This window comes from Microbacterium dauci, assembly GCF_030065535.1.
Lineage (GTDB): Bacteria > Actinomycetota > Actinomycetes > Actinomycetales > Microbacteriaceae > Microbacterium > Microbacterium dauci.
The window spans coordinates 562273-619943 of the sequence record NZ_JASJND010000001.1 but is presented as its reverse complement, the minus strand read 5'-3'; the positions used below and the strand labels follow the sequence as shown (position 1 = coordinate 619943).

General features: G+C 68.9%; 47 protein-coding genes, 1 tRNA gene and 2 pseudogenes (2 of these 50 only partly in view). 11 read left to right on the top strand and 39 right to left on the bottom strand.

The features are described 5' to 3' along the window. Positions 1 to 300, top strand: partial view of a VOC family protein gene (locus tag QNI14_RS02950; protein WP_283714702.1) — the 3' portion only. Its footprint begins 45 nt before the window's first position; the window shows 300 of its 345 coding nt (coding positions 46-345); its start codon lies beyond the left edge, outside the window; its stop codon occupies positions 298 to 300. 72 nt (positions 301 to 372) lie between these two features. Here the strand turns inward: QNI14_RS02950 and QNI14_RS02945 are convergent, their stop codons facing one another. Continuing rightward, complete coding sequence (locus QNI14_RS02945) at positions 373 to 1272, bottom strand: LysR family transcriptional regulator (RefSeq protein WP_283714700.1); 900 nt, start codon at positions 1270 to 1272, stop codon at positions 373 to 375. Between the two features lie 120 nt (positions 1273 to 1392). On the opposite strand from QNI14_RS02945, the gene QNI14_RS02940 reads away from it, so the two are divergent. Further along, on the top strand, positions 1393 to 2079 hold the full coding sequence (locus tag QNI14_RS02940) for a type 1 glutamine amidotransferase domain-containing protein (RefSeq protein WP_283714699.1): 687 nt from the start codon (positions 1393 to 1395) through the stop codon (positions 2077 to 2079). A 62-nt stretch (positions 2080 to 2141) separates the two neighbouring features. On the opposite strand, the gene QNI14_RS02935 is transcribed toward QNI14_RS02940, so the two are convergent. From QNI14_RS02935 to QNI14_RS02920, 4 genes are all read right to left on the bottom strand, one after another. After that, positions 2142 to 2519 (bottom strand): PH domain-containing protein, encoded by a 378-nt coding sequence (locus tag QNI14_RS02935; RefSeq protein WP_283714697.1) that lies wholly within the window; start codon positions 2517 to 2519, stop codon positions 2142 to 2144. Between the two features lie 224 nt (positions 2520 to 2743). After that, positions 2744 to 3217: a DNA alkylation repair protein gene (locus QNI14_RS02930; RefSeq protein ID WP_283714696.1), complete on the bottom strand. Its 474-nt coding sequence runs from the start codon at positions 3215 to 3217 to the stop codon at positions 2744 to 2746. A gap of 331 nt (positions 3218 to 3548) precedes the next feature. Further along, positions 3549 to 4649: a hypothetical protein gene (locus tag QNI14_RS02925; RefSeq protein ID WP_283714695.1), complete on the bottom strand. Its 1101-nt coding sequence runs from the start codon at positions 4647 to 4649 to the stop codon at positions 3549 to 3551. A 215-nt stretch (positions 4650 to 4864) separates the two neighbouring features. Then, the gene (locus QNI14_RS02920) at positions 4865 to 5497 is read right to left on the bottom strand and encodes a hypothetical protein (RefSeq protein ID WP_283714694.1); all 633 of its coding nucleotides are present in this window, start codon (positions 5495 to 5497) and stop codon (positions 4865 to 4867) included. A 206-nt stretch (positions 5498 to 5703) separates the two neighbouring features. Here QNI14_RS02920 and QNI14_RS02915 point away from each other — a divergent pair, with 206 nt between their 5' ends. Next, positions 5704 to 6000, top strand: coding sequence for a hypothetical protein (locus tag QNI14_RS02915; protein ID WP_283714693.1), 297 nt, complete (start codon positions 5704 to 5706; stop codon positions 5998 to 6000). 223 nt (positions 6001 to 6223) lie between these two features. Here QNI14_RS02915 and QNI14_RS02910 read toward each other — a convergent pair whose 3' ends face one another. Continuing rightward, a complete protein-coding gene (locus QNI14_RS02910) occupies positions 6224 to 6736 on the bottom strand; it encodes a CinA family protein (protein ID WP_283714691.1) in 513 nt (170 codons plus the stop codon). 142 nt (positions 6737 to 6878) lie between these two features. Continuing rightward, the gene (locus QNI14_RS02905; protein ID WP_283714690.1) at positions 6879 to 7109 is read right to left on the bottom strand and encodes an integrase core domain-containing protein; all 231 of its coding nucleotides are present in this window, start codon (positions 7107 to 7109) and stop codon (positions 6879 to 6881) included. A gap of 197 nt (positions 7110 to 7306) precedes the next feature. Here QNI14_RS02905 and QNI14_RS02900 point away from each other — a divergent pair. From QNI14_RS02900 to QNI14_RS02890, 3 genes and pseudogenes are all read left to right on the top strand, one after another. Continuing rightward, positions 7307 to 8256 (top strand): annotated as a pseudogene (locus tag QNI14_RS02900) (IS30 family transposase); the annotation flags it as partial. Next, a pseudogene (locus QNI14_RS14120) lies at positions 8156 to 8395 on the top strand (IS3 family transposase); the annotation flags it as partial. The pseudogenes QNI14_RS02900 and QNI14_RS14120, both read left to right, overlap by 101 nt. A 163-nt stretch (positions 8396 to 8558) precedes the next feature. After that, the gene (locus QNI14_RS02890) at positions 8559 to 9668 is read left to right on the top strand and encodes an ADP-ribosylglycohydrolase family protein (RefSeq protein ID WP_283714689.1); all 1110 of its coding nucleotides are present in this window, start codon (positions 8559 to 8561) and stop codon (positions 9666 to 9668) included. Positions 9669 to 9678: 10 nt separating this feature from the next. On the opposite strand, the gene QNI14_RS02885 is transcribed toward QNI14_RS02890, so the two are convergent. Genes QNI14_RS02885 through QNI14_RS02865 form a run of 5 tightly spaced genes read right to left on the bottom strand, consistent with a single transcriptional unit; the run spans position 9679 to position 21421 of the window. Then, positions 9679 to 12726, bottom strand: coding sequence for a Z1 domain-containing protein (locus tag QNI14_RS02885; protein ID WP_283714688.1), 3048 nt, complete (start codon positions 12724 to 12726; stop codon positions 9679 to 9681). Further along, entirely contained in the window at positions 12723 to 13703 is a 981-nt protein-coding gene (locus QNI14_RS02880; RefSeq protein WP_283714686.1) for a PD-(D/E)XK motif protein, read from the bottom strand. Before QNI14_RS02880 ends, QNI14_RS02885 begins: the two co-directional genes overlap by 4 nt. Continuing rightward, complete coding sequence (locus QNI14_RS02875) at positions 13684 to 15213, bottom strand: ATP-binding protein (RefSeq protein ID WP_283714685.1); 1530 nt, start codon at positions 15211 to 15213, stop codon at positions 13684 to 13686. Before QNI14_RS02875 ends, QNI14_RS02880 begins: the two co-directional genes overlap by 20 nt. Further along, positions 15213 to 18602: a Swt1 family HEPN domain-containing protein gene (locus QNI14_RS02870; RefSeq protein ID WP_283714684.1), complete on the bottom strand. Its 3390-nt coding sequence runs from the start codon at positions 18600 to 18602 to the stop codon at positions 15213 to 15215. Before QNI14_RS02870 ends, QNI14_RS02875 begins: the two co-directional genes overlap by 1 nt. Next, positions 18599 to 21421, bottom strand: coding sequence for a DUF1156 domain-containing protein (locus tag QNI14_RS02865; RefSeq protein WP_283714683.1), 2823 nt, complete (start codon positions 21419 to 21421; stop codon positions 18599 to 18601). Before QNI14_RS02865 ends, QNI14_RS02870 begins: the two co-directional genes overlap by 4 nt. A 149-nt stretch (positions 21422 to 21570) precedes the next feature. On the opposite strand from QNI14_RS02865, the gene QNI14_RS02860 reads away from it, so the two are divergent. Together QNI14_RS02860 and QNI14_RS02855 are read left to right on the top strand one after the other, a co-directional pair. Next, positions 21571 to 24147 (top strand): sigma-70 family RNA polymerase sigma factor, encoded by a 2577-nt coding sequence (locus QNI14_RS02860; RefSeq protein WP_283714682.1) that lies wholly within the window; start codon positions 21571 to 21573, stop codon positions 24145 to 24147. A 168-nt stretch (positions 24148 to 24315) separates the two neighbouring features. After that, the gene (locus tag QNI14_RS02855; RefSeq protein WP_283714681.1) at positions 24316 to 25407 is read left to right on the top strand and encodes a DNA cytosine methyltransferase; all 1092 of its coding nucleotides are present in this window, start codon (positions 24316 to 24318) and stop codon (positions 25405 to 25407) included. A gap of 1 nt (position 25408) precedes the next feature. Here QNI14_RS02855 and QNI14_RS02850 read toward each other — a convergent pair whose 3' ends face one another. The 10 genes from QNI14_RS02850 to QNI14_RS02805 form a co-directional block, all read right to left on the bottom strand. Beyond that, positions 25409 to 27019 carry a TIGR02391 family protein gene (locus tag QNI14_RS02850; RefSeq protein ID WP_283714680.1) on the bottom strand — a complete coding sequence of 537 codons (1611 nt, stop codon included), beginning with the start codon at positions 27017 to 27019 and terminating at the stop codon, positions 25409 to 25411. Between the two features lie 126 nt (positions 27020 to 27145). Next, positions 27146 to 27218: transfer RNA gene (locus QNI14_RS02845), tRNA-Leu, on the bottom strand. 131 nt (positions 27219 to 27349) lie between these two features. Continuing rightward, entirely contained in the window at positions 27350 to 28762 is a 1413-nt protein-coding gene (locus tag QNI14_RS02840) for an NAD(P)/FAD-dependent oxidoreductase (RefSeq protein WP_283714678.1), read from the bottom strand. A 20-nt stretch (positions 28763 to 28782) separates the two neighbouring features. After that, complete coding sequence (locus QNI14_RS02835) at positions 28783 to 30114, bottom strand: S8 family peptidase (RefSeq protein ID WP_283714677.1); 1332 nt, start codon at positions 30112 to 30114, stop codon at positions 28783 to 28785. After that, positions 30111 to 30581: a DUF501 domain-containing protein gene (locus QNI14_RS02830; protein WP_283714874.1), complete on the bottom strand. Its 471-nt coding sequence runs from the start codon at positions 30579 to 30581 to the stop codon at positions 30111 to 30113. The genes QNI14_RS02835 and QNI14_RS02830 overlap by 4 nt, the downstream gene beginning before the upstream one ends. A 79-nt stretch (positions 30582 to 30660) precedes the next feature. Continuing rightward, positions 30661 to 31185 carry a septum formation initiator family protein gene (locus QNI14_RS02825; protein ID WP_283714676.1) on the bottom strand — a complete coding sequence of 175 codons (525 nt, stop codon included), beginning with the start codon at positions 31183 to 31185 and terminating at the stop codon, positions 30661 to 30663. A 39-nt stretch (positions 31186 to 31224) separates the two neighbouring features. Further along, positions 31225 to 32505 (bottom strand): phosphopyruvate hydratase, encoded by a 1281-nt coding sequence (eno, locus tag QNI14_RS02820; protein ID WP_283714674.1) that lies wholly within the window; start codon positions 32503 to 32505, stop codon positions 31225 to 31227. Positions 32506 to 32625: 120 nt separating this feature from the next. Continuing rightward, entirely contained in the window at positions 32626 to 33291 is a 666-nt protein-coding gene (locus QNI14_RS02815) for an O-methyltransferase (protein ID WP_283714673.1), read from the bottom strand. 33 nt (positions 33292 to 33324) lie between these two features. Beyond that, positions 33325 to 34317, bottom strand: a complete 993-nt coding sequence (locus QNI14_RS02810; protein WP_283714671.1) for a DUF1648 domain-containing protein — start codon at positions 34315 to 34317, stop codon at positions 33325 to 33327. Continuing rightward, the gene (locus tag QNI14_RS02805) at positions 34307 to 34663 is read right to left on the bottom strand and encodes a GntR family transcriptional regulator (RefSeq protein WP_283714669.1); all 357 of its coding nucleotides are present in this window, start codon (positions 34661 to 34663) and stop codon (positions 34307 to 34309) included. Before QNI14_RS02805 ends, QNI14_RS02810 begins: the two co-directional genes overlap by 11 nt. Before the next feature lie 66 nt (positions 34664 to 34729). On the opposite strand from QNI14_RS02805, the gene QNI14_RS02800 reads away from it, so the two are divergent. Then, positions 34730 to 35974 carry an APC family permease gene (locus QNI14_RS02800; RefSeq protein WP_283714667.1) on the top strand — a complete coding sequence of 415 codons (1245 nt, stop codon included), beginning with the start codon at positions 34730 to 34732 and terminating at the stop codon, positions 35972 to 35974. Here QNI14_RS02800 and QNI14_RS02795 read toward each other — a convergent pair. The 7 genes from QNI14_RS02795 to QNI14_RS02765 all read right to left on the bottom strand — a co-directional run bounded on the left by QNI14_RS02795 (position 35958) and on the right by QNI14_RS02765 (position 43627). After that, positions 35958 to 36761, bottom strand: a complete 804-nt coding sequence (locus QNI14_RS02795; protein WP_283714665.1) for an SGNH/GDSL hydrolase family protein — start codon at positions 36759 to 36761, stop codon at positions 35958 to 35960. The genes QNI14_RS02800 and QNI14_RS02795 overlap by 17 nt on opposite strands. A 178-nt stretch (positions 36762 to 36939) precedes the next feature. Continuing rightward, entirely contained in the window at positions 36940 to 37155 is a 216-nt protein-coding gene (locus tag QNI14_RS02790) for a YdeI/OmpD-associated family protein (protein ID WP_283714664.1), read from the bottom strand. Between the two features lie 16 nt (positions 37156 to 37171). Beyond that, entirely contained in the window at positions 37172 to 38875 is a 1704-nt protein-coding gene (locus QNI14_RS02785; protein WP_430539235.1) for an ABC1 kinase family protein, read from the bottom strand. A gap of 15 nt (positions 38876 to 38890) precedes the next feature. After that, positions 38891 to 39469: a PadR family transcriptional regulator gene (locus QNI14_RS02780; protein ID WP_283714663.1), complete on the bottom strand. Its 579-nt coding sequence runs from the start codon at positions 39467 to 39469 to the stop codon at positions 38891 to 38893. Positions 39470 to 40093: 624 nt separating this feature from the next. Further along, positions 40094 to 41350: a histidine--tRNA ligase gene (gene hisS, locus QNI14_RS02775; protein ID WP_283714871.1), complete on the bottom strand. Its 1257-nt coding sequence runs from the start codon at positions 41348 to 41350 to the stop codon at positions 40094 to 40096. Positions 41351 to 41753: 403 nt separating this feature from the next. Beyond that, complete coding sequence (locus tag QNI14_RS02770; RefSeq protein ID WP_283714870.1) at positions 41754 to 42350, bottom strand: nucleoside triphosphate pyrophosphohydrolase; 597 nt, start codon at positions 42348 to 42350, stop codon at positions 41754 to 41756. A gap of 113 nt (positions 42351 to 42463) precedes the next feature. Then, positions 42464 to 43627, bottom strand: coding sequence for a Na+/H+ antiporter NhaA (locus tag QNI14_RS02765; RefSeq protein WP_283714661.1), 1164 nt, complete (start codon positions 43625 to 43627; stop codon positions 42464 to 42466). Positions 43628 to 43749: 122 nt separating this feature from the next. On the opposite strand from QNI14_RS02765, the gene QNI14_RS02760 reads away from it, so the two are divergent. Continuing rightward, entirely contained in the window at positions 43750 to 46416 is a 2667-nt protein-coding gene (locus tag QNI14_RS02760; protein ID WP_283714660.1) for a phosphoenolpyruvate carboxylase, read from the top strand. A 58-nt stretch (positions 46417 to 46474) separates the two neighbouring features. Here the strand turns inward: QNI14_RS02760 and mfd are convergent, their stop codons facing one another. The 3 genes from mfd to QNI14_RS02745 form a co-directional block, all read right to left on the bottom strand. Continuing rightward, positions 46475 to 50065, bottom strand: coding sequence for a transcription-repair coupling factor (gene mfd, locus QNI14_RS02755; RefSeq protein WP_283714659.1), 3591 nt, complete (start codon positions 50063 to 50065; stop codon positions 46475 to 46477). A gap of 40 nt (positions 50066 to 50105) precedes the next feature. After that, on the bottom strand, positions 50106 to 50690 hold the full coding sequence (pth, locus tag QNI14_RS02750; protein WP_283714658.1) for an aminoacyl-tRNA hydrolase: 585 nt from the start codon (positions 50688 to 50690) through the stop codon (positions 50106 to 50108). 66 nt (positions 50691 to 50756) lie between these two features. Then, entirely contained in the window at positions 50757 to 51392 is a 636-nt protein-coding gene (locus tag QNI14_RS02745) for a 50S ribosomal protein L25/general stress protein Ctc (RefSeq protein WP_283714657.1), read from the bottom strand. 250 nt (positions 51393 to 51642) lie between these two features. Between QNI14_RS02745 and QNI14_RS02740 the strand changes: the two genes are divergently transcribed. Then, positions 51643 to 51765 (top strand): hypothetical protein, encoded by a 123-nt coding sequence (locus QNI14_RS02740; protein ID WP_283714656.1) that lies wholly within the window; start codon positions 51643 to 51645, stop codon positions 51763 to 51765. Between the two features lie 6 nt (positions 51766 to 51771). Here the strand turns inward: QNI14_RS02740 and QNI14_RS02735 are convergent, their stop codons facing one another. From QNI14_RS02735 to QNI14_RS02705, 7 genes are all read right to left on the bottom strand, one after another. Further along, complete coding sequence (locus tag QNI14_RS02735) at positions 51772 to 52539, bottom strand: SDR family oxidoreductase (protein WP_283714654.1); 768 nt, start codon at positions 52537 to 52539, stop codon at positions 51772 to 51774. 7 nt (positions 52540 to 52546) lie between these two features. Beyond that, positions 52547 to 53044 carry a gluconokinase gene (locus QNI14_RS02730; protein ID WP_283714653.1) on the bottom strand — a complete coding sequence of 166 codons (498 nt, stop codon included), beginning with the start codon at positions 53042 to 53044 and terminating at the stop codon, positions 52547 to 52549. Then, the gene (locus QNI14_RS02725) at positions 53041 to 54093 is read right to left on the bottom strand and encodes a zinc-binding dehydrogenase (RefSeq protein ID WP_283714652.1); all 1053 of its coding nucleotides are present in this window, start codon (positions 54091 to 54093) and stop codon (positions 53041 to 53043) included. Before QNI14_RS02725 ends, QNI14_RS02730 begins: the two co-directional genes overlap by 4 nt. A gap of 34 nt (positions 54094 to 54127) precedes the next feature. Continuing rightward, on the bottom strand, positions 54128 to 54865 hold the full coding sequence (locus QNI14_RS02720) for a fumarylacetoacetate hydrolase family protein (protein ID WP_283714651.1): 738 nt from the start codon (positions 54863 to 54865) through the stop codon (positions 54128 to 54130). A 6-nt stretch (positions 54866 to 54871) separates the two neighbouring features. Then, positions 54872 to 56302 carry an MFS transporter gene (locus tag QNI14_RS02715; RefSeq protein ID WP_283714650.1) on the bottom strand — a complete coding sequence of 477 codons (1431 nt, stop codon included), beginning with the start codon at positions 56300 to 56302 and terminating at the stop codon, positions 54872 to 54874. Positions 56303 to 56377: 75 nt separating this feature from the next. Continuing rightward, a complete protein-coding gene (locus tag QNI14_RS02710; protein WP_283714649.1) occupies positions 56378 to 57160 on the bottom strand; it encodes an IclR family transcriptional regulator in 783 nt (260 codons plus the stop codon). Between the two features lie 53 nt (positions 57161 to 57213). Further along, positions 57214 to 57671 carry the 3' end of a D-2-hydroxyacid dehydrogenase gene (locus tag QNI14_RS02705; protein WP_283714648.1) on the bottom strand. It continues 601 nt past the right edge of the window, so only the last 458 of its 1059 coding nucleotides appear in the window; its start codon lies beyond the right edge, outside the window — the gene reads right to left on this strand; its stop codon occupies positions 57214 to 57216.

Below are 57671 nucleotides of genomic sequence, written 5' to 3'. Positions count from 1 at the left end.
CGTGCGGTGGAGTTCTGGACTGCGGCGCTCGACTACGTGCCGAAGCGCGAGCCGGACGACGACTGGGCGAGTCTCGTGCCGCGGGAGGGCGCGGGCGTGCAGCTGTCACTCATGCTCGTCGGGTCGGACAAGCCGCAGCGCCACCATCTCGACATCAAGGCCGAGGACCGCGCCGCCGAGGTCGAGCGACTGGTGGCCCTCGGCGCCACCACAGTCGACGACTGGGACTACGAGGACGGCGCCGACTACATCGTCCTGCGCGACCCCGACGGCAACACCTTCTGCGTCGTCTCCAACTGACCGAGCGGATGCCGCGCCGCCGGCACTCCAGCAGCGTTGCAGCCGCCCGGACAAGGCCGTCCGCGCAACCGTTCAGAACACGTCCCAGTGTTGCGCACGCTCGGTGAGCGCGTCGATCACGCGGATCGTCGCGGCCGATGGCGCGCCTGCGCCGCGGATCGCGATGTGCAGCGTGTTGATCGGTGCCTCGTCGGGACGGTGGAGCACTTCGACGGTGCCGGCCCCGATCGAAGGGTCGGCGAGATAGCGCGGGAGCGCCGAGATGCCCGCGCCAGCTGCGACGGCGGCGAGCACACCACGCAGGTCTGGGACGGTGACCGCGACGCGATTGGTGGGTCGGTGGCCGAACTGGCTGCGCCAGTATCGCCGGACGATCGACAGTGCGTCGTCGTATGTGACGAGCGGCAGGTGGTGCAGCGCAGCTGCGGCGTCGGTGGCGAGGCGGTCGCGGTCGATCGTGCGGGCCAGGGCAGGTGCACCGATGAGCACGAACTCTTCATCGACGAGTCCCCGGTAGCGGATGCCGCGCGTCGGGGTGCGCACGGATGAGATGACGACGTCGAGCTCGTCGTTCTGCAGGCGGGCGAGCAGATCGGGAGCGAGACCGAGCGTGAAGGCCAGGCGAGCACCCTCGGTGGCGAGCGGGGTGAGCGCCGGGATGACGCGGGCGGCGATGATGTCGCTCGCGCCGCCGATCCGGACGAGTTCGGTAGTCGTGGGTGCGGGCGCCGTCCACGCCTCGCGCAGCTGGTCGATGGGCGCGGCGATGCGGGCGGCGAGCGCATCTCCGGCGGAGGTGGGCTGCACGCCGCGGGCGGTGCGGGTGAGCAGCGGTGCGCCGAGTTCCGCTTCGAGCCGGCCGATGCGTTCACTGACGGACGGCTGGCTGAGCCCGAGCCGAGTGGATGCCGCGGTGATCGAGCCTGCGCGATGCACTTCGAGGAAGGTGCGCAGGAGGTCGAGCTCTTGCATGCGGCATCCAGTCATCAAGAAATCTATGGCAAGCCAGTGTGGCAGGAAATGCGGTCGATGGCTGCCGGGTTCAGTCCGATGGCTGTTCGCAGGGAGCGGCCGGGAAGACTTGGAGCAGACATGGCACGCATTCTCATGGTGGTCACTGGGGCCGACAGCATCACGTTGACAGACGGCACCCCGCACCCGACCGGGTTCTGGGCTGAGGAGCTCGTCGAGCTGCATCGCGGGCTCGTCGCGGCGGGGCACGAGGTTGATGTGGCGACGCCGGGAGGTGTGGGTCCGACGGTGGATCCGGGGAGCTTGAGTGATGCATCGGCCGATGAACTGCGGTCGTATCTCGCGTCGATGGGTGACGTGCTGACGAGTCCACGCACGCTGGGAGATGTCGCAAACGGCGAGTACGACGCGATCGCGTTGCCGGGCGGGCACGGGCCGATGGTCGATCTCGCGACGGATGCCGATCTGGGTCGGTTGCTGGTGGATGCCGCCGATCGCGGCTCGGTCGTTGGTGTGCTGTGCCACGGTCCGGCGGGCCTGCTGAGCGCAGTGCGCGAGAACGGTTCGTTCGCGTTCGCCGGGCGCCGGCTCGCGGTGTTCACCGATGAGGAGGAGCAGCAGGGCGGATTGGCCGGCGGTTCGCCCTACCTGGTCGAGTCGCGTCTGCGCGAGCTCGGCGCCGTCGTCGAGTCGGGTGAGCCGTGGTCGGTCACGGTCGTGACCGACGGCACTCTCGTGAGCGGCCAGAACCCGCCGTCGAGCGTCGCCACCGCGTCGCGGCTCGTCGAGGTGCTCGCGGCGCGCTGACGTGGATGCCTCAGAGATCCGGCGGGTCAGTGCACCGAGGCCCGCCGGATCTCCGCTGGCGCTCAGTGCTTGTGGAGCACCGCCCAGGCGATCAGGCTGTCGATGCGTCGGATGTCGGCGCCCTTCGTGAGCTTGACCTTGATGTGCCCCGCCTTCGTCCAGAGCTCGACCTCGGCGTCACGATCGAGTAGCCCGCCCGCGTTCTCGGTCGACCACATGTCGATCGAGCTGTACGGCAGGGAGTAGATCTCGACCTTCTTGCCGGTGAGGCCCTGCGCATCGCGGACGATCAGCCGCTTCGTCGTGAACGTGGCCGAGTCGCGGAAGGTCTTGAACGAGGCAACGGCTTGCTCACCTTCGACCAGCAGGTCATTCACGTCCGCTGGTGTCTGAATCTCCTGCTGTAGCGTCCACGCGAGGATCGCGGCGGTTTCGGGCATATCGGCACTCCCCTGTGCGTCAAGGCGGAGCGTCTTCACTCCGCGCAGTGTCACCGATCGTATTGGTGATCGTTGCGCTCACCAACGGTCGAGTTGGGGGGGCCTCCCGGTCCCTCCAGCCTGGGGATAGGGGAACGGCGCCGACGACATCGTCTTGCGCGACCCCGACGACAACACCGTCTGCGTCGTCTTCGACTGATCAACCGGATGCCGCGCCGACGGCGTCACAGCAGCGCAGCGGTCGCCCGCAACGACGGTGAGTCCGACTCGGTCCAGCGCGCGACAACGCGCTGCGCCCGCTCGGCATCCACACCTGTCAGCCTCGCGAGCAGCGGCGCGATGACGTCGCGCGTGAGCGGTTCGATGAGCTCCGGCACTCGCGCGTCGCGGAGGAATCCTTCGATGCGGGTGAGGTCGTTGCCCGTAAGCGTGCCGACTTGCCCCTGCAGCAGCACGACCGTTGCGAGCCGTCGCTCGAACACCGGCACCGACCACAACTCCGAGGCGAGCATGACGACGTCGTCGTGGCTCAGTCCGCGGTGTCGGCGAAGCGCGTCACGGACGGTTCCGCGGATCGCGCCGGTCGACGACCCGTAGACGCGCAGCCCGCCGACCGAGTCGTCGCCGTCCGTCCACGTCCGCCACTCGGATGCCTCAGCCCGCAGCGTGCGGTCGATGAAGTCGGCAGGTGATTCCACTGATCCAGTTTCTCGCTCCGCGCAACGTCGTCGCGCGTTTTTCGCAGCGCTGACGTAGTTGGCATGGGCGGACGGACTCCTGACCGACGAGGATCAAGCCGACCTCGCGCTGGTCGCGTCGTCGCTCGAAGTGGATGCCGCGGCACTCGAATCCGCCCTCGCGGCCCCGATGGCGCAGGCCGATGCGCCTCCCGCCCGCTCGTCGTTGCCGACTCGCTGTCCGGCAACACGAAGAACGCCCGCGGCGAAGGCATCCCGATCGTCGGAGAGCAATGGTTGGAGGACTTCGTCACGCGGTGAGCTTGCGCGGCGCGATCACTGACGACCCGGATCAGCCCTCGTCGTCAGCGATGCCCTTCGGCTCATCGACGCGCTGCAGACGGTTCGCGATCTTGCCCGCGAGGCGCCCGGTCGATATCCGAGCCGTTTCGAGCGCGTTCGCGCCGACTCGCCCTGCTGTCTCCAAACCGTCCTTGCCAGCCTCCAGAACGTCGTCACGAACCTCGGTGGCTGCTTGCGACCAGCGGCGGGCTTCAAGAAGCGCTCGCTCGTCGACGAACCCAAGTGTGAGGTGTAGCTCGCTCACGCGCGAACCGACGTCGTTGCTGGCCTTCACGACCTCCCTCGAGGCGATCGGGTTCAAGAGCACCTTCGCGTTCGCGCGCGCTGCGGCGGAATCCATTCGTGCGACGAGGTTCGTCGAGACCTCGGTGATGGCATCGAGTCGACGTTGCCGCGCGGTGTGAAGTGCAAGTCGGTGACGATCCAGCTCCTCCGGAGAGGTGTCGAGCACACGGTCGATCTCAAGCACCGCCATCGCGTCCTGAAGCTGATAGCAACGTGCGAGCACCGCCAACCATTCGACGACCGTCGACTGCGCTTGCTTCGACAGCTCGGCGAGATCGCCGATCTTCGATTCCTTCTCCAGCTTGTCGGCCAGGGCTTCCAGTTGACGAAGCGCGTAAGCCTGCGTCCGAGCGATCGTCGAGCCCGCACCCTGCACCTTCGACCATGTCACTTCTGACACACGTCCCACTTCGGCACGAATGACCATTGCTTCGTCGAGCATCAGCTCAACGCCGATCATGTCTGCGAGGACCGCGTCCTTCTGTCCACGGAGCACCTCGTCGACCTTCGCGTCGATCTTGGCGAGGTAGTCCGCGATCTCGTCCATCTGCTGTTGCATGGCGTACTGCGCCATGATGCCGCCGACGCCGGCGAGGATTGCCGGATTGGTCAGCAGTGCGCCAGGCTTCGCGACGAACTCCAGATTCTTCGCGAATTGGCCCTTCGCCCCGCGGGTCGTCGCCTGCACGAATGCGCCGCCGGAGCGCTGGACGAGGTTTGCCCCATGGGCCACACGAGCCGAGTCCTCGGTGAGTTTCATCCAGCGACCGGCATTCGCGGAGATCTCGGACGCGGTCTGGAGCACCGTGCCGCTCTTCGACACGAGCCCGCTCAACGCTCGAAGGTCGAGCTCTCGCGACGGCGCGTCGATGGATGAGACGAAGAGTTCGACTGCCGTCGGCGAGCCGATGACAACAATCCCGTCTCCGTCGCTGATGAGCTCGATGTCGCTCTCGACGCCGTCTACAACTTCGAAGTGATCCGGCTCGTCGGCCATTGCAGTCATCTCCCAGTCCTCAATCACTCGAAAACGAACTCGAGATCGGCCGCCGGCTCCACGCCGTGGATGATGCCCGAGTAGAAGACCTGTGCTTGCGTTTGGAGGTCTTCGCGGTTGAGATCGATGTACTCGGCACGCGCACCCTCACTCAGGATCTCGTTGATCATTTCGGCCTCGTCGATCTCAGGGGTGACAAAGCTGAGCACGCCGCCGCTCTCGACTGCCATCTTGAAGGGCTGGCCGTCCTCGCTGACGAACTCATGGCCAATGAACGTGAACTCCGGGATTGTGACGCGGAAGCCGTCCTCGCCGATCGGCTCAATCTCGACCGATTGCCGGTCGATGCCCAGCTTCGCCCGAAACTCGTAGCGAAGGAAGGCGGTGCGATCGCTACCCGGTACCTCGACCCCGAAGAAGCTGCTCGTGGAGCTCTTCTCCTCGATGCCTTGGATGCCGAGGCTCAGAAGGACCACTTCTTCTTCCTTGGAGACTGCCTCGATCACCTGGCTGCTTCGCGACTCGGTCTGCACGCCGAGCCCGACCCGCGCAAATGGGCCAACCACTCCGGTGGCCAGCAGCAGAACGAGGCCGGCCAATCCGACCACAGCAATCGCCGCGATCGCGACCCCGATGATCCGAAGTTGAGCCCTCACAGCGCAGCTCCAAAGACTGCGCGCCCGCTAGCGATCGATCCCATGCGACTGTGCATGCACTCCCCCAGATGTCCACCGGCACGAAAGCGCCGCGAAGCAAATGTACGTGAGACGGCAGACATTGCGATGCACGACTCAATACCACCTTCGCCCGATGTCGGAGCCTCCCTCGATCATTGCCGTGACGACACGAGAGGCGGCCCACCATGAGCGCACCGACACACGACCCGACCCTCCGCTGCAAGTATCTTGGCGGCCCCCGCGATGGGCTCCTGACGGCTGATCTTCCGCCAGAGCTGTCCGGCGAGAAGCTCACCGGGCTCGTTTCGAAGATCCCGCTGAGCCAGCCGCATCAGTTCAGCTTGTTCGCCGTGTACGTCTGCACGAGCGAGACACAGATCAACACCTTCTGGATCTTCGAGTTCGAGCGCCTGGAGGGCCCGAACGGCGAGCAACTCGTCGTCGAGGCTCCCGTTTCGCAGACGCTTGATACTGCTGGTTGATCCACGCGGGCGCCCGCGTCGGCCCCGATCAGACTGACGAACGTACTCGACTCCTCCACGTCCCCGACGCTCGTCGAAAGTGAGTGATCAGCCCAAGGCGAGCAGAGCAGGAAAGATGCCGACTTCTCGCTCGAGATCGCGACGTTCGACCGGATCCGGTCACCCCTCCGGCGACAGCGTGTCGGTCGTCAAGTCGCCGCCTCAACCTTGCCGCGCTAACTTCCTATCGCGTCGCGCGAGTCACGAGAGCTTCGACCTCGACGAGCGCCTCGCGAATCGCGGCCTCGACGGTGGCCTCGCGGATGGCCGCCCGATCGCCGGCGAGCGCCAGCCTGACTGACCGCACGCCCCTATGTGTCGCAACCGCCACGTAGACGGTGCCTGCAGTCTGCCCCGTCTGTGCATCAGGATCGGGGCCGGCGACGCCTGTCGTCGCGAGCCCCACGTCGGCCGGGCGACCATCGATGGCACAGGTGTGCCGAACGCCCTCTGCCATCTGCTCCGCGACGATCGCATCAACGGGGCCGGTCTCCGCCAGGCGCTCGCCACTCACGCCCAGCAGGTCACGCTTGAGTGTTGTGTGATAGGAGACGACACCACCGAGGAACGCGGCCGACGCCCCGGGCACCGAAACGAGTTCACCAGCGAGAAGCCCACCCGTCAGCGATTCGGCAGTCGCCACGGTCAGCGAGTTCTCCACGAGAACGCGAATAGTCCGAAGTGTTATGTCGTTCATCATCCGGGTCCTTTCGACGGACGGGTAGGTGCAGACAATCGGTCAGCATCGGAGGAACGCGCGAGGAAACCGGATCAAGCTCACAGCGCAAAGTCAGAGATGGGAGCCTGACCCGCTCTCCCGGACGGTTCTTGTGTGTTGATCATGCCGCGATTTCGGCGGCGGTGTGAAGGGCTTCGAACTCCGCGGGGCTGAGATCGCCGGGGGAGGTGTGCCTGCGGCGGGGGTTGTAGAAACCGTCGATCCACTCGAACACGGGCGACATGAGTTGGGCCCGGGAGTCCCAGATGGTGCGGTCGAGGAGCTCGCGTTGCATGGTTGACCGAAAGCTCTCGATGAGCCCGTTGTCGACTGACGACGCAACTCTGTCCATCGATCCGAGGAGCCCTGCTTGACGTAGCCGATCCCCGAAGAATCATGAGGCGTATTGGGCGGATTCAACTGGCCGTCGCAACACCTTGATCGTGGAGGTGTTCAGCAGTGGCGACAAAGGATTAGCTCGCGAAGACGAGCGAGGTTCCTGAGGGTGCGCGTCGGCAGTGGCGTGCGGATCGAGCGTTGCGGCCGCGGATGCGTTCGCCTGGACGACCTGAGCCCTCGCGGGCGGTGCAGCGGCAGTTCTGGCGTCTGATCGCGACGGGCATCACCTCGGCCGACGCGGCGTTGAAGGTGGGTGTGTCCGTGCCGGTCGGGACCCGTTGGTCTCGCCACGCTGGCGGCATGCCACCGATCTCATTAGCCGAGCCCAGCGGTCGCTACCTTTTCTTCGAAGAGCGTGAGGAGATCACGCTGCTACGCGCCAAGGATGTCGGGGGCGTGAGATCGCGCGCCGGAACGGCCGCGACCCGGGAACGATCTCCCGCGAGCTACGCCGCAATACGGCCACGCGCAGCGGGAAGCAAGAGTATCGGGCGCTGGTTGCCCACTGGAAGGCCCAGCAGGCGGCGAAACGCCCGAAGGCGGCGAGATTGGTGACCAACGACAGGCTGCGCGAGTACGTCCAGGACCGCCTCGCCGGCAACGTCCGCCGACCGGATCGCAGCGTCGTGGTCGGGCCTGAGCCGCTGGCATGGAAGGGGCGGCACAAGCCGCATCGGCAGGACCGGCGGTGGGCGATCTCGTGGAGCCCCGAGCAGATCTCGCACCGGCTGAAGGTCGACTTCCCGGATGGTGAGTCCATGCGCATCAGCCACGAGGCGATCTACCAGTCGCTGTTCTTCAGGGCCGTGGCGCGCTCAAACGCGAACTCGTCACCTGCCTGCGAACTGGTCGCGCACTCCGGCAGCCACGGGCTCGAGCGCAGAACCGCCCGCGAGGGCATGTCACGGCGGAGGTCGTGTTCTCCGAATGCCCCGCAGAGGCTGCGGACCGCGTCGTCCCTGGGCATTGAGAGGGAGACCTAATCATCGGCACCGGCCGGTCGGCGATCGGCACGATCGTCGAGCGCAAGAGCCGCTCGACCCTGCTCGTGCGCCTGCCGCGACTGGAAGGCTATGGCGAGATCCCACCGGTCAAGACGAGCTCGCGACGCTCGGCTGGGTGCACTGGCACAACACGCAGCGCCTCCACGGCTACCTCGGTGACGTCCCGCCCACCGAGTTCGAGAACGCGTTCTATGCTGTCCCCAACGACCGTAATCTGCTGGTCGGAATCAAATAGCGCGAGTCTCCATCAGACCCAGGGCGCTTCAGGTCATGGTCAGCGTAGTGAGTGCGAACGACAGCGCCGCGATCCGTCTCCTCGGATGCCGCGTTGCTACGCGCAGCGGCGGATTGTTCCCGAGTAGGTAACACCTTCGCCCCTTCTGTTGCATGGTTACTACATGCAGAAGGATGTCGCGCGGCTCAAGCAGTTTGTAAGCCAGATTGCTGACCGTGGACCGGCGACCTGGCAAAGCAGGACTCGAGGGCTCTTTCTCGGGTTGACGTTGGGTGACGCGCTTGGGCAACCCGCCAAACACGACAGCCCGGCTGTACTCGTGTCTGGGGTGACGACTCAGCTCGCAGCCTGGACCGCGGACGCTCTTCTACGGCGAACGACTCGCTATGGCCTCTACCCGCCGCAGACACCGCACGGCGAGTGGGACTTCATGGATTCGATGATCCGCACCAGTCTCGAGCGTTGGCTTATGGCTCGAGACGGCGACTCACGTCACGGGGAAGTTCCCGCGTTCGGGTGGCTCTCCGACGTGCCAGCGTTGCGGAACCCTCGCGGCAACGCAACATCGACGGAACGAGCACTCCGTCGGGGGTCGGCAAGCCGTTCGAATAGTTGTAGGCCAATGATTCGTTCAACAGTCGTCGCCGTCTACGCAGGAGCCGAGAGGTTTCAGCGGGCGAGTCCAGCCCAGACAGCTCGCGCCGCGAGAACCATCGCCGCTGCGACTCATGATCATCCTGATGTCCTCGCCAGTGCGGAGCTGCTGACCTTCGTCGCGGTCCACGCGCTACGCACAGATGGTGACCTGAACGACGTGTTGCAAGCTGCAACCAGAATCAGTGACGCCGAGCCGAGCCATGCCGCAGTGATCGCTGAGGTCCTTGAATTGGCGCGAAGCGATCTCTCCGCCGCGGAATCCCTTCATTCGATCGCGCCAGATGACTCTGCCGCCTCCGTATTGCGCGGCGCGCTCTTCCTAAGTGCCCGCTACCCGTCTCGCGAGCTGGCCGAGGATGCGCTCAAGGCGGCGCTGAGAGCGCCCGACCCGGACGGCGTCGCCGCTGTAGTCGGCGCACTCATCGGCGCGACGCACGGGTACGAGGTGTTTCCGACGGTACAACTTTCGAGGCTCGAACTCGGATGGGTGATGGACCGACTCGCAATCGATCTCGGCGAGGAGGTCCGCGAGGACAAGGTGCCCGCCGGTGGATGGAAGGAAGCCGGAAGCCCATGGAATGAGCCGTGGTGGGACGTGAAGTATCCCGGAATCTGAGCTTTAGCGCTCAGACGTCGACGATCGCGCTATCTGCGAGATCGTCGCGACGCACGGTGAACCCAATCCGACCCCTCGGCGCAGACGCATACGGCATGGCAAGGGAGAAGAGCGTGGCGACGCTGTCGGCGCTCATCTCTTGCGGCCAGGACGCACGTTTCACGCGTTCGCGGTCAGCGCGCCCATCCCCATTGGCTTCTTCAGCAGTCAGCTCAGGATCAAAGGCAAACGTCAGCAGCAGCGCACCGCGCGTGGGCCCAGCGAGGGCGAGCGCGTGATCGCCCGCCTGTGCAGACGGATTAGGGCTCTGAGTGATGACTTCGAGGGTTGCTCGATGCCTGCGCTCGCTTCCCGCGAAACCCGGACGGTCTCGTCGACGCTGCCGTTCCGCGATAGAGACTTCGACATCTCCAAGCTGACGTCGATAGCTCGGATCTTCGAGATGCGGAACAACCACCACCCACTCTGTCAGGGTGCCTTCATCTGCGGCCTTCTCGATCATTCGGATCGTGGGCCTCAACTGATCCGGCGAGCTCAACGTGAAAGCCTTCAAGAAGTCGATTACGAGAGGCGTAGGGACAATCGCGTGTCGACCGAGGAACGAAGTGCCAGCCTGACCGCTGAAGCGTTGCGGCTCGGACAGACTCTTCAGGAGCGAGATGACTGCGCTGAAGTGCGCGCGATTGCGCGAACCGTCCTTCCGATCGTCGTGCTGATTGAAGTCCTTCACGACGCCACCGTCGCCCTCGTACGCAAGGACGGCGTTATACATCTTGTTGGACCCTGTTGGCTTCAGCCAAGGGAGCTGCTGAAAAACTAGCGGGGGCACATGGATCGGCCGAACTACCGGACGCCCGTCCTCCTCGATCTCGGAGAACTTCCGGAGCTGATCTCTGAACTCCTCTTCGTCCTCGATGATCGACGTGAACGCGTCGTATAGGTCGTACGATTTGCCTCGGCCGTCAAGAATGTTGCGCGCGATGTAGAGGCGTACGAGGTCACCATAGCCAGGACGGTACCCAAACCAACGGCCCATCTGCATGAGCGTGTCTGCTGCAGCAGCGCGGCGACGGTAATAGGTAATTGTGAGGCCCTCGACAGTGAACCCACGGCTGAGCTTTGCACCGCCTACCATCACTCGCCAATACGGCCGGGTCTGGAAGTCCATTGCGTCATAGTCGCTGTCCTTCGTCCCATTAACGACGACGACAGGGTCGCTGTCGACCGTGATCTCGTCCACGGCCGCTCCGATGTGCGCTTTGAGCTCGTCGAACGATGAGGGCATCGGAAGTGCATTCCACTCCGCCCGCGAATCATGCACCAGACGGAAGTCGCTGTCGTATAGCACCCGAAGTCGCGCGAGTCCTGCCGGGCTGCTGTAGGCGCCCTCGTCTCTCCAGACCCGCCGGATGCGATCAGCGAGATCAGAGTGTTCGGATGTCTTCACGGATTCGTGCACCAACATGGTGTGATGCCGGAACTCCAGACCAGTCCCTAGCGACTCGCGCCACTTCTTTATTCCGCCGGTGAGCACAAACGCATCGAGCGCATCCCGGATCTCACGATCCTCGTCGGCTGGATCCTGCGCACCATCCGCTGTGAGGTTTCGCACGAAGGCAGCTTCGTTCGACTTTGCCGGGTCGCCGGCTGCACCTTCCTCGAGGCCCCACAAATCATGGAAATAGCGGCCGCCCATGTACGCCGACGAAGGCTGAAGGCTGACGAGGAAGTCCTTCGGAAACAGATCCTCCGAATCGTCCGGCGAGATGAAGACGTTTGCGAAGGGAGTCGCTGTGTATCCGACGTACTGAGCTCGTGGCAACTCCTGCAGGAGCTCCGCGATCAGCTTGTTTATCGCGGAGCGCTTCTTCGACTCCGCCGCTGCTTCCTGCTTCGATCGCGGGTTGACGGTGTTGACGGAGGCTTGGTCCGCCTCATCGTCAATAATGAGCGCCGGGATCTCCTTCCCGTCCGCACGAATGTTCTTGAGGTCGTGAAGGAGATTCTTCAGCGCCGTAGTGTTCTTCTTCATCACGGCGATGCGTACATCGACAGAGTGGATGTTCTCGGGTGCGAAGACCGGTTTGCCCGTGTCTCGCAACTCGCCTGTGCGCCGGAAGTCGAGGGCGTCCCTTCCCAGCCGGAGCTTGCGGTAGTCCCGATCGACTGTGGTGAGGCGTTTGATGGCTGGAACTTCTGGGAGCGAGTGGACGTCTTGTCCGTGTCGGAGGAACTTCCCCGCGTACCAGTCCGCGTCCTGCGTGCCGATGTAATCGATGTCTCGGATGGAGGATGCGTCGTTCCTATCCGCACCGTCGAGGATGTTCTCCTCGCCGACCAATTCCATGTCGAGCCTGCGTTGCGTCTGGCCCCGCAGCAGCTCGATCGTTCCGGTGAGCACGATGATGAGTCGGTATCCGGCGTCGACGGCCTTCGCGACGATACCCGTGAAATTCGCGGTCTTCCCGCTCTGCACATGGCCGACGACGAGGCCCTTCGTCTGGTAGCCCTTCGCCGCGCTCGGGTCGGCGAGCCTCTGGACGATCTCCGTCGTCGACCGATCGAGCGTCGCAAGGGCGTCGACGTCCCAGCCCTTGCGCTCGAGCACGCCGCGGTACGCACGCCAGTAGAAGTCATGGTCGGCGCGACGCTCCTCGTCGTACCACGGCGTCCAGTTCTTGGGGTCGACGATCATCGCGTCCATCTGCGACGCACTCGGGAACTCGCCGTCGAGCGCTTCGCGCATACCCTCGGAGATCTCGAGCAGATCGTAGATCCGCTCGCGTCGATCGGGCGTGCCCGGCTTCGTGGTCTCGATCCAGTCCGCTGCGGCGACGGCGTCCCACATCGCCAGGGCCATGTGCATCGCGCGTCGGGCGGGATCATTCAGGTCGGGAACGGTCACCGCTTCGCGGACGTTGGCCTCGGACACTGCGATGCTCGTCTTGCGCAGTTCGCCCTCGACGCGGTAGAGCAGTTCCTCGGGACCAGTGTCGCGGATCTGGTTGAGCACCTTCTGCACCGCAGTGGCAACGGTGGGCGCGGCGGCTGTCGTCATTCGGGGTCCTCGCAGAAGTCGTGGAGCGGGGCAGCGATCGCGCTGTGGGCGAGATCGGTGACGTTGACACGGTAGGTGACACTTGCGACATGGGCTCGCTGCGGAACCACCTGGTCGAGCCTTCCGGATGTGATGGCCGGAAATTGATCGTCGACGAGGTATGCGCGAGGCATGGAACGGAGCTGGTAGCGGGTCGGGTAGAGATCCCGATCCCTGTTCCGCCAGCCGAGCCCCTCGAGCGCTGCGTCGAAGGTGCGGCGAGTCTGATCGAGCCGCGCGCGTGTGTTATCGATGAGCGACGGGAGCGTGAATCCCTGCTCAGCGAGGCCCGCACGCGTGAGCTGAATCGAAACGAGGTGGAGGGGGCGTCCCGGTTCCGGTTCGAGCTGGGTCTCCGAACCGATGACGTGGACCCTGCCCTCGGACTTCGTCGTTTTCACCTCAGCATCGAAGGCGTGGAACGCGAAGTCGTGCTCCTCCGACAGGGGGCCGAGCCACGCAGTAATGGCGGCTTCCTCGCCCAGCGCTTCGATCGAGTGGGCGAGCACGAGCAGTTCTCCGACGAGTCCGAGCACCTTCTCCTCAGTGAGCCGGGTGCGGCCGGCGAGCAGGTCCTTGAGCGATGCCACGGCCTCCGAGACGGCATGACGGAAGGATGCGCCGGACTTCAGCTGATCGACGATCGACTCCAGCAGGACGTACGCCTCGTAGTGCATGTCGCGTGCATCGACGACGAGGCGGAACCACTCGTCGCCGTCGCGCCGGATCCGCGAGAACGAGAGCCGCTGGAGCGCGGTCACCTCCGGCTCCGAGCCGACCGCCGGAGTCCGCAGCTCGACCTCCTCGCGGCCCGGGTCGATCTCCATGATCACGCTGGGCGACGCATGCAGCGGGAAGGCAGTCTTCGCGCCGAGCCGGAAGTACTCCTCGACGCTGCGCGGGTCGAGGTGAGTCGAGTCATCGCTCGGCGTCGTCATCCCTGATCTCCTTCTCCTGGCGCGCGGACTCCTCGCGCACGGCCGCTGTCAACAACTGGTCCCACGCCTGCAGCTCGGCCTTCTCCCGAGAACCGAGGTACGAGCCCTCGAAGTATCTCGAGTAGATGATCGCCAACAGGGTCTTCAGGAGCGGGGCGTCCTCGTTGTCGGCGCCGTCGACGCCGGTCAGCAGCGCGCGATAGGCGCTGTTGAGCCAGATGGTGCGCTGTTCCAGGTCGATATGTACCGGCGACTCGGTCGGATCGACGCGCCACCGGATATCGAAGGGATCGGCGTCAGCGCGCTCGACCGACTCGTCGAACGCGATACGCATCGACGCGCTCATTCCGCGCGCGGGCTGGACGAGTTCGACCGGGCGCTTCTCGTACCTGCGGCTATCGCGCCGCAGCATCTCGGCCTCGGCGAGGAACGATCGCAGCGGCGTGTCATCCGTCGCGAGACGGGCATCGAGCAGCGCGCTCTTCGCGTCGGCGTCGAGTTCCAGCCCGGCCTTCTCGGGGTTGATCGTGACATGACCGGCGAGCGATCCGTCGATGTCGACCGAGATGCGCACGTATTCGAGCTCGGGCCTGTCGACGGCGAGCGTGTTCCACCCGCCCATCTGCAGCAGCCGGTTGTTCCGGTAGAAATAGAAGCCCTGCGCGAGTCCCCCCGGTCGTCCTCCGAGCCGGAACTCCGGCAGCCCTGCCTGCGAGGCCGGCCACACATGCGCCTCCGCGACGCCCGACGATCCGTCGATCGAATAGCACAGGGCCGCGGGAAACCTGTCGTTGGGCAGCCGCCGATAACCGAAGGGGTCGAGCGCGGTGACCCGCCGCGGTGCGCCGGACTCGCCGTAGAAGGCGTCGAATACGTCGATCGCCAGCGCGATCGAGCCCGACTGGATCTGACGGTGGAAGACGATCCCGAGGTGCGTCTTCAGCGCAGCGATGCGCTGCTCGAGCCAGTCCGAGCGATCTCGCTGGTCACGACTGCTGAGGAACGTCCGCGGCCCCTCCCACTCGACGACCGTTCCGTTGGTGAGCGGAAAGTCGATGCGCAGCCCGCCGAGCACGCCGGTGACATCGTCGTGGTCGAGATCGCCGATCCGTGTCGGGTCGTCGGCGTCGATCGTGCGGCCGGCGGGCAGCGCACCGTACCTGCGCGAGTACACGTTCAGCCGGTTCGCCTGACTCAGGGATGCAGCCTTCAACCCAAGGCCGAAATGCCCCTGATCAGCGGAGTCGTAGGTCCGGCGTCGCGCGTACTCCATCGCCGCGTCGATCTGGTCGCTGTCCATGCCGCGGCCGTCGTCGATCACCTGCAGACCCGTGACCGCGCCGTCCTTCTCGAGGAACCGGATCAGCACTCGTGTCGCGCCTGCGTCCAGGCTGTTGTCGACGAGGTCCGCGATCGCGGTCTCGAACGTGTGGTGCCGCCCGACAGCCCGCGCGATGGACGGGTCCGGCGCGGTCTGGCGGACACGGGTCACACGGACGTCGGCGCTCATCAGAGGTCCTCGAACGCGTTCGGGTAGAGCCCGAGCTGCGCGCCGTTCTCCTTGACCGTACGGACGACGCCGTCGGGGAACCCATCGGACTTGCCAGCGTCGATATCGACGCGGATCTCGAGCGTGTCGGGCGCGGCGTTGCGCAGGTGTTCGAGCAGTTCCTCCGCGAGCTGAACGACCTGCTGACGGAGGTCGACTCCCGGCTTGAGCTCGATCGAGCCCCGGTACCGGGCGTTCCTCACCGTCGAGCGGGGAGGTGCCGGCTGGGGCGCAGCGGACGCCGCTCCCTGCGAGCCGCCAGCGGCGCCGCGCGATGCTGCTCCGGGCGTGACGCCCGCCGTTCGAGCCCTCGCAGCTGCAGTCTCCCTCGCCCGCTGCTCGGTCGCGAGCCTCGGGCTCACCAAGAGCATCGTGTCGGTCACGACCGGTGGAGCCGCGTCCTCGATCGGGATCCGGAGCCCTTCGAAGTCACCGGTCTCGGCGTCGTAGCCGTCGGCGAGCGCGAACCCGAGCTGCTCCCAGGCGGGGTCGGTCATGGCGCCGGCGATCGCGTCGAGCAGCACCTGCTTGTCGCGCAGGCGCGCGAGGTACGGGTATCGGACGTGGAAGTCCCACAGCTCTCCGACACGGATCGAACCGGCGTTCCAGCGGCTGCGGAGGCTGTTCTGCAGCTCCACGCCGATCGACTGCATCGAGAACCGTGTGATGACCGCGTCGACCTTGTCGAATCGCTCCGCCGCGGTGACGATCACCGAATCCGTGGCGCCGTCTGCTTTGACCTGCGAGGTCGTCCACGGTGCGGACGCGTCGGGCTGCTGCGGGTGGATGCCCCAGATCCAGGTCTCCCGGATGCGCTGGTCGACGGTCTTGTTGAGCGCGGTGATACGCTGCGTGGCGGTCTCGATCTGCCCGTGCGTCAGGTCGAGGATTCCTCGCTCGGCGTGGATGCCCTCCCAGGCGAGGTACTGCCGGGTTGCCTGCTCCAGGTCGGCCCATCGAGCCTGATCGGGCGCGAGCACGACGACGGTGTTGACCCCCTGGCGCGGAGCCGTGCCGCGCGACGACGCGATCGAACGCGCGAAGGCGTGCGCCTTCGAGTCGGGCGTCTTGCCGTCGTGCGTGTGCGCAGGGCCAGCGACCACGAGCCGCACCCGGTCGCCCTCGACGACCTCGCTCGAGTCCGACGGTGCGAACACGACGTCGGCGAAGATGCGGGCCGCGGAGGTCTGCCGGCGGAGCCTGTCGACGACCGCCTTCTCGACATCGGCGGCGGAGAACGACTGCGCCCGTTCGGCGACGGTGCGGTTGAGCGATACCTGCAGGTCGAACCAGTGCCGCTCCCCCTCGGCGTACAGGTAGGTCGCTCGTTCGCTGAGCAGTTGCAGCGCGCTGCCGAAGTTGCCGATCGTGTCGCCGGGCATGGCGACCCCGAGGAACATGCGCTTGCGCTCGATGCCCTTGTGGTTCGATCGGAGCGTCGCAGCCGACCCGATGAAGGTCGCTCGGGCGATGCGCCGCGTGAGCGCGCGGTTGCCGAAGAGCGGCTTCTCTTGATCGATGTGGATGGCAGTGCCGTTCGCGCCGTCGATGTCGCTCTCGACGACCGACTTCCAGCGGTCGCCGTCGTCCAGGTACCCGGTCAGCTCGTCGCGCACGGCGGGCGCGTCGAGCGGGATCGAGCCGGGCATGATGAGGGGTGAAGCGTCTCCCGACGAGTGCAGCGCGTGAACGACCGCGCTCATCAGCCGCAGCACGCCGCGGGTCCGCTGGAACTTCTCCAGGGTCGACCAGTCGCCGTAGAGCCTGTCGAACAGTTCGGGGTGGATCGGGTACGCGTCGCGGATGCGCGATTCGTACGCGGCGTCGCGGGTCTCGGCGGGCAGCTCGCCGACGCTGCGCCGGTAGTACTCGACGAACGTCTTCGCTGTCGCGTCGATCCGACGGCGTGCGGCTGCGTCGGGCTCGCGGAACAGCCGGCGGCGCACGATCTCGAAGGACTCGGTGCTGCTCGCGGGCGTCCACGGCTGCGCGATCCGGGTGACCACGTTCTGCAGTCGCTCGAGGGCCGCTCGTCCGTGCGCGCCGCCGACCTCGAGGTCGGAAGCGACCGGGGCGTCATCGTCGCGTCGGATGTCGGATGCCGGGATCGAGACGAGCAGCAGTGCGCCGGGCACCGACTTCACGGCCTCGGTGAGCTGCTGCGCGAACGAGAACTGCGTCTCGAACGTGCCGCCGACCAGCGAGTCCTGTCCGTACAGCCCGCGCGCGTAGGCGACCCATTCGTCGATCAGGATCACCGCGGGCGAGTGCTCTGCGATGACGTCGCGGATCGCCGCGCCCGGGTTGGTGCCGGTGCGGTCTGCGTCCGCGACCTTCGCGTACGCCGATGCGCCACCGAGCTGCCACGCGATCTCGCCCCACAGGGTGCGGATCTCGGTGCCGTCCGGCTTGGTCCACGATTGGCCTGGAGCGAGTTCGTTGCCGACGACCGCGACACGTCGCACGCCGTCGAGGATGACGGCGGGGTCGACGTCGAGCTCGCGGACGACGTCCTGCGCGCTCTGCGGGAAGTCGGTGATGGGTCGGCCGCTGAACAGATGCCAGACGGCGAGCATACTGTGCGTCTTGCCGCCGCCGAACGCGGTCTGCAGGTTGACGACTGGTGCGGCGTTCATGTCGCCGGAGAGTCGCCGCACGGCGATCCCGAGCAGGTTCTTCAGCCCCTGGGTGAGGTAGGTGCGCTGGAAGAACTCGATCGGATCGTTGTAGTCCGCCGAAGCCTCCGTGCCGGTGGCGACCTGGTGAAGATCGGCTGCGAACTCGGCGCGGGCGAAGTCGTTCGCGGCGATATCGGGATGCGGTTCGAGTACCTCGCGCCAGGGTGTCAGGTCCGTCGATGAGAGCGCGGGCATGCCGGCTCCGACCTGCGTGTCGCGTCGGGTCTCGTCGGCGTAGGCGGAGCGCTGCACGTCCAGCCGGGAGCGGCGGATGCTGTCCGCGGCGGGGCCGGCGCCGATCGCCTTGAGCAGGCGCTCCATGGTGTCGAGCGCGCGGTATGCATCGTCAGGGCTGAACGGTTTGCGGTGCGCCCACGCGTCGCGCACGGCACGGAGTTCGCTCGCGAGGTTCTGCTCAGCGCGCGACAGGTCGTCGCTGAAGACGTAGCGCAGGGCGCCGAGCGGTTCCGTGAGGACTCGGAGCTGCACTTGCGGGTCGGTCGCGGAGTACTCCTTGCCGGCGATGCCGTCCTTCGCCGCGAGCAGCAGCGTCCAGTCGGTGACGCCTTCAGGCAGGTGCCGCGCGAGCACCCGAGCGATGAACGGTTCGAGCGATTCGGCGAGCAGGTCGAGACCGCGACCGACTCTGTCGATGTTCGAGACCATGCTCATGCCTCCAGGGTGTCGAAGTCGAGGGTCTGCGCTGGGGTCTCGGCCGGCTGTTCAGCGAGGGATGCCGCGGCCGTGCGCACCTCGGGCCATGACGAGCCAAGCGTGTTGAACAGGATGCCGGCCTGCGTCAGCCCCCGCTTCTCGGCGACGGCGTAGAGCAGGTAGGCGAGCTCGTGCGCCGCGGTCATGTCGATGCCGCGCTCCTCCGCGCTGGCGAGGATGCGCCCGGCCGCGTCGAGTCCGGCGTCGGAGAGGGCACGAGCCATGTGAAGCACGACCTCCCAGAGCGAGATGCGGTCGTCCGTGCGCGGGTCGTAGTCCGCGGGCAGCTCGTCGGGCGCGAACAGCTTCACTTTTCCGCCGCCGCTGGAGATCACGCCGGAGCGTGCGAGCGATGCCACGGACGCGTTCTTCGCACTGGCGAGCGTCTCCGCCTCGCCGTACTGCGATACGTCGAAGCCGTGGGTCTCGAACCAGGCGACGCACCAGCGGGTGTCGTCGTCGAAGTCCCCCTCCTGCTGCGACAGCACTTCGTCGAGCACCCCGTTGATCGCTCGGAGCGCGTCGCGGACGGTCATCGGGTCGCCCGAAGGTTCGACCACCCGCGCATACTTCGAGAATGTCGCCATGCCCGGACCGATCGCCGCCTGCGCCATGTCGACGGGCGCGATGCTCCCCTGCTGCAGATGGCGCAGCGCCTCCGGCAGCGTCGCCTTCAGCTCCGCGAGGAACCCGCGGCGGTCCGTGATCGGCGCATCATTGGGTCGTGGCCGGAGCGCCAGCACGATGGACGAGGCGAGCGCATTCGTTCCGATGCTGATCATGCGGCCAGCGCGCTCCGAGCGCACGGGCCATGTCGCGGTGACCATCCACCCTTCGGACACCATCCCGCTGAGCAGCGTCTCCCAGCCCGTCGAAGCCAGACCGTCGGCTTCGAGCTCCGCCTGCTTGAACGCGTAGTAGACGGTAACGGGAAGGTCTTCGCCGGCGGAGCGCCGCGCGCCAGCGAACACGCGCCGGAACCCGGATTCGAAGAAGTCCTGTGCCGCTTCGCGCCCGCCGTGCCGATAGGGATTAGCGACAAGTTCCTCGGCTTTCGGCACCAACATGGTGCTCAGGAGCCCTGGATGGATGGAGCGAAGCCCTCGCCGGAGCCAAACGTAGAAGAAGTCGGAGAGGTCTGAGTAGCCGATGTTGTCGTAGTACGGCGGGTCTGTCGAAATGGTGAGGCCTTCGTATGGACGAGTTGACGCGTCGGCCTGCTTGACCGAACCACATCGCGATGCCGGGAGTCGGTCGACCACCTCCGCTACGGACGCCAGCGCAACAATCGGATCACCTGACGCGCGGGCGAAAGGCGACACCTCTACGAAGTCCCACGCCATCGGAACCGCCTGTCGCGAGAACAGATTCCGGGTCTGATCACGGGAGTTCGACCATGTCGCGAGCGCATTGCCGATATCGGCAGTCCTGCTGACGCCGATACCGAGGTAGGTGGCGACGGCGTCGGCGTAGGCTGCGGCACCGGTTCCGGCGGATTCGAGGCGGTCGCCCTGGGGAATCCCTGCAGCAAGGGCGTCCTTGAGCACCCGCTCCCGCGCCTCACTGACGAGGTCGCTGAACGTCGTGAGCGCCGTCAGCTGCCGGTTCGTGAACAGGTCGGAGAAGTTCGTGAGTCCGTAGCGCACGACGTTGATCCGGCCTGGCCAATCGAACAGCTGCCCGGCGGGTACATCGGTGGGAGCAGCGTCTAACGCCACCCTGATGTGCTCGACGCCCGGCTGCAGATAGATACGGGAGCGGACGCCCTCGGCAACGATCGCCATGAGTTGCGCTCCCAACCCGACGTCGCGACTCGTGGCGCGGACGTACTCAAGCGGTACCGCATTCGCGCACGCCACGCAGGTGGCTCCGAGCCTCCCGACAGTCCCGTCCTCGTCCTTCGTCGGCGCCGCCTTCAGGTCGTGCCCAATTGTGTACTCGACACGGCCATCGACGACTGTCGGGAAGACGTAGGCTTCCTTGCCCTTCTTCTTGCCGAGCCACCAGGAGCGTACGAGCGGCATCTCGATGCCGCAGGCGGGGTTCGGGCAGGTGACGGTGCGGGCCCAGATCCATGCGATGACGTTCGCCTGGGTGCCGTCCGGCAGCGTCGCCTTCGGGTAGAGGTGGCCGATGCGCCGCTCCGCTTCGTCGCGCATCCACTCGCCGTAGCGGCGCACGTCTTCGGCAAGACCGGTTGCGCGCGGCCAGGAGTTGCGCGTGCCGTCGGCGCCGGGGTACACCGGCGGACGGTCGGCGAAGACCGGCGGAATCTCGATCAACGCCTTGTTGATGAGCACCGCGACGGGGTTGAGGTCGCTGGCGTGCGCCTCGAGGCCGAGCCGCTGCGCCTCGAGCGGGATCGTGCCGCCGCCGGCGAAGGGGTCGAGGATCGCCGGCGGCGCGCCGTCGGTGGATCGGAGGATCTCGGCGCGCACGGCGTCGAAGAGCGCCTCATCGCCGAGATTGTCCCAGTCGACCATGCGGGTGATGAGGTCGAACAGTCGCTGCCGCTCGGCATCCACGCGCGCCGCGACATGCGCATCGACATCGCCGACGCCGTTGCGCTCGGCCTCCTCACGGAACTCATCCGCGTGCTCCGACGGGTCGTCCACCAGCTGCGCGAACAGCACGGCACGCGCGGTCGCGAGGGGGCGGCGCGCCCACCACAGGTGCAGCGTCGAGGGGTGTCCGTGCCGGATCGACTTCTCACGAGCAGACTGCGCGTTGATCGCTTCCAGCGGCAGCGCGACCTCGATGAGCTTCTTCTTGGGCACGGGGAATCTCCAGGAGCACCGCTGGCCGCGGCGACGTCGGTCGACGCTCTCCGGCCAGAGACCCTCCCTTTCTATCGCACCCTCACGACACGGACCGTCTTGCGATCACTGCCGGTCGCACGTCTGCGCCGCTCGGTAGCATCGCCGCCATGAGGGACACCGCCGACCCGCTCGCGCCGGACGCAACGGACACGCTTGAACTGCCGACCGACGCGTCGATCTTGAGTGCGGTCGGCCGCGGCCACAGCCTCGCGTCCGCGCTGTCCGACCTCATCGACAACAGCATCGATGCCGGTGCGACGCGTGTCGGCATCCGGTTCGTGATGCGGGCCGGTGCCGTGCGGTCGATCCGCATCCGGGACGACGGCTGCGGAATGACGGCCGAACAGCTCGAGCGCGCGATGTCGTTGGGGCGGTCCCGCGACCACGGCCCCACCGAACTCGGCCATTTCGGCGTCGGACTGAAGGCGGCGTCGCTCAGCCAGGCGCGCATCCTGACCGTCCTGTCCACGACAGGCTTCTCCCCTGCTGCGGGACTTCGCCTCGACCGCGCGCAGACGGGTCCGCAGGTTCGGGCGCAGATCATCGACGCAGGGGCCGCTGCCGCGGTCCTCGAACGACGCGGGCTGGGCGCCGAGTCTGGAACCGTCGTCGAGTGGTCCGACCTCGAGAACGTGTCCGAGGCCGGCGGTTACCACGCCCGCCGCAACTGGTTCGAGACGATGATCATCCAGTTGCGTGATCAGCTGGGACTCACGTTCCATCGGCTGCTCGGCGACGGGCGTATCAAGATCGAGCTCGATGAGCTCGACGAGGCCAGCAACGAGTCCGGCGCGCCACGGACCGTCAGACCGATCGATCCGTTCGCCTTCGAGCGATGGGGAGCCGACGGGTACCCGAAGCGGCTCGAGGCCGACCTGCCCGGCGGCGGACGCCTCGCCATGACCTGCTTCGTCCTCCCACCAGCGGTCGACAGCCCCGCAGTCAAGATGCTGGGACGCCCCCGCGGCGCGTGGCAGGGTCTCTACGTCTACCGGAACGACCGGCTCCTGCACAGCGGCGGGTGGCTCCAGCTGCACCCCGATGGCGGAGCCGACACACAGCTCGCACGCGCCGCAATCGACATCACGACCGACGGCCTTCATGCGGTCGCAATGAACGCGGAGAAGCGAGGGGTGCTTCTGCGCCCGGTCGCGATCGACGCGCTCACTCGGGCGCGTTCCGACGGCTTCTCGTTGCGCGCCTTCATCGAGGAGGCGCAGGCCGTCCTGCGCAACGCGCAGCAGCGTGAGCTCCGTGCGCAGCCGTTCGCGACTGCGGGGACGGGCTCGCCTGACGGCATCGCCGATCTCGTCGAGCGCACTGTGGGCGTCCGCGACGACGGCGTTTCGGTCAGTTTCGAGTGGGCCGGGCTCGCATCGCGTCAGCTGTACGCCTTCGAGCCGACGACCGGCGTCGTTCAACTGAACGAAGTCCATCGCGTCGCGCTCGAGTCCGAACCCGCGCGCCTGGAACTGCTGAAGACCAGCGTCTACCTCCTGCTCGAGCCCCATGCGGGCAAGGAGCGCCTCGCCGCCCACACACGTGAGCGCCTGGACGTCGTCCACGCCGCCCTCGCGGCCGTCGCGATCGTCAGCCGGGCGGTTGCTCCCGGCCGTGGTCCGGGGCACGACGATGAGACCGCCTTGCCATCCGGTTCAGGCAACGCGTCCGACGACGAGGAGGACGACGAAAACGGGCTGATCGAGTCAGTGCGCGTAACGGGTCGCGATCCGTACGAACCGCTCGCGGACCCGGCAGTCGCCGATGTGCACATCGATGACGACATCATGGTCGATCTGATGCGCCGCGTCCGGGAGTTCGAACTGCTCACCGCCGAAGAGGAGGTCGAGCTCGCGCGCCAGATCGAAGCGGGCGTCATCGCCGAATCGCGGCTCGCACGGATGACCGCCGAAACTCCGCTCACCCAGGACCGCCTCGACCTGGCCTGGATCGCGCGGAATGGAGAGCGCGCGTTCGCGCGAATGGTCGCGTCGAACCTGCGACTCGTCGTCCACATCGCAAGGCGCTATCAGCGGAACGGGCTGGACCTGGCAGACCTCACCCAGGAAGGATCCCTCGGCCTACTGCGTGCGGTGCAGAAGTTCGATCGCTTTCACGGCACGAAGTTCTCCACGTATGCCACTTGGTGGATCCGTCAGGGCATCGAGCGGGCGATCGCCGATCAGGGACGCACGATCCGTTTCCCCGTGCACGTTGTGGACCAGCTGCCCGCCGTCGTGAAGGCGTGGAAGGCGGCCCAGGGGACGACGTCGCAGCGTCTCGCCGAGGTCTCTGAGACGCTCGAGGTGAAGCCCGAGTTCGTACGAGCGATCGTCGACAACCTCTCTGCACCGCTCTCGCTCGACTGGCCTGTGCTCCTCGAGACCGCGGAGGGTGAATCCGAGTGGGTCTCCCTCGCCGACGAATTGGTCGACGCGGACGCAATCGGCCCGGAGGAGCATGTCGAGATTGGCGCCAGGGCTGCCCAGCTGAAGCCGATTCTCGACACGTTGACCGAACGCGAAGCTGATGTGCTCCGGTGGCGGTTCGGCGTCGGCGGGGCGCCGCCGATGACGCTCGACCAGATCGGTGCGCGTCTCGGCGTGACCCGCGAACGCGCGCGTCAGATCGAATCGAAGACGATGAAGCAGCTTCGATCCGCTGTCGCCGGCCAGCCGAGTTGAACTGCCGCGCGCAGCGGACACAGCTCGACGACATCGTGTGTGCGCCAATGTCGGACCCTATCGCGAGTATCGTATCTATGTTCGATATCTCGCGTTCGGCGCCACAGGCTGCGGTCACCCGGCGAGGCGGCACGCCGGCCGCCGCTTGGCCGGCTAGGATCAGGTACCGTGCCTCGTAAGATCCGCGTCCTCGACCTGTTCGCCGGCGCCGGGGGGCTTACCGCCGGCTTCCACGAAGCCTCGCGTCGATTCGAGAGCGTCGCCGCAGTCGAAATGGACACCGCGGCCGCCGCCTCGTACGAAGCGACATTCGGCGAGGGCATCGTCTTCGCGGGCCGCATCGAAGACTGGCTCGCGACTCAGCCGATGCCGAAGAACATCGACGTTGTCGTCGGCGGCCCCCCATGCCAAGGGTTCTCGACACTCGGCAAGCGCGACGAGGAGGACCTCCGGAACGAGCTCTGGCGCCAGTATGCGGAGACGATCACTCGAGTCGAGCCGAAGTATTTCGTCGTCGAGAACGTCGCCGTCTTCGAGAAGTCGACGCAGTTCGAACAGTTCGTCGAAGCGACCGCGCCCGGCGGTGTCCTCGAGAAGTACGCGTTTCAGCACCGCATCCTCAACGCCGCCGACTACGGTGCTCCGCAGTCGCGCAAGCGGGCCGTACTGATCGGCCACCTGCGGACGCTTCCGTTCCCTGGATTCCCCGCGCCGACTCATGCTCCGGTGGCCGACGGAACCCGCGAGCGCCATGCGTGGGTCGAGGACGCTTTCCTCGGCATCCCCGGCGACCCGGATCGCGATACTGTGCTGGGCACGCGATCGGTGACGTTCGCGGGCAAGACCTTCTCCGGTCCGTTCTCGACGCGGGAGCTCCACTGGAGCCGTGACTACTCCGAACTCTCGATGCGACGATTCGAAGCGATCCCTGAAGGCGGCAACAGGTTCGACATCAAGCCCGACGATCTTGCGCCGTGCTGGCGCAAGCACACCACTGGATCCGCGGATGTAATGGGACGCCTCCACACCGACCGCCCGTCGGTCACGATCCGTACCGAGTTCTTCAAGCCCGAGAAGGGTCGCTACTTGCACCCCACGAAGAACCGCGCGATCACCCACTACGAGGCAGCAGTGCTCCAGGGCTTCCCGCCAGACCACCAGTTCGTCGGCTCAAAGACCGCCATCGCACGCCAGATCGGCAACGCCGTGCCGATCCCCCTCGGCGCGGCGATCGGCCGGCAGATCGCGAGTGCCCTGTAGGTCAGTCCACGCCCGCCGCGCTCTCGACGAGCTCGATGCGCCGACGTAGGTGCGACAAGATACTCAGCGCGTCGAGGCAGTCCTGGTACGTGAAGACGCCAGCCTCTTCGAGTTCACGCACGCCTTCGTGCTGAATCGGGTTCCGAAATCCGGTCCAGAGCGCCTCGGAGATGAGGCGCTGACCACCGCGCATGTTCTTCTGCGTATCGGGCGACAGGCCGACCGATGAGAAGGGCACGATAATGTCGATAGCAGGCGCATCGCCATTCAAGGTCGATCGAAGGACGTCCAGTTCGGACATGCCATCTGGCTTTGCTCCGATCCGACGCACGTCGCGTACGTATGCCTTTATCGCCTCGACGACGGCGTGGTGATACTGCCCATCCCGGTATTCACGCTCAGCGGCCCGCTGAATCGACGGGTGAAGGGTGCGCCAATGGAAATCTGCATGCTCGGGTGCGATCGCCTTGATCCCCTCCACGAGCTTCTGCCGCCTCGCATCGTCGATGTCGTTCTCCGGAGAGACGACCTCATCGAGCAGGCTCTCGACCGCGGCAGCCTGCTTCTCCCCTCTGATCGTCGACTTCCAAGCGTCGACATCGATGCCTGCACTCTGACTCGCTCGGTCCTTGTTCTCTCGCGCACGCAGCACACGGCGCTTCTGCGCGGCGCTGCGGATCACGTCCGCCAGGTAATCGCGGAGCGCCGCAGCTTGTTCCATGTCCCAGTTGACTGACCGTCGATCGGTTGCAATGACATCAGCACCCGAATCGAGCGCATCCGCCTCGACGAAGCCCGTTATGTAGGAGAACGCATGTGACGACTCGGGGACGCCGAAATACTCCGGTTCGTTGGCCATCCGTCCGCGGACGTAGAGCGTGACCCCGCGCATAGGCGCAGGAAGCGGCTTCGTCGCAGCGATGATCGTCCCTGAGACGCCGCCCACGAGCTCCGGCGGGTTGCTGAATTCGTCCGGGACCGACCAGTGAGCGTGTTGTTCGATCGAGTCGTAGCGGAGCTCGCGATTCACAGGGACACGCTCGTCGCCCTGCAACACCGAGAGGTTGAAATCTGCATCCGGGTAGTTGAAAAGGCGAGAAAGACTGGCGGCGAGCACGCGGGCCTTCACCGCGGTCTTGCGTGTGAGATCGCTCAGACGGATTCGCGTGAAGTGCGAAGCGACGTCGGCAGGACGCATCCGGACTGTTGGCTTGTACTCGGACCCAGCTGCGCCAAGGATGTCATCCCAGACCATCGTGACCTCAGCGTACTCGGCGCTTCCTGCACGCTTCGTCTCGACGACGATCGTGTTCCCAATTCCGAACACTGCGAGCTTTCCGAGGCCCTTTCGCCCCGCGACGCGTCTGCGTCCGGACTCGGACAGGTCGCCGCGATCCTGTGCGCGCCTGTTGCGCCCGATAGTCAGGTAGTTCGTCTGCAACTCATCCAGGGACATCCCATGCCCATCGTCCGCCACGATGAGCGAGTCGCCTGTGACATCGAGGATGATCTGCACGGACGTCGCGTCGGCATCGTACGAGTTTGCGACCAACTCCGCGACCGCATTCGGCAGGTGTGAGTACATCTTGAATCCGAGATGCTCGATCGTCATCGGGTCGAACGTCAGTTTAAGTTCAGTCACCTAGTGCCCCCGCATGGCGTTCTGAGAGTGGTCCTCGCATCGAGTCCACACACGGACGCGTGCTGCCATGATGCACCGAGCGCTCGAAGCACCATGTACCCCCGCTGGGACTCGAACCCAGACTGAAGCGATTTTAAGTCGCCTGCCTCTGCCATTGGGCTACGGGGGCCCCCCGCCAGCGTAGCCGCCGACCACGGGTGCGACTCACTCGAGGTAAAGAGCAGGGCGCCGCGGCATCCACCAACCAAACGACGAACCCCGCCGGGCACACAGCCAGGCGGGGTTCGCACAAAAAGCAGGTCAGGCCTTGGCGGCCTCGCCGGCGGTCGGGGCCTTCTCGCCGGCGACGCTCTTCGGCTCGATGGCCGGGGCGGGGGCAGCCTCGGGAGCGGCCGGACGGGGACGGGCGGCGAACTCCTCGAAGACGTAGCGCGGGTTCTGCACGGCCTCGAGCGACACGTTGTCGCGGCCGAGCCACAGGTTCTGCCACCAGTCGCCCACGACGCGGAACTTGCGCTCCCACGACGGCATTGCCAGGCCGTGGTAGCCACGGTGCGCAACCCAGGCGAAGAAGCCCTTGATCGCGATGCCCTTCGACTGGAACACACCGTTGTACAGCCCCAGGCCGGCGACGGCACCGAGGTTGTGGTGGATGTACTCCTTCGGCGTCTCACCGCGCAGCACCGCCACGATGTTCTTCGCCATGAGCTTCGCCTGACGGACGGCGTGCTGGGCGTTCGGCACGCAGTAGCCGCCGACACCCTTACCCGTGAGGTCAGGCACAGCAGCGACGTCACCGGCAGCCCACGCGCCCTCGACGAACTCCTCGGGCGTGCCCACGCGCAGGTCGGCGCGCGTGCGGATGCGACCGCGCTCCTCGACCGGCAGGTCGCCGCCACGGACGACGGTCGGGTTCGCCATGACACCGGCGGTCCAGATGATCAGGTCGGTCGGGATGACCTCACCCGTCGACAGCTCGACGTTGCCGTCGACGGCACCCGTCAGCTGCGTGTCGAGGTGCACGTTCGCACCGCGCTTGGCGAGGTCTTTCAGCACCCACTCACTCGTCGGCAGCGACACCTCGGGCATGATGCGGCCCATCGCCTCGATGAGGTGGAAGCGCGTCTCTTCGAACGTGATGTTCGGGTACTTGCGCAGCAGCGAGCTGGCCAGCGCACGCGTCTCGGCGAACACCTCGATACCGGCGAAGCCACCACCGACGACGACGACCGTCAGCAGACGCTCACGCTCGGGACCGGCCGGCAGGTTCGCGGCACGGTCGAAGTTGTTGAGGATCCGGTCACGGATCGCGACGGCCTCTTCGACCGTCTTCAGACCGATCGCGTTGTCGGCGATACCCGGAATCGGGAACGTGCGCGACACGGCACCGGCGGTGACGACGATCTGGTCGTACGTCTCGGTCCACGGCTCGCCCACCGACGGGGTGATCGTCGCGGTCTTCGTGGCGTGGTTGATGCCCGTGACCTTCGCGATCACGACACGCGTGCGCTTCAGGTGACGACGCAGACCCACGACGACGTGACGCGCCTCGATCTCACCAGCAGCGACCTCGGGGAGGAACGGCTGGTAGGTCATGTACGGAAGCGGGTCGACGATCGTGACCTCAGCCTCCCCCTTGCGGAGGTGCTTCTCGAGCTTCCACGCGGTGTAGAAGCCGGCATAGCCTCCACCGACGACCAGGATCTTGGGCACAGTGGTAGTCACGAGTCGGATTACTCCTTGATTGGGCGGCTCGGCGAACGCGAGAGGCGTGCCGACTTGATGCGACGGGCAGCGGCGGTGACCCCGAGCACGACAAGTATAGTCCCCAGGCTGAGGGCCACGAGCGGCACCGTTCCGTACCGCAGCGAGTCCGCACTCGGCAGCAGCGCCGACCCCGCCTGCGTCGGCGGTTCCGCCTCCGGCAGCGGCGGGATCTCGACCGGCGTCACCGTCGGCCGCGGCGTCGGCTCGGCGTCCGCGCGACGGTACAGGCGGATCCACTCCGCGAGGTCGCCCATCGGGTTCTCCGACACGACCGGAACGGATGCCGCCACCGCAGCAGCCGCATTCACCAGGCCGTACCCGTAGAGCGGGTCGCGCCCCTCGCGGTCGCCGGCAGGATCGGCCGTCTTGATGATGCGGTTGATGACGTTCGCGGCATCCAAGTCGGGATGCGCGGAGCGCACCAGCGCGGCGATGCCCGACACGAGCGGCGCAGCCCCGCTCGTGCCCTCCCAGATCACCAGGTCGCCGTTCGCCGACAGCCCCAGCAGCTCCTCGCTCGGCGCCGAGATGCCGATCGAGATGCCCTGGGTGGATGCCGTGTTGCTGGCCTTGCGCTCGCGGTCGACACCGCCCACCGTCAGCACACCCGGGATCGTCGCGGGCGCGCCGACCTCTTCGGTGCCGGTCTCGCGGTTGCCCGCCGCGACCACGACGACCACGTCGTGCTCGAACGCGTACAGGAACGCGTCGTCCCACGAGCGATCCCAGTCGAGCGTGTTCGTCGTGAACGACAGGTTGATGACATCGGCGCCGTGATCGACGGCCCACACCATCGCCTCGGCCACCTGGTCGATGAACGGCACCGTCGCCGACTCGCCGAAGCCGATCGACAGCGACAGCAGGTCGGCCTTCGGCGCGACGCCCACCATGCCCTTGCCGGCACCGGTCCCCCGCCCCGCGGCGAGCGACCCCACCCAGCTGCCGTGGTTCGAGTCACCGTCACCGACCGGCGTCCGCCCGTCGGGCGTGCCGATGCCCGAGAAGTCCGCGCCGCCCACGACCGCGTCGTTGAGCTCTTCGGCGCCCTTGCCGATGCCGGTGTCGATCACCGCGATCGTCGTGCCCTCGCCCTGCGTGACCTTCCATGCGTCCGTCACGCCGTACTCGTCGAGCCAGTACTCCATGTTCCGGATCGGGTCGATCTCGGGCTCTTGCTCGACCTGCTCTTCCTGCTGCTGCGCCAGGGGCACGTCGTCGGGCGTCACTGCCGCGGCGCCGCTCAGCAGCACCGTCGCTCCGACGAGTGCCGCGGCGATGCCGACGCGCAGCGTGGTCATCCGGTGCCGCCGGGAGCCGCGCACGTGCAGCGCTCGGGCGACCAGTCCCCGCGCTCCAGGGCGAGGTCACCGATCGGGTTGACGCCCGGGCCGGCGGCCAACGAGTGGGCGGCCACGGCGTGCAGGCACTTCACGCGCACCGGCATCCCACCGGCAGAGATCCCCTCGATCTCGTCGACGGTGCCGTGCACGGCACGGTCGGACAGGTACGCCTCGTGCGCACGCGTGTACGCGGCCGCAAGCTCTTCGTCCTCGGCGAGCGCATCGGCCAGCTCGCGCATCACCTGCGTCGCCTCGAGCGCCGACATCGCCGCCGTCGCGCCCGGGTGCGTCAGGTAGTAGAACGTCGGGAACGGCGTGCCGTCGGGCAGCCGCGGCTCGGTCGCCACGACCGTCGGGTTGCCGCACACACAACGCGCGGCAATGCCCACGACCCCGCGCATCGGGCGACCCAACTGGGCCTGCATGACCTCATGGTCGGCAGCGGTCGCGGGCGTGAGCGTCGGATGGGGCACTGCGCCAGTTTACCGGGGTGACCTGTGGGTCTTACTCGGTGGGCGGGGCGACGGTCTTCGCGACGCCGGCTTCGGTCAGCGACCGGAGGAACTGCGTCATCCAGTCGGTGCTCGCCTCTTCGACGTCGTCGCTCACCGGCTCCGCCTCCGGCGCCAGGATGCCGCCGGGCACGTCGTCGGCGATGAGGTACACGACCTCGCCGGGACGCATGTAATACAGACGCTCCCGCGCCTGGGACGTGATGTACGCCTCATCACGCCACTGCTCGCGCTCGGCCTCGAGCGCGTCAACCTCGTCCTCGGTCGCCTGCACCGCGTGCTCGAGCGCCGCGATCTGTTGCCGCTGCTCGACGTACGTGCCGATCGTCGGCACCAGCACCAGGGCGGCGAGCACCACGAGGCCGAGCATGATGCCCATGAACCCCGAGAGGCGGACCCCGCCGACCCAGTCGCGGACGTCGACGCGCTTGCGCGCGGCATCCGCTCGTCTGTTCTTGGGCGTGCCCCCGGAGCCGCTGCCGGGGAAACGAGGAGAGGGAGCCGATGGTCTGTCCACGGCTCCCCCTCTCGTCAGGCTTTCAGTGCTGCGTAGGCCTTACGCGGAGAACCGCGGGAAGGCAGCTGCGCCGATGAACTCCGCGGCGTCGCCCAGGTCTTCCTCGATACGCAGAAGCTGATTGTACTTCGCGACGCGCTCGCTCCGAGCGGGCGCGCCCGACTTGATCTGACCCGAGTTCACGGCGACGGCGAGGTCGGCGATCGTGGTGTCCTCGGTCTCACCCGAACGGTGCGACAGCATCGTGGTGTAGCCCGAACGGTGCGCCACGTCGATCGCGTCCAGCGTCTCGCTCAGCGTGCCGATCTGGTTCACCTTGACGAGCAGCGAGTTCGCGGCACCGCGCTTGATGCCGTCGGCCAGACGCGCCGGGTTGGTGACGAACAGGTCGTCGCCGACGAGCTGCACCTTCTTGCCGAGACGCTCGGTGAGGGCGGTCCAGTTCTCCCAGTCGTCCTCGGCGAGCGCGTCCTCGATCGTGACGATCGGGAACGAGTCGACCAGGTCGGCGTAGTAGTCGGTGAGCTGCTCGGCGGTCCAGTCCTTGTTGTCGAGGCGGTAGACGCCGTCGTTGAAGAACTCGGTCGCGGCGACGTCGAGGCCCAGGGCGATCTCGGCACCAGGCTTGAAGCCGGCCTTCTCGATCGCCTTCACCAGGAACTCGAGGCCCTCGCGGTTGCTGGGCAGGTCGGGAGCGAAGCCGCCCTCGTCGCCGAGGCCGGTCGCGTAGCCGGCGGCCTGGAGCTCCTTCTTGAGGACCTGGTACACCTCGGCGCCCCAGCGGAGCGACTCGGAGAAGGTCGACGCACCGATCGGCGCGAGGAAGAACTCCTGCATGTCGATGCCGTTGTCGGCGTGCTCGCCACCGTTGATGACGTTGAACAGCGGCACGGGCAGCACCCGGGCGTTCGGGCCACCGAGGTAACGGTAGAGGGGCAGGTCGGCGCTGTCGGCCGCAGCCTTCGCGACGGCGAGCGAGACGCCGAGGATCGCGTTCGCGCCGGTGCGCGACTTGTTCTCGGTGCCGTCGGTCTCGATGAGGATCTCGTCGATGATGCGCTGCTCGCTCGCGTCGACACCCTCGATGGCCGGGCCCAGCTCGTCGATGACGGCGGCGACGGCCTTGAGCACGCCCTTGCCGCCGTAGCGGGTCTTGTCGCCATCGCGCAGTTCGTACGCCTCGAAAGCGCCGGTCGATGCGCCGGACGGGACTGCTGCGCGCTGGACGATGCCGTCGTCGAGCAGCACCTCCACCTCGACGGTCGGGTTGCCACGCGAATCCAGAATCTCGCGTGCGCCTACTGCCTCGATCAATGCCACGGGGGTGTCTCCTTGCTCTTTCGGGAGCGTTTTCGGTCCGTGGTCGAGTCTAGTGAAGTGGTGGATGCCGATGTGTCGGGTGTCGGGTTGTTGCGGCGTTGTTCGCTTTGCGGTTGATGGTCAGACGACGAGGGCGACAGCGATGCCGTCCCAGCCCTTGCGGTCGAGGGTCTGCAGCGCGGTCGCGTCGAACCGCGGATCATCGCGGAGCATCGCGAGCCCGGCCCGTACCCCGTCGACCTGGCTGTTCTCGCCGGGCACCACGACCAGTCCGCTGCGGACGACGTTGTCGACCACGACGACCGTGCCGGGGTGACCGAGCTTCGCAGCCCAGTCGAGGTAGATCGTGTTCGACTCCTTGTCGGCGTCGATGAAGACGAAGTCGAAGGGCTCCTCATCGGTGAGGGTTGGGAGCACGTCGGCGCCGCGGCCGATGCGGATGTCGACGCGGTCGCCGATGCCCGACCGGTCGAGGTTGCGACGCGCCACCTCCGCATTGTGGGGCTCCGCTTCGATCGTGACCACGCGGCCGCCCTCGGGGAGCGCCCGAGCCAGCCAGATGGTCGAGTACGCGCCGAGCGTGCCGACCTCGAGCACCCGCTTCGCGCCGGACATCCGGGCCAGCAGATGCAGCAGCTTGCCGTTCAGCGGCGCGACCTCGATCTCGGGCAACCCCTCCTCGGCGAGCGACGCGACCGACGCGCGCAGCGCCTCGTCTTCGGCCACGAGCGTCTCGGTCAGGTACGAGTCGACGGCGTTCCAGCGGTCGGCGGAGGGTTCGGTCATGGCATCCATTCGACTGCGTGCGGCGCGGCGGGGTCAACCGGGGGCGCGGCGGGCGGCGAGCGCGGTGAGGAGGGCGGCGGCGGTCGCGGCGTCGTCGACCGTCACCGTGAGGAAGCGGCCGTTCGCGCGGCGCACGCGGATGCCCTCGCCGGCGCGGAGGACCACACCGAAGTTGCCGCCGGGGCCCCACCGGAGGCCCCACCCGCCGAACTCCGCCATCGGCGAGACGTTCACGACCTCGGCGGAGGTGATTTCGGCGAGGGGCACGACGACCCGGGGCCAGCCGATCGAGGAGACGACCGTGAGGCCGGCGGCATCCACTCGGACGTGGAATCGGCTGTTCGCGACGACCGCGAACGCGAGGAACAGCGCCGCCGCGGCGGCGATGACCGTCACCCAGAGCTCGGCGGTCATCACGCCGACCATCACCGCGACCGCGGCCGTCAGCACCACCGCGGCGCCGAGGACGATGCGCCCCGACGTCGCGACGGTGACGGCCTGCGTCCACAGCACGCGCTCCCCCGCGCCGAGCGGCAACGCGTCGGGGGCGTGGGTGGCGACCGGATGCCACGGGGCGTGGGGCTGCAGCATCCATCCGACGGCGCCGAGTGCGACCGCCAGCACGATCGGGGCGATCACGGCGAGCACCGGCAGGGTCTGCTCGCCGGATGTCTGCACGAGGAGCGTCCACGTCATGAGGGTCGCGAGCAGCGTGGCGGTGCCGAGCGCGACCGCACCGAGCAGGCGGTAGGCGGCGCCGTGCTCGCCGCGGCGCAGCGAGCGGAACGAGACGCCGAACAGCACCGCGGGGAGTCCCAGGCCGAGCACGGCGGTGAAGACCGGGACGGTCCACGCCGGGCTGAAGCCGTCGGGTGTGCCGTCGAAGGCCCAGTGCGTGGCGACGACGGCGGGCACGTTCGGGAGGACGAGCACCTGCGCGAGCACCGCGATCGCGACAACGATCGCCGGGAGGATCAGCGCCACGAGAGTGAACCGGGAGCGGACGCGGGCGAGGTCAACGGCCATGAGCGGCCTCCTTCACAAGAGCGGACAGGGTGTCGGCGGAGATGCCGGCGGCGGCGGCCTTCGCGACGAGCGCGTCGATGTCGGTACGCAGGCCGGCGAGTGCGGCGGCATCCGCCACCACGACCGCACCGCGGCCACGGCGCAGTTCGATGAGACCTTCGTCGCGGAGGTCCTGGTACGCGTGGAGCACCGTGTGCAGGTTGATCTGCAGCGCCTGGGCGACCTCGCGCGCGGTGGGCAACCGCTCCCCCGCGGCAACGCGGCCCGACGCGATCTCCGCACGGACGGCGCGGGCCACCTGCGCGAACAGGGGTTCCGGGCTGCCGGGATCGATACGGAGGAGCATGCCACTTATTCTAGCGGTAATAGAACAAGTCTGCACGCGTTCGTTTGCGCTGAGTACGCTTCGCCCGTGACCTCCCCCGCGCTTCAGCGCCGCCTCGGCCTGCGTGACGCCGTTTTCCTCGGTCTCGGCTCGATGATCGGCGCCGGCGTCTTCTCGGCGTTCGGCCCGGCGGCAGCCGCAGCCGGTTCCGGACTCCTGCTCGCACTGGCCATCGCGGCGGTCGTCGCCTTCGGCAACGCGACCTCGACCGCGCAGCTCGCCGCCGTGCACCCCACCTCGGGCGGCGTCTACGCCTACGGCCGCGCCGAGCTCGGGCCGTGGTGGGGCTACGCCGCCGGCTGGGGCTTCATCATCGGCAAGACCGCGAGCTGCGCGGCGATGGCCCTCACCGCCGCGGCATACCTCGCCCCTGCGGGCTGGGAGCGGCCTGTCGCGGCGGTGGTCGTCGTCGCGTTGGTGACCGTCAACCTGTTCGGGATCACGCGGACGGCGCTCGTGACCCGGGTGCTCGTCGTGTTCGTGCTCGCGGCGCTGGCAGTCGGGGTGTCGGCGATCGGCATGTCGGGTGGCGCCGTCGGCTTCAGCGGTGTCTTCGAGGGCGGCGTCTACGGCACGCTCCAGGCGGCGGGGCTGCTGTTCTTCGCCTTCGCCGGCTACGCGCGCATCGCGACGCTCGGCGAAGAGGTCCGCGACCCGCAACGGACCATCCCGCGCGCGATCGTCCTCGCCTTCGCGGGCGCCCTCGTCACCTACGCGGTGGTCGCGGTCGCCGTCCTCACAGCCCTCGGGCCCGACGGCCTCGCCGCGTCGACCGCACCCCTCGCCGACGCCGTCCGGCAAGTCGGCGCCGCGTGGGCGGTGCCGCTCGTGCAGGTCGGCGCGGCCGCGGCATCCCTTGGCGCACTCCTCGCCCTCATCGCCGGTATCGGCCGCACCGCCTTCGCGATGGCCCGCCAGGGCGACCTGCCGCGCGCGCTCGCGGCGGTGCACCCGCGGTGGCACGTGCCGCATCGTGCGGAGCTCGCGCTCGGCGCCGTCGTCGTCACGCTCGTGCTGCTCGTCGACCTGCGCGGCGCGATCGGCTTCTCGTCGTTCGGCGTGCTGCTGTACTACGCCGTCGCGAACTTCGCCGCGTGGCGGCAGGGCGGCGAGGCGCGGCGGTATCCGCGGGTACTGCAGGCGATCGGGCTGGTCGGCTGCGTCGTCCTCGGGTTCACCCTGCCCTGGCAGGCCGTCGTCGCCGGGGTGGGCGTCGTCGCCGTGGGGTTGGCGCTGCGGGCGGTGCGGGTGCGGCTCACCCGTCGGACGTGACCGCGTCGACGAGCGCGGGGAGCAGCGCGTCGGCGGTACGGCGGTAGCCCAGCGCGCTCGGGTGGAACCGGTCGAGGCTGAACATCCCGTCGGGGTCGATCAGGAAGAACGGCCCCACCGCGCGCCGCAGCGACACGACGCGGGCGCCCGCCGCCTCGGCGCGCACCGCCTGCGCGGCCGCGAGCTGCTGCGAGATGCGCGACCCGATCGACCGCAGCGGCTGCGGCACCGCGCGCAGCGCGCCGAGATCGGGGCAGGTGCCGACGACGACGGCCACTCCCCTGCCGCGCATGCGCTCGACGGCGGTGCCGAGATGGGATGCCGCGGTCGCGACCGGCACGCGGTGCGTGACGTCGTTACCGCCGACGATGATCACCGCGATGTCGGGGCGATAGTCATCGGGCAGGTCGTCGATCTGGGCGCCGAGGGTCGAGGATTCCGCGCCGACGACGGCGGCTGTGCGGAGCCGCACCGGCCTTTGCAATTGCGCGGCGAGCTCCTTCGCGAGCCGTGCGCCAAGCGTGTCCTTGCGGCGATGCGCGCCGAGTCCCGCGGCGATCGAGTCGCCGAGCATCAGCAGCTCGACCGGCTCGCCGGGCAGCGCGCTGCGCCACACCCGGTCGGCGTCAAGGGCGTCCTCACCGAGCGGCTTGCCGATGCGGCGGCGGGCGATCGCGGCCTGCCGCATCAGGCCGATGCGCGCCCCGGCGAGCACGGCGCCGCCGAGCGCCACGGCCGTGGCAGCCGGCCGCAGCGGCCGAATGGAGCGACGAGATCGACGAGCCATGCCCCCAGCCTGCGCATCGACGGTGAACGGCCGGTGACGTGGCGCCGCCGGCCGGTGCTCGGCCCAGCAATTCGGACGGAGATTCGCGTCGGATTACCGCCCGTCCGTCCGAATTGTCGGCGCGGCGGAGTGAATCTCCGGAGTTATTGCTCCGGCGTGCGGCGGGGCCGCGGATGCGTCAGGTGGTCGCGGGGGCGCGGAGCTGCTCGAGGGCGGTCGCGATGCGCTTCTCGCGGGTCTCGGCGCGCTTCGCGTCGGCGACGGCGCGGGCGAGTTCCTTGCGGCGCGACGGGGCGAGCGCGTCGAACGCGGCCTGCACCTGGGGCTCGGCGGCGAGGGCCGCGGCGAGATCGTCCGGCACGTCGATCTCGCGCTCGGCGGTGTCGAGGGCCACCGTCGCTCGGCGAGACTCAGCGCCGGCCTGCGAACACCGCGAAGAGCAACGGCACAGCGGATGCCGCCATGAGCACCGTCCCGAGCACTGTGTCGTCGGGGCGGGTCAGGGCACCCGCGATGAGGAGTCCGGCGAAGACCGTCCCCGCGATCGCACGACGGCCGAGCGCCTCGAGGGTGCGGAATCGGCGGTCCATCGAGGGGACCTGCGCGGTGAGCCTGCCCTCCTCGATGAGCGAGATGAGGTCGTCCGCGCGGCGCGGGAGGCGCATCATGAGTCCGGCGGCCGACATCGCGCCACGACCCGCCGCCTCGACGATCGTGCCGCGCTCGTCGCGAAGGAGTCGCTGCGCGAACGGTTCGACGGCATCCCACACGTTGAACGCCGGATCGAGCGTGCTGCACATGCCCGACGTCAGCGACGCGGTGCGGATGACGAGCAGGAAGTCCTCGGGCAGCTGGAACGGCATCGTGCGCAGCAGCTCGCTGAACTCCCGTGCGAACTCGCGGTACTCGCGCGGGTCGACCTGGGCGAGCTCGGCGAAGCCCATGCCGCCGAAGCGGTCGAAGACCGCGGTGACGGCCCGCTCGAGCTCGACGGTGTCGGCGCCCGGCAGCAGCGCGCCGACGGCGCGGATGGCTTCAACGAGTCCACGGCCGTCGCGGGATGCCGCGGCGATGATCGCCTGCCGCATCCCCGACCGCATGCGGCTCGGGACCTCGCCCATCATCCCGAAGTCGATGAACGTCAGCGCCCAGGTGCCGTCCGGGTGCGGTGTGACGAAGACGTTGCCGGGGTGCGGGTCGGCGTGGAAGTAGCTGTGCTCGAACAGCTGCTCGAACATGACCGTCGCGAACGCCTGCGCGACCTCGGCGGGGTCGATGCCAGCGGCCCGCAGCGCGTCGAGGTCGTTGATCTTGATCGCACTGACGTCTTCGAGCGTCAGCACGCGACGGGTGGTGCGCTCCCAGACCACGCGCGGCGCCGACACTCGAGGGTTCTCGGCGAAGTCCGCCGCGAAGCGCTCCGCCGCGGCGGCCTCGTGCAGGTAGTCGATCTCCTCGAAGCTGCTTGCAGCGAATTCCTCGACGAGCGCCGGCGCGTCGACTCGGTGCCGCACCAGCGCGATGCGCATCATCCATCGCGCGACCTTGCGGAGCGCACGCAGGTCGACGTCGACGATGCCCGCAATGCCGGGCCGCTGCACCTTGACGACCACGTCGCGGAGGCCCGTGTCGGCGGCATCCGCGTCGGTGAGGGTGGCGCGATGCGCCTGACCGAGGGATGCCGCGGCGAGCGACTGCGGCCCGAACGCTGCGTAGGCGCGGGCGAGCGGCATCCCGAGTTCGGTCTCGGCATGTGCGGAGATCTCGGCGAACGGGACGGCGGGGACCTCGTCCTGGAGTCCCTCGAGTTCCTTCGTGATCTCGGGCGGCAGCACGTCGAGGCGCGACGAGAGGAACTGCCCGACCTTGATCATGAGCCCGCCGAGGTCGACGGCGAGCGCGTGGAACCGCTTCGCGAGGCGGCGCAGCCGCGCCGGGCGGCCCCGGGCGGCAAGTGCGCCGAGGCCGATGCGCGGGAGGACCAGCTCGAACCACCAAGCCAGCACGAATGTCCGCGCCGCGAACCGCATGATGCGGCGGTAGCGGGCGCGCAGCGCGGGGTTCGGCGCGTCCGACGGGTTTTCCGAGCCCGCGGTGCGGCTCGTCGAGGTCATGTCATGCGACATGCCTCAATCCTGGGCCAGAATCCCGTAGATCTTGCGGCGCGCGTCGTCGAGGATCGCGACTGCCTCGGCGACCTGCTCGTCGGTGCCGGTGCGACCGACCTGGGCGGCGGCCTGCGCGAGCTCGAAGCCCGCCTTCGGCAGCGCGCTCATGCGCGGGTGCTCCTTGGTCGACGACGCCCAGGGCGCGGGCTTGTCGGGGTCGGTCTCCGCCTCGGCGGCGAAGCGACCGGCATCGGTGAGTGTGTAGGTCTTGCGACCGCCGGACTCCTCGGCGACGAGGAGTCCCTCGTCGGTCAGCATCTGCAGGGTCGGGTACACCGAGCCGGGGCTCGGCTTCCACGAGCCGCCGCTGCGCTGCTCGATCTCGGCGATGATCTGGTAGCCGTGCATCGGCTGCTCGAGGAGCAGTGCGAGGACGGCGGCGCGCACGTCACCGCGGGTCGCGCGGGTGCCGGTCTTCTGCTCGAAGCTCGTGCGCAGCTGGTCGAACGCCTCGGTGAGCGTGGACATCGACAGATTGCCGGGCCAGCCCTGACCGCCGCCGCGACCGGCGAACGCGTCGCCGAAGAACGAATTGCTCATGGTGTGCTCCCTCGTCTCGCTGTCGCCGACGGTCGTCAGCGATACATAACGATATATCGCTGAGCCTGGGTGTTGGCCGTCGATCCCTTCTCGTTTTCGCATGTGAGTTCCGGCTCACACGGGTGGGGTGGGCGGTGCGGGGACGACGACGCGGGACGGGGTGGGCGGTGCGGGGTGGGCGATGCGGGGTGGGCGATGCGGGGGCGGGGTGGGCGATGCGGCGGCGGGGTGGGCGACGCAGGCGGGGCGGATGACACGGGCGGAGCGCTGGGATCGAGCGCCGTAACTGCGGAACCTCTCCCGATTTCGCATGTGAGTTCCGGTTCACACGGGGTGGCGGGGGCGGTGCGCGGGTGGGGTGGGCGACGCGGAGACGGAGATCTCGGGCGCGGCATCCGTCGCTCCCTGCCACGAACGACAGGGGCCGCCGTGTCACGACGAGGATTCGACTGTGCGGCCGCAGCAGGGTGGGCGCGGGTGCATAACTCCTCAGATCCGCGCGATCGCCGTCACCGTCGCCGCACGACTCCGCGGGTGGGACTGCGACCGGGGTCGACTCTTGAGGAGTTGTGAACGCGGACAGGCGGCCGAGCGGCCCCGGCCACGCTGGGAGTTCCGCGAGCGTCAGTCGAGCGGGCGGACCTCGAGCGAGTCGGCAGACGCGCCGGCCGACACCGTCGCGAAGCCGGTGTAGCCGTCGGCGGCGGCGCGCTCCAGCAGCGCCTTGAGGTTCTTCGTCCGCTGCTCGAGCCGCACGCGCGAGCCCTGCGCGACAAGCGCCGCCTTCACTGCGGCGAGCTCGGCGACGGGCACGTCGCGGTCGTGGACGAGGACGACAGCGGATGCCGCGTCGCCGGCATCCGCTCCGACGAGATCGACGATCCGCTCGAACCCGATCGAGAAGCCGACTGCCGGGACGTCCTGGCCGAGGAAGCGGCCGATCATTCCGTCGTAGCGACCACCGCCACCCAGCGAGTACGAGACCGAGGGGTGCGCGAGCTCGTAGATCGTGCCGGTGTAGTAGCCCATGCCGCGGACGAGGAACGGGTCGAAGTGCAGCGGCACGTCGACCTGTCCGCGGGCCGCGGCCACCGCGTCGCCGATGCCGACCAGGTGCGCGACGACCTCGTCGTCGATGCCCTGCGGCAGCGCCTTGCGGATCTGCGCCTCGCCGTACGGCAGGTACTCGCGGGTCTGCGGGCGGAGGAGGAACGCCTCGAACGCAGCGACGGCCGAATCGTCGGCGCCGCGCTCGCGGAGCTCCTTCACGACGCCGTCGGGGCCGACCTTGTCGAGCTTGTCGATCGTGATCAGCACGCCCGGGCGCGCCTCGGGCGAGAAGCCGAAGACGTCGAGCATCGCGTCGAGCGCGCGACGGTCGTTGATGCGGATCGTGCCGCCCTCGAGCCCGAGCGCGTCGAGCACGTCGAGGCTCGCGACCAGCAGCTCGACCTCGGCGCGCGGCGTCGCGTCGCCGATGATGTCGATGTCGCACTGTACGAACTGGCGGTAGCGGCCCTTCTGCGGGCGCTCGGCGCGCCACACCGGCGCGATCTGGATCGCGCGGAACACCGTCGGCAGCTGCGCCCGGTTCGTCGCGTAGAACCGCGCGAGCGGCACGGTGAGGTCGTAACGGAGCCCGAGGTCCGACAGTGCAGCGGGGTCGTCCGCCGCATCGCGGATGCCGTCGGCGTCGAGGCCGCGGCGCAACACGTTGAACGCGAGCTTCTCGTTGTCGCCGCCGATGCCGGCGTGCAGGCGCTCGTAGTCCTCGACGACCGGGGTCTCGATCTCGTCGAACCCGTGCGCGCGGTAGCGATCGCGGATGACGGCGAGCACGCGCTCGCGGCGAGCCTTGTCGGCGGGGAGGAAGTCGCGCATGCCGCGCGGAGCGTTCACGGTGGGCACCGGACCATTGTTCCAGGTCGGGCGGGCGCAGGTGGGCGATGGGCGGCGGACGGTGGGCGCTGGGTGCGCGGCATCCGCTCGGGCGCGCTCGTGTCGGCGGCATCCGCTCGGGACCGCCCGCTTGTCCGCGAGACAGCAGCGGGAGCCCGAGACGTCGGTCTGCTGTCAACGTCTCGGGCTGTGGCTGCTGTCTCGGTGGTGAGCGGGCCGCGAGAGTACGTCTCGCGGACGAGAGAACAGCTGCGACCCGTTCTCTCGGCGCGGAGATGTTCTCTCGGGGCTGTCGGGGCGGCGCGGTCGGGGGCGCTCGGTGTCGGGGCGGCGCGGTCGGGGGCGCTCGGTGCCGGGGCACCGGCGGGTCAGGGATGCCGGCGGGTCAGGGGCGCTCGGCGGCGCGGATGTCAGCCTCGAGCGTGCGGAGGCGCTCGCGCAGCGCGCGCTCAGCGTCCCAGCCGTTCGTGCGCGCCGCGGCGACGAGCGCGAGGAGCGCGTCACCGAGCTCGGCCTCGGACTGCGGCATCCGCTCGTCTGAAGGCACCTCGACCCCGACCTGAGCCGCCTTGCCGACGAGCTTCTGGGCGAGGGCGAGCGACGGCATGTGGCGCGAGACGCCGTCGAGCACGCTCGTGCGGGTGCGCTTCTCGGCCGCCTTCGCGGCGTTCCAGTGCACGAGCACCTCTTCGGGCGTGGTCGCGACAGCGTCGCCGAAGACGTGCGGATGCCGCCTGGTCATCTTCTCGGTCAACGTGGATGCCACGTCGTCGATGTCGAACGCGCCCTCCGCCGCCCGCGACGCGATCTCGGCGTGGAACAGCACCTGCCACAGCAGATCGCCGAGCTCCTCGCGCAGGTCGTCGCGGGTCCCCGCCTCGACGGCGTCGATCAGCTCGGCGGCCTCCTCCTCGAGGTACGGCACAAGTGCACGATGGTCGATCTGCTGCGTCCAGACGCAACGGTCGCGCACGGCGCGCATCGTGTCGGCCGCAGCGCGCAGCGGATCGACGTCACCGGCCGCAGCGCGCAGCGGATCCGCGGCACCTGTCGCGGCACGCAGCGGATCGGCGGCGCGGAGTGGATCGACCCCGGTCACGTCGCGGGTGCGACCGGCGTCGAAACCGTCTGCGGGGCGAGGCGTCGGTAGTGCCATGACCGCCACGATACGAGGCCTGCGGCAAGGAGGAGCGAAATCGCCGACCCAGCGAGCACGCCGAGGGTCGCCTGGTCGCGGGTCGCGGCATCGTCCGAGAACGCCAGCTCCGACATCAGCAGCGACACCGTGAATCCGATGCCGCCGAGCGCACCGGCCGCGAGCACATCCCCGAACGGCAGCTTCGTGCCGCCGAGGAACATCGACAACCACCCGGCGAGGCTGATGCCGACGATCTTGCCGAGCGGCAGCGCGACCGCGACGCCCCAGAACGCCGGCGACAGGTCGGTCGGCGACACCTGCGGGATCGCGACGAGGGATGCCGCGAGCGCGAAGACCGGGAGCACGATGGCGTTCACCCACGGCTCGAGTGCGTGCCGTGTGCGCAGCGCCGGCTGCTGGTGCATGACGAGCCCGAGCGCGACGCCCGCGATCGTCGCGTGCACGCCCGACTCGTGGACGAAGAACCAGACCGCCGCCGCGACCACGACCATCAGCACCGCGATCGCGCGCGAGCCACGGCCGCCGAGCTGCGCGCTCAACAGGCGGAACACGACGAGCAGCACGACCGCCGCTCCGAGCATGAGCAGGTCGACGTCGCTCGTGAAGAGCACCGCGATGAAGAGGATCCCCACGATGTCGTCCAGGATCGCGAGGGCCAGCAGGAACACCCGGAGCCCCGACGGCAACCCCTTACCGAACACCGCGAGCACACCGAGCGCGAACGCGATGTCGGTCGCCGTCGGGATCGGCCATCCGGCCGCCGTCTCACCGCTCCCCGCGATCGCGACGTAGACCGCGATCGGGATGAGCACGCCGCCGGCCGCGGCGATGATCGGCTGCAGCGCCTTCCGCGGCGAGTTCAACTGCCCGTTCGTCAACTCGTACTGCAGCTCCACGGCGGCCACGAAGAAGAACACCGCGAGCAGACCGTCGGCGATCCAGTGACCCACCGACAGGGTGAACACCCCGGGAATGCCGACGTAGGCGCCCTTCGCGGCGAACGCGGCATCCGCCACCGGCGAATTCGCGAGGATCAAGCCGAGGGCAGCGGCGATGAGGAGCAGGAGCGCGGGGAACCGCGCGGAACGGAGCAGGGCCATAGGGAGCCTTCCGGGGTCGGGGAACGAAACCGCCGACCAGACTTCCCGACACACCAGTCCCCCAGTCTACGCGGGACGTCATGTGTACCGAGCCGGTAACACGACCGGACTAGCGTGGAACGGTGCACGAACTGACCAACACCGAAGCGATCGACCTCGTCGGGCGATACGAAGCCGAGCAGGAGATCCCCGAGCGGATGCGCGCCGACGTGCGCCTGCTGGGCTCCATCCTCGGCCGCGTGCTCCGTGAAAGCGGCTCCCCCGGCCTCTACGACGACGTCGAACGGCTGCGCGTCGCGACGATCCAGGCGTACACCGACTCCACGCCCGAGGCATTCGCCCGGGCGGCATCCATCGCCGACTCGTTCACGCTCGCCCGTGCCGAAGAGGTCGCTCGCGCCTTCACCTGCTACTTCCACCTCGTGAACCTCGCCGAGGAGCACCAGCGCGTGCGCATCCTGCGGGAGCGCGGCGGCACCGCACGCGAGGCCGACGCGGGCGACTCCATCGCCTCGGCCTACCGCACTCTGCAGTCCGAGATCGGACCGGATGCCGCGCTCACGCGCTTGCAGAACCTGCGGTTCCACCCCGTGTTCACGGCGCACCCGACCGAAGCGCGCCGCCGCGCGGTCTCGTCGAGCATCCGCCGCCTCGCCGACCTGCTCGACGACCTCGACGCCGCCGGTACGGACGGCGCCGACCACCGCCGCGCCGAGCGCCGCATGGTCGAAGAGGTCGACACGCTGTGGCGCACCGCGCCGCTGCGCGCCGAGAAGCCCTCGCCCACGGACGAGGTCCGCTCGGTCATGGCGATCTTCGACGAGACGCTCTATACCGCGGTGCCGCACGTGTACCGCCGCATCGACGACGTGCTGCAGGGCGACGACGCCGGTGCGAAGGCCCCCGTCGTGCGCCCCTTCGTCCGCATCGGCTCGTGGGTCGGCGGCGACCGCGACGGCAACCCGTTCGTCACCGCGAAGACGACCCGCAAGGCGTCGTCGATCGCCAGCGAGCACGTGCTCCTCGGCCTCGAGCGCACCGCCAGCCGCATCGGCCGCACCCTCACGCTCGACGCACTGTCGACGCCGCCGAGCCCCGAGCTGTCGGCGCTGTGGCAGCGCCTGAAGGACGCCGACGAGGACGCGGCATCCGACATCGCGAAGCGCTCTCCGAACGAGCCCTACCGGCGCATCATGCTGCTGCTCACCCGCAAGATCGCGGCGACCCGCACCCGCAACGCCGACCTCGCATACCGCGACCCCGAGCACCTGCTCGCGGACCTCCGCATCGTGCAGGACTCGCTCGTCGCGGCGCGCGCGCCGCGCCAGGCGTACGGCCACCTGCAGCAGCTCATCTGGCAGGTCGAGACCTTCGGGTTCCACCTGACCGAGCTCGAGGTGCGCCAGCACTCGGCCGTCCACCGCAAGGTGCTCGACGAGCTCGAGTCGGGCGCCGAGCGCTCCGAGCTCGCCGACGAGGTGCTCGAGGTGTTCCGCACCATCGCGTTCCTGCAGGAGCGCTACGGCCCGCGCGCCGCCGGCCGCTACATCGTCTCGTTCACGCAGTCCGCGCAGGACCTCGCGAACGTCCACCTGCTCGCGCGCCACGCCGTCGGCCCCGACGGCACCGTGCCCGTGCTCGACGTCATCCCGCTGTTCGAGACGTTCGCCGACCTGCAGGCAGCGCCCGGCATCCTCGCCGAGATCGTGCAGCACCCGGCGTTCGCCTCGCGATTGGATGCCACGGGCAAGCGCCTCGAGGTCATGCTCGGCTACTCCGACTCGTCGAAGGACGTCGGCCCGGTCGCGGCGAACCTCGCGCTCTACGAAGCGCAGGCCGCGATCTCGGGTTGGGCGGTCGAACAGGGCATTGAATTGACGCTGTTCCACGGCCGCGGCGGCGCCCTTGGCCGCGGCGGCGGGCCGGCGAACTCCGCGATCCTCGCGCAGCCGCCGCACTCCGTCGACGGCCGGTTCAAGCTCACCGAGCAGGGCGAGGTCATCTTCGCCCGCTACGGCGACCCGGCCATCGCGATGCGGCACATCGACCAGGTCGCGGCCGCCACGCTGCTGGCATCCTCCCCCTCCATTGAAGACCGCAACCGCGCCGCCGCCGAGCGGTACGCCGACGTCGCGAGCGTCATGGATGCCGCGTCGCGCGAGCGCTTCTTCTCGCTCGTCAAGGCGCCCGGCTTCGCGCCGTGGTTCGCGCAGGTCACCCCGATGGAGGAGATCGGCCTGCTCGCGCTCGGATCGCGCCCGGCGCGCCGCGGCCTCTCGGTGGAGTCGCTCGAAGACCTGCGGGCGATCCCGTGGGTGTTCGCGTGGACCCAGGCCCGCATCAACCTCGCGGGCTGGTTCGGCCTCGGCACGGCGCTCGACGCCGTCGGCGACGCCGACACGCTGCAGCGCGCCTACGAGGAGTGGCCGCTGTTCCGCACCCTCATCGACAACGTGGCCATGAGCCTCGCGAAGACCGACGACCGCATCGCGCGGCACTACCTCGAGCTCGGCGACCGCGATGATCTCGCGACGCTCGTCCGCGACGAGATGGCGCTCACGCGCGACTGGGTGGTGCGCCTCACCGGCGGCACCGAGCTGCTCACGAACCGACCGGTCCTCGGCCGCGCCGTGAAGATGCGCAGCCCCTACGTCGACGCGCTGTCGCTGCTGCAGCTGCGGGCGCTGCGCGGTCTGCGTTCCGCCGGCGGCGACGTCGACCCGGAGCTCCAGCGCCTGCTGCTGCTCTCCGTCTCGGGCGTCGCGGCGGGCCTCCAGAACACCGGGTGACGCAGGTTCACACCGTCTGACAAGCGGATGCCGCAGCGCGCGGCATCCGCTTCGTCATTCAGGCGTCGGCCGCGGGGGGCTCGGGCAGCGGGAAGATCTGGTCGAGCAGCTGCGCGGTCCAGGCGATGAGGTCGGCGTCGGCGAGCGGCTCGCCTGCGGCGGTCGGGAGCGGCACCACCATGGCGTCTCCCCCGGCGACGACCTTCGCCTTGGGGTGCAGCCGCTGCAGCCGGATGCGGATGGAGTCGGGCAGCAGCGCCGGCGCAATGCGCAGGTTCGGTCCCATCGCTACGACGTCGGACAGGCCGGATGCCGCGGCCCGGCGCCGCAGCCGCGCGATCGCGATGAGCCCCTCGACCTCGGACGGCGGCGCGCCGTAGCGGTCGGTGAGCTCCTCGAGCACGAGGTCGATCGCCTCGGGCGCCGCGGTGACGGCAGCCGCGGCGGACAGCTTCTGGTACGCCTCGAGGCGCAGCCGCTCGCTGTCGATGTACGACTCGGGGATCCGCGCCTGCACAGGCAGCTCGAGTCGCAGCTCGGTCGGCCCCTCGGTCTCGTCGCCGCGGAACGTCGCGACGGCCTCGCCGATCATCCGCAAGTACAGGTCGAAGCCGACACCCGCGATGTGGCCGGCCTGCTCGGCGCCGAGCAGGTTGCCCGCACCGCGGATCTCGAGGTCCTTCAGCGCGACCTGCATGCCCGACCCGAGGTCGTTGTTCACGGCGATCGTCTCGAGACGGTCGGCGGCGGTCTCGCTGAGCGGCTTGTGCTCGTCGTAGAGGAAGTACGCGTAGGCGCGCTCACGCCCACGACCGACACGTCCGCGCAGCTGGTGCAGCTGCGACAGGCCGTACTTGTCGGCGCGGTCGATGATCATCGTGTTCGCGTTCGAGATGTCGAGACCGGTCTCGATGATCGTGGTCGACACGAGCACGTCGGCCCGGCGCTCCCAGAAGTCGTCGACGACCTGCTCGAGCGCGTGCTCGCCCATCTGGCCGTGGGCGACGGCGATGCGCGCCTCGGGAACGAGCTCGGCGAGCTGTGCGGCGACGCGCTGGATCGACGACACCCGGTTGTGGACGTAGAACACCTGTCCCTCGCGGAGGAGTTCGCGGCGGATCGCCGCCGCGATCTGCTTGTCGCTGCGCGCACCGACGTACGAGAGGATCGGATGCCGGTCCTCGGGCGGCGTCGCGAGCGTCGACATCTCGCGGATGCCGGTCACCGCCATCTCGAGCGTTCGCGGGATCGGCGTCGCGCTCATCGCGAGGATGTCGACGTTCGTCTTGAGCTTCTTCAGCGCATCCTTGTGCTCGACGCCGAAGCGCTGCTCCTCGTCGATGATCATGAGCCCGAGGTCCTTGAAGACGACCTTCTCGGTGAGGATGCGGTGCGTGCCGATCACCATGTCGACGGTGCCGTCGGTGATCCCGGCGAGCGTCTCGCGCGCCTCCTTGTCGGTCTGGAAGCGCGAGAGCGGCCGCACCTTGACGGGGAAGCCGGCGAAGCGCTCGGTGAACGTCTCGAGGTGCTGCTTCACGAGCAGCGTCGTAGGGACGAGCATCGCGACCTGCTTGCCCTCCTGGATCGCCTTGAACGCGGCGCGGACCGCGACCTCGGTCTTGCCGAAGCCGACGTCGCCCGAGAGCAGGCGGTCCATCGGGATCGGCTTCTCCATGTCGGCTTTGATCTCGTCGATCGTCTGCAGCTGGTCGGGCGTTTCGGCGAACGGAAACGCCTCTTCGAGCTCGCGCTGCCACGGGGTGTCGGGGCCGAACGCGTAGCCCTTCGACGACATGCGCGCCGAGTAGAGCTTGACGAGCTCGACGGCGATGTCGCGGACGGCCTTGCGCGCCTTGCCCTTCGCGGCGGCCCAGTCGGACCCGCCCATCTTCGACAGCTGCGGCGCTTCGCCGCCGACGTACCGCGACAGCAGGTCGAGCTGGTCGGTCGGAACGAAGAGCTTGTCGCCGGGGTGGCCGCGCTTGGACGGCGCGTACTCGAGGACGAGGTACTCGCGCGTGCTCTTCACCGCATTGCGGCCGCCCGACGACACCTCGCGCTGCACGAGCTCGACGAACCGGCCGATGCCGTGCGTCGAGTGTACGACGTGGTCGCCCGCCTTGAGCTGCAGGGGGTCGACGACGTTCTTGCGCCGCGACGCGAGCTTCTTGACGACGCGGTTGTCGCCGCCGATCGTGCGGCCGTAGAAGTCGCTCTCGGTGAACACCGCGAGCTTCGCCGCCGCGAACTGGAAGCCCGCCTCGAGCGTCGCGACGGTCGCGACCGCGATGCCTGCTTCCGGTGCGCTCTCGAGGGTCTCGACGGCGCGTGCGGCGAGGCCGCGCTCTGCGAGCACGTCGCGCGAGCGTTCGACGAGACCGGTTCCGGATGCCGCGACCACGACGCGCCAGCCGTCGCCGAGCAGGTTCGCGATGTGCTCCGTCGCGCCGTCGACGTTGCCCTGGAACGAAGGCACGGCCGACGCGGTCACGCGCACGGCGCCGTCGGAGGATTCGACGAGGCCCTCAGCCTCGGCATCCGCCGCACCGGAATCGAACGCGCTGAACGTCCACCACGAGCCGCCGCGAACGGATGCCGCCTCGCGCAGGTCGGGCAGCGAAAGGAAGTCGCCCGCGCCGAGGTCGACGGGGCTGTCGCCACCGGCGGTCGCGGCGCTCCACGCGGCTTCGAGGAACTCGCGGTTCGTGTCACTGAGGGTCATCGCGCGGGTCACGGCGCGCTCCGGGTCGACGACGGCGACCGCGGCGCCCTCGGGGAGGTACTCGACGAGGGGGACGACCGCGTCGGCGACGGCGGGGAGCAGCGACTCCATGCCCTCGACGGGGATCCCCTCGCTCATCTTCTCGAGCATGGCGCCGAGCCCCGGCATCCGATCCTGCAGCGCCGACGCGCGCTCGCGGACGGTCGAAGTGAGGAGCAACTCGCGACTCGGGAGCAGCGTCACGCCGGGCACCTCGCCGGGGAGCGAGCGCTGATCGGCGACCGAGAACGCGCGGATCTGGTCGATCTCGTCACCGAAGAACTCGACGCGGAACGGGTGGTCGGCAACCGGCGGGAAGACATCGAGGATGCCGCCGCGAACGGCGAACTCACCACGACGCGACACCATGTCGACGCGGTGATAGGCGAGCTCGACGAGACGACGCACGACGGCGTCGAGTTCGTGGCCGCGCGAACCGACGTCGAGCTGGACGACACCGGCATCCGTGAGTCCCGCAGCGATCGGCTGCAGCGCGCCGCGCACCGAGGCGGTCACGATGAGGGGCGCAGCGCCGTCCCACTGCGAGACCTCGCGCAGCACGCTGAGGCGGCGACCGACGGTCTCGGCGCTGGGGCTCAGCCGCTCGTGCGGAAGCGTCTCCCACGCGGGCAGGTGCCGCACCGTCGCGGTGGGCAGGAGGCACTGGAGGGCTGCGCCGATGCTCTCGGCGCGGCGGCCGGTCGGGGCGACGAGCAGCAGCGCCGCGGGGCGGCCGGCGGCCTGACGCCGCCCGAGGAGCCCGGCCAGCAGCGGCGCATCAATGCCCGTCACCGCCGAGAAGTCGGCATCCGCGGAGCCCGCGGCGAGGGCCTCCCGGAAGCTGTCAGCCTGTTCGAGGGCGCGCACGATCCCGGGAATTGTCACCGGAGAAGTCTACGCGCGGTCGCCGACACCGGCGTCCGGGTCAGGGGCGCGGGGCGTGGTGGCGTTGCTGCGCGGCGAGGAGGCCCTCGTCGACGAGCTGCTCGACGGCGTCCGCGGCATCCGAGATCAGGATCGCCAGCGTCGGTCGCTCGGCGGCTCCGAACGGGTCGAGCACCCAGTCGGCCGGGTCCTGCCGCCCGGGCGGGCGACCGATGCCGACGCGCACGCGCGGGAAGTCCGGCGTGCCGAGCGCCTTCGCGACGTCGCGGACGCCGTTGTGGCCGCCGTGCCCTCCCCCGGTCTTCAGCTTCAGCGTGTCGAACGGGATGTCGAGCTCGTCGTGCACGACAACCACACGCTCCGCCGGCACGCCGTAGAACTTCGCGAGGGATGCCACCGGCCCACCCGACACGTTCATGAACGAGTTCGGCTTCGCGAGCACGAGCTTCGCGGCACCGGGGCGCAGCCACGTCTCGGCGACACGGGCGTTCGCCTTGTGTGCGCGCAGCGTCTCGCTGCGGCGCGACGCGAGCTCGTCGATGACCATCTGTCCGATGTTGTGCCGGGTCGCCTCGTACCGCGGCCCGGGGTTGCCGAGGCCGACGATGATCCAGGTGTCGGGCATGATGTCCTTTCGACGACGAAGCCCGTCGCGGCGTGTGCGGCGACGGGCTTCGTACGGGAGCTGAGATTACTCGGCGGCGTCCTCGGCGGGAGCCTCGTCCGATGCGCCCTCGGCGGCCTCGTCCTCCGAAGCCTCCTCGGCCTCGTCCTCGACGGGAGCGGCAGGCACCGAGACGGCGACGATGAGCGTCTCCGGGTCGGCGAGCAGCGCGGCGCCGCGGGGCAGCGTGATGTCGCCGGCGGTGATGCGGGCACCCTCTTCGAGGCCCTCAACCGAAACCTCGACGTGCTCGGGGATGTGGGTGGCCTCGACCTCGAGCGTGACCGAGGTGGCGTCCTGCACCGCGATGGTGCCGGCGAACGACTGGCCGGTGACCGTGACGGGCACGTCGACCGTGATCTTCTCGCCCTTCTTCACGACGAGGAGGTCGATGTGCTCGATGATCTGGTGCACGGGGTCCTTCTGGACGTCCTTGACCAGGGTGAGCTGCTGCTCGCCGTTGATCTCGAGCTCGAGGACCGCGTTGGCACGGCGGACGAGCAGGAAGACCTGGTGGCCGGGCAGCGCGACGTGCACGGGGGCGGTGCCGTGGCCGTAGATGACGGCGGGGATCTTGCCGGCGGCGCGGAGGCGGCGGGCGAAGCCCTTGCCGAAGTTCTCGCGAAGTTCGGCGACGACCTTGGTGTCGGTCTCAGTCGACATGAGTGTTCTCCTTGCGGACCGTGAGGTCCAATGGCGGGCCGTACGCGGCCCAGTGTTGATCAGCCGGACCGATGGGCCCGGTGATGGTCTGTGGTTCGACTCGAACGCATGCGCGTGAGGAAAGCCGCGAAGCCTGCTTCACCGCGTCGATCACGGACGCGCATGCACGTCCCTCGCCGAAGTTCGCACCGAGTCTACCAGCGCGCCCGATACGATGGAGACCCCGACCGAACGACTTGACGGAGGAACGATGGACTACGGATGGATGTCGCACGCACTGCTGTGGTTCGTCGGTGCCCTGACGACCGCGACCGCGCTGGCGACCATCGGCGCCCTCGTCTCGATGGGTCGCTCCAACCAGTACAACGACTGACGCCGCTCAGACGACCGCGGTCATGCCGCCGTCGACGACGAGGTTCTGACCCGACACGAACGACGACGCGTCCGAGGCGAGGAACAGCAGCGCGCCGTCGAGTTCGGCGAAATCACCCCAGCGGCCCGCGGGCGTGCGCGCCTCAAGCCACGCCGTGAACTGCGCGTCGTCCACCAGGGCGCGGTTCATCTCGGTCGCGAAGTAGCCCGGCGACAGCGTGTTCACCTGAATGCCGTGCCGCGCGAGGTCGGCGGCCATGCCGCGGCTCAACTGCGCGATGCCGCCCTTGGACGCCGAGTACGGCGCGATCGTCTGCCGCGCCAGCACCGATTGCACCGACCCGACGTTGATGATCTTCCCCGACCCGCGCTCCACGAACCCGGGAGCCAGCGCCCGGGCCACGTAGAACGGGCCCGACAGGTTCGCCGCGATCACCTCGTCCCAGTCCGAGACAGAGAACTCCTGGATGGGAGCCCGGCGCTGCACGCCCGCGTTGTTCACGAGGATGTCCGGCAGCCCGTGCTCGGCGACCATGTCCGCGATCGCGGTCGCCGTGGCATCCGCATCGGTCACATCGAATGAGACGGATGCCGCGGGGTGACCCGACAGCTCGGTCATCTCGGCCGCCGCCTCCGCGAGCGCCTTCGGGTCGCGGCCGTGCACGATCACACGCGCGCCGGCGCGCGCGAGCGCGCGGGCGAGCGAGCGACCGAGACCGCGGGATGATCCCGTCACGAAGGCGAGGCGCCCGGCGACGCTGAAAAGATCGGTCATGGTTCTCCTAGATCTCATCGAGCCGGGCGCGGATGCGCCCGGCTACCTCGAGCACTCCGCCGGAGTTCGGCACCGCGAAGCCGGGCTCGTCCGCGCCCAGATGCTCGAGTGCAGCCATCTGCGACTCGAGCAGTGCGGGCGGCATGAAGTGCGCCCGCGCTCGCATGCGGCGCTCGAGCTCGTCGCGATCGACCGTGAGCTCGACGAACACGGCGTCGGGCGCAGCGGCGAGGATCCGCTCGCGGTAGCGGCGCGCGAGCGCGGAGCAGGCGACCACCCCGCCGCCGGGGAGGTCGCGCAGCGCCTGCCCCACGATGTCGAGCCACGGCCACCGGTCCTCGTCGCCCAGCGGCGTGCCCGCCGACATCTTCGCGACGTTCGCTGCAGGGTGCAGGTCGTCCGCGTCGATGAACTCGACCGCGAGGTCGACGGCGAGCGCGGCGCCGACGGCGGACTTGCCCGAGCCCGACGGGCCCATGACGACGATGCGGTGCACGGCGCTCATGCCTGCTCCTCAGCGCCTGCTCCGGCGAAGGCGAGCAGCACCTTCGCCGAGACCGACGCCTCCCCCGCGGCCGTGAACGCCTCGAGCGCCTCCGCGGCGGCGAACGTGTGCGTGACGACGGGGTCGACGGCCAACGAGCCGTCGGCGAGCGCGGCGATCACCTCCGCGAACTCGGCGCCGAAGCGGAACGAACCGGTCAGGGTCAGCTCCCGCGTGATCGCGGTCGCGACCGGCGCCGGCACGTCGCCCGCGCGCTGCAGGCCGACGAGCACGACCGTCCCGCCCCGGCGGGCGGCCGAGACCGCGGCGGCGAGGCCCGGCACGGTGCCGCTAGACTCGATCACCACGTCGACGTGGAGAGCTGCGATCGCGTCGGTCTCGCGGGCATCGATCGTGCGCGCACCGAGCTGCTCCGCGATCTCGCGCGGTCGCGGGTGCAGGTCGGTCGTGACGACCTCGGCGGCGCCGTGGTGACGCGCGACCGACGCCGCGAGCAGGCCGATCGGCCCCGACCCGATGACGGCGACCCGCCGCCCGGTGACGTCGCCGGCGCGCTCGACGGCGTGCCACGCGACGGCGGCGGGCTCGGCGAGCGCGGCGCGGCGTAGGCCGAGGCCCGGCGGCAGCGGATGCAGCATCCGCGTCGGCAGCGCGACGCGATCGGCGAAGCCGCCCTGCGTGTGGGGCAGGTGCATCGCCGAGCCGAGGTAGGTCGACGCGGGCGCGAGGTTCGGCCTGTCCTCCGGGTACGGGGTCTCACCGTCGCCGCGCGCAGTCAGCGGATGCACCGCGACGCGCGTGCCGACCGCCGGGCCCGACCCGTCGGCGGCGGAGGCCACGACCGTGCCCGACAGCTCGTGCCCCAGCACCATCGGCTCGCGCAGGATCGACGCGCCCGCGGCGCCGTGGCGCCAGTAATGCAGGTCCGAGCCGCAGACGCCGCCGTAGGCGACCTCGACGATCGCCTGGTCGGCGGCGGCGATCGGTTCGCCGACGTCCTCGATGCGCAGGTCGTCGGCGGCGTGCGCCACGACGGCGGTGTTGGTCATGTCCCCGTCCTTCCGGGTGCTCGGACGGCGGTGGTCACCGCGTGGGCGTCGACAGGCGGACGCCGCCGACGGTCACATCCACCCGTTGCCCCGGCTGAACGCGACCCTGGCTGAACGGTGCACCCGTCATGACGACGTCGCCCGGTCCGAGCGTCGTCCATCGCGCGACATAGGCCAGGCACGTGGCGATCGAGGCCGGCAGAGCCGCGGCATCCGTCTTCGCCACCTCCTCACCGTCGATCGACAGCGTCAGCGGAGCGTCGTCGAGGGAGGCGGCGGTGTCGATCCACGGCGCGATCGGCGTGTACCCCTCCCCTGACTTGCTCTCGAAGTTGCGCGGATCGGACAGGGCCCGGTCGGGGCTGGACAGGTCGTTCACGGCGGTGAGGCCGAGCACGTACGAGGCGGCGTTCGCCTCTGTCAGCCCCGTCGCGTCGCGGCCGATGACGACCGCGATCTCGCCCTCGGCGACCGTCTCACCGGCATCCCGGCGGAGGGTCACGATGCGACCGCTCGGGACGACCGAGCGCGGGTTCTTCAGCCACGCCTGCACGGGCGAGGCGTGATCCGGCCCGTTCTGCGCGATACCCACGACGACGACGGGCGCGGATGCCGCCAGCAGGTCGCCCGCGACCTCACCGTTCGGCAGGTCGGCCGGCTCCCGCCCCGCAGCGAACGCCGCATACGGATCCTCGATCGCGATCCTGCGGTCGCCGTCGGCCCGCACGGGAACGATGTCACCCGTCGACGTCTGGACGCGTCCGATGAGCACGGGGGCTCACCACTCGACGGTGCGGATGGTGACCGTCGTCGACGAGACGCCCGGGCCCGCTTCTTCGCGCGACACCTTGACGGCGTCGTCGGTGCGCGTCAGGTCGCGGCGGAGGGTCTCCGGCACGAGGTAGGTCGCCGCCGTGGTGATGAGGGCGAGCACGGCCATGTAGACGGCCAGCAGCACCCAGTTGCCGTCGCTCACGGCGATGAGGTAGGCCCCGAGCACACCGGCGAGACCACCGGCGAGGACGGCGGAGATCTCCCGCGCCATCGCGACGCCGAGGTAGCGGTGGCGGTTGCCGAACATCTCGGGGAGCATGGCGCACTGGGCTCCGAGCATCACGTTGACGCCGAAGCCGATGCCGAGCGCGATGACGATGATCGCGATCACGTGGTCGCCGAGGGTCAGCGCCCACCACGCGGGGAACGAGTACAGCAGCAGGAAGAGCGCGCCCAGGCGGTACACGCGGCGGCGGCCCCAGCGGTCGCTGAGCGCACCCGTCAGCGGCACCGAGAAGATGCCGATGAGCGAGCCGAGCGTGACACCCCAGGTGAGGAGGCTCTTGTCTGCGGACGCGCCGGCGGTCGCGACGAAGAACGTCAGCGCGAGCGTGTTCAGCATGTACGACCCGCCGTTCTCGGCCATCCGCAGGCCGATGCCGACGATGACGCCGGGCAGGCCGTGGCCGAAGATCTCGCGGATCGGGCGGTCGGTGATCTGCTCGTGCTTTTCGAGCTCGATGAAGGTGGGGGTCTCGCGCAGGCGCATCCGGATGAACAGCGCGACGAGGATCAGCACGAACGATGCGAGGAACGGCACACGCCAGCCCCACGTCAGCAACTGATCCTCGGGGAGCAGGGAGATCAGGCTGAAGACGACCGCCGCCAGCAGCGTGCCCGCCTGGATGCCGACGAAGGGCAGTGCGGAGAAGAATCCGCGGCGCTTGACGGGCGCGTACTCCGCCATCAGCACCGTGGCCCCGGCCTGCTCCGCGCCGGCGCCGAAGCCCTGCAGCAGGCGCATCAGCACGAGGAGGATCGGCGCCCAGATGCCGATCTGCGCATAGGTCGGCAGCAGGCCGATGGCGGTGGAGGCGCCGCCCATCAGCAGGATCGTGACGACGAGCACCCACTTGCGGCCGAGCTTGTCGCCGAGCGTGCCGAAGAACAGACCGCCGAAGGGGCGGGCGACGAAGCCGACGCCGAAGGTGGCGAAGGCGAGCACGGTCGCCATCGCGGGGTTGCTCTGGTCGAAGAACAGCACGTTGAAGATCAGTGCCGTCGACAGGCCGTAGAGGGCGAAGTCGAAGTACTCCAGGGCGCTGCCGATGCTCGAGGCGAGCGTCGCGCGGCGCAGGTTCGCGGCGTACTCCGGGTCGTCGCCCCGGGGGTCCCGCTCAGCGTCCACAGCGGTGTGGGTGTCGGTCACGGCCATCTCCTTCGATCGGCGCAGACGACCGGATGCGGCGTCGTCTGGTGGATGCCACCATACCAACCCGCTGTACCAAGTTCAATATTTTGAACTAAACGGATTTGTCAGGGATTTGGCCGCGTCGAGGAGAGCGGCTCCCACGGTGCGGATCCGCTCCGGGGTCGCCTCCGCGGCGGGGATGCCGACGCCGAGGGCGAGCTGGGGATCACCGGGCGCCCAGCCCTCCAGGGGCACAGCCACGCCGACGACGCCGCGGAAGCTCTCCTCGGCATCCACAGCCCACCCCCGATCGCGCGCCTGCGCGAGCAGTTCGAGGAGCCCCGGCAGCGTCCGCGTCGTGTGCTCGGTCAGCGGCGGGAAGGTCGCACCCTCGCCGAGCAGCGAGGTGACCTGGGCGTCGTCGAGGGTCGACAGCAGCGCGCGGCCGGTCGCGCTCAGCGCGGCGGGAAGGCGGGAGCCGAGAGGCGTGCCGATGCGCGTCGAGCCCTCGTGTCGCGCGATGTACAGCGCGTCCGCGCCGTCGAGCAGCGCCACCTGGACGAGCTCGCCGCGCAGCACCTCGGAGGCGTCGCACACGGCGTAGAACTCCCGCACCTGGTTGAACTGCTCCGCGAACGCTCCGCCCAGCTCGGCGGTGCGGATGCCGAGCCGGAAGCCCTGCGCGACACGCTCGACCATGCGCGCGGCCTCCAGCGCCAGACAGAGGTTCGCCGTCGAGGACTTCGCGAGCCCCAGCGCCGAGGCGAGCTCGGTCAGGGTCATCGGGCGGCCCGAGTCGGCGAGCATCTCGAGCAGGCGGATGCTGCGGGTGACGGCCGGCGCCGGATCACGGCCGGTGCGGTCGCTGTCGTCGTCGGCCATGGTTGCTCCTCGGTTCTCCTCGGCGCGGCGCCTCGCGTGCTCCGGCGGCGATGTCAGTAGAACTCGACCGTATCCACTACGGCGTGCATCTCGCCGCCATCGAGCAGCCGCGTCGCATCCGCGGCGAATCGGCGCGCGATGCGCTCCTCCTCGCGGCCGCTGAGGGCTGCCGTGTGGGGGCTGACGAGCACACGCGGGTGGGTCCATAGCGGCGAGTCCTGCGGCAGCGGCTCGACCTCGAAGACGTCCATCGCCGCGAAGGCGACCGTGCCGTCCTCGAGTGCGGTCAGCAGCGCCGACTCGTCGATGACGGTGCCGCGCCCGACGCTCGCGAGGATGAGCCCGGGGCGCGCGTTCGCGAAGATCTCCGCATCGATCAGGTGGTGGGTCTGCTCGGTGCCGGGGAGGGTGACGACGACCGCATCGACCTCCGCGACGGCGGCGGCGAGCTCGTCGAGCGGGACGAGCCGGTCGACGCCGGGCACGGGCGCGCCCGAGCGGGTCGTGCCCC

Excerpts from the sequence above, each read along its gene's own strand:
- QNI14_RS02945 (WP_283714700.1), bottom strand. The coding sequence starts at position 1,272 with ATGCAAGAGCTCGACCTCCTGCGCACCTTCCTCGAAGTGCATCGCGCA.
- QNI14_RS02940 (WP_283714699.1), top strand. The coding sequence starts at position 1,393 with ATGGCACGCATTCTCATGGTGGTCACTGGGGCCGACAGCATCACGTTG.
- QNI14_RS02935 (WP_283714697.1), bottom strand. The coding sequence starts at position 2,519 with ATGCCCGAAACCGCCGCGATCCTCGCGTGGACGCTACAGCAGGAGATT.
- QNI14_RS02915 (WP_283714693.1), top strand. The coding sequence starts at position 5,704 with ATGAGCGCACCGACACACGACCCGACCCTCCGCTGCAAGTATCTTGGC.
- QNI14_RS02910 (WP_283714691.1), bottom strand. The coding sequence starts at position 6,736 with ATGAACGACATAACACTTCGGACTATTCGCGTTCTCGTGGAGAACTCG.
- QNI14_RS02905 (WP_283714690.1), bottom strand. The coding sequence starts at position 7,109 with ATGGACAGAGTTGCGTCGTCAGTCGACAACGGGCTCATCGAGAGCTTT.
- QNI14_RS02890 (WP_283714689.1), top strand. The coding sequence starts at position 8,559 with ATGCAGAAGGATGTCGCGCGGCTCAAGCAGTTTGTAAGCCAGATTGCT.
- QNI14_RS02885 (WP_283714688.1), bottom strand. The coding sequence starts at position 12,726 with ATGACGACAGCCGCCGCGCCCACCGTTGCCACTGCGGTGCAGAAGGTG.
- QNI14_RS02880 (WP_283714686.1), bottom strand. The coding sequence starts at position 13,703 with ATGACGACGCCGAGCGATGACTCGACTCACCTCGACCCGCGCAGCGTC.
- QNI14_RS02875 (WP_283714685.1), bottom strand. The coding sequence starts at position 15,213 with ATGAGCGCCGACGTCCGTGTGACCCGTGTCCGCCAGACCGCGCCGGAC.
- QNI14_RS02870 (WP_283714684.1), bottom strand. The coding sequence starts at position 18,602 with ATGAGCATGGTCTCGAACATCGACAGAGTCGGTCGCGGTCTCGACCTG.
- QNI14_RS02860 (WP_283714682.1), top strand. The coding sequence starts at position 21,571 with ATGAGGGACACCGCCGACCCGCTCGCGCCGGACGCAACGGACACGCTT.
- QNI14_RS02850 (WP_283714680.1), bottom strand. The coding sequence starts at position 27,019 with ATGACGATCGAGCATCTCGGATTCAAGATGTACTCACACCTGCCGAAT.
- QNI14_RS02835 (WP_283714677.1), bottom strand. The coding sequence starts at position 30,114 with ATGACCACGCTGCGCGTCGGCATCGCCGCGGCACTCGTCGGAGCGACG.
- QNI14_RS02830 (WP_283714874.1), bottom strand. The coding sequence starts at position 30,581 with ATGCAGGCCCAGTTGGGTCGCCCGATGCGCGGGGTCGTGGGCATTGCC.
- QNI14_RS02815 (WP_283714673.1), bottom strand. The coding sequence starts at position 33,291 with ATGACCGAACCCTCCGCCGACCGCTGGAACGCCGTCGACTCGTACCTG.
- QNI14_RS02810 (WP_283714671.1), bottom strand. The coding sequence starts at position 34,317 with ATGGCCGTTGACCTCGCCCGCGTCCGCTCCCGGTTCACTCTCGTGGCG.
- QNI14_RS02805 (WP_283714669.1), bottom strand. The coding sequence starts at position 34,663 with ATGCTCCTCCGTATCGATCCCGGCAGCCCGGAACCCCTGTTCGCGCAG.
- QNI14_RS02795 (WP_283714665.1), bottom strand. The coding sequence starts at position 36,761 with ATGGCTCGTCGATCTCGTCGCTCCATTCGGCCGCTGCGGCCGGCTGCC.
- QNI14_RS02785 (WP_430539235.1), bottom strand. The coding sequence starts at position 38,875 with ATGACCTCGACGAGCCGCACCGCGGGCTCGGAAAACCCGTCGGACGCG.
- QNI14_RS02780 (WP_283714663.1), bottom strand. The coding sequence starts at position 39,469 with ATGAGCAATTCGTTCTTCGGCGACGCGTTCGCCGGTCGCGGCGGCGGT.
- hisS (WP_283714871.1), bottom strand. The coding sequence starts at position 41,350 with ATGCGCGACTTCCTCCCCGCCGACAAGGCTCGCCGCGAGCGCGTGCTC.
- QNI14_RS02770 (WP_283714870.1), bottom strand. The coding sequence starts at position 42,350 with ATGCGCGCCGTGCGCGACCGTTGCGTCTGGACGCAGCAGATCGACCAT.
- QNI14_RS02765 (WP_283714661.1), bottom strand. The coding sequence starts at position 43,627 with ATGGCCCTGCTCCGTTCCGCGCGGTTCCCCGCGCTCCTGCTCCTCATC.
- pth (WP_283714658.1), bottom strand. The coding sequence starts at position 50,690 with ATGCCCGACACCTGGATCATCGTCGGCCTCGGCAACCCCGGGCCGCGG.
- QNI14_RS02745 (WP_283714657.1), bottom strand. The coding sequence starts at position 51,392 with ATGTCGACTGAGACCGACACCAAGGTCGTCGCCGAACTTCGCGAGAAC.
- QNI14_RS02740 (WP_283714656.1), top strand. The coding sequence starts at position 51,643 with ATGGACTACGGATGGATGTCGCACGCACTGCTGTGGTTCGTCGGTGCC.
- QNI14_RS02735 (WP_283714654.1), bottom strand. The coding sequence starts at position 52,539 with ATGACCGATCTTTTCAGCGTCGCCGGGCGCCTCGCCTTCGTGACGGGA.
- QNI14_RS02730 (WP_283714653.1), bottom strand. The coding sequence starts at position 53,044 with ATGAGCGCCGTGCACCGCATCGTCGTCATGGGCCCGTCGGGCTCGGGC.
- QNI14_RS02725 (WP_283714652.1), bottom strand. The coding sequence starts at position 54,093 with ATGACCAACACCGCCGTCGTGGCGCACGCCGCCGACGACCTGCGCATC.
- QNI14_RS02715 (WP_283714650.1), bottom strand. The coding sequence starts at position 56,302 with ATGGCCGTGACCGACACCCACACCGCTGTGGACGCTGAGCGGGACCCC.
- QNI14_RS02710 (WP_283714649.1), bottom strand. The coding sequence starts at position 57,160 with ATGGCCGACGACGACAGCGACCGCACCGGCCGTGATCCGGCGCCGGCC.